Source organism: Priestia sp. SIMBA_032 (genome assembly GCF_046535215.1).
GTDB classification, from domain to species: Bacteria; Bacillota; Bacilli; order Bacillales; family Bacillaceae_H; genus Priestia; species Priestia aryabhattai.
On sequence record NZ_JAWRXD010000004.1, the window covers coordinates 1 to 57671 of the forward strand.

Consider the following 57671-nt stretch of genomic DNA (forward strand, 5'->3'; position numbering starts at 1 on the left):
CGGCGGAGCAATGGAATCATTCGTTCCTGTCTTCTCTGGTACACTAGGAAGTCTTGGACGCAAAGATGCAATTGGTACAATCGGCGGAAACAAAACGCAATTAAAAGGTTTACCAGCATCACTTATGAAAGAAGCAAGTAACGTTCGTTACTTATCTCATATCAAAGGATTATTTGCATTAGCTTATTAATCCGTCTTAAAACGAAAGAGGAATTCTCCTCTTTCGTTTTTTTATTTACATAAGCCAAGAAATAAGAAGCGGCAGCGTAATCAACGATAAAATAGCACTAATGACAAAAGCAGACGCCGTTTCATTTTCCAAGCTTTCAAACCGCAAAGCAATCATCGCAGCTACAGCAGACCCAGGAAAAGCTACCAGCAAAATAGCTTTTGTCACTTCATCTGAAGACAACCCTATCCATACTGCAATTCCGAGCATAACGATCGGTTGAACCGCTACTTTTAAGACGGCGATCCCAAGCGCGCCTTTACTGAAGTTAATTTTTCCAATTCCAATCGTTACTCCTACAGCAAACAAAGCTGCTCCTGATGTGATACTTCCGATTTGATCAAGCATATCCTGTAACAGTTTAGGTGACTGAAAGCCGCAAAGCGTTAAAATCACTCCAATTAACGGGACACATGCCAAAGGCTCAGATAAACCATGCAAAATGGAATGAATCGTTACTTTGAATAAACTTGTTTTCTCTTCCCCTTCTTTTCGCCCCCGTTGTCCAACGGTTCCTAAAATCGTTGCCAGCGGATCTAAAATCGCGTTTACTACGATTCCTGTTATGGCAATTGGAATCGCTACGGCGCCTGCACCGAACAATCCTCCAAGTACTGGAATGCCCATAAAAGCAAACGTTGGCTGAGCTGAGTTTAGAGCAAACATAGAAGAAGAAGTTAACGTATGCTTCCCTGCATACTTCACGACAAGCAATATAATGAGGTAAAACCCGACGATGCCTAAAATCAGCGCTACTAAAAACGGCCATTCGTCTATGAGTGTTTTTCTTGGCGTTGTCGTTACACCTACAAATAAGTGTGCAGGAAGCGCAAACTTCGTTACTAATGTGTTGAGCCCCTTAGACGTTTGCTTATCAAATTTTTTAAAGTGCCCTGCTAAATAACCAAGCAAAATGACAAAAAAGATAGGCGCGAGAATGAGAAAAATTTGACCTATGCTCATTTATCATTCACCTCATTCATTTTTTGCCTTAACCGGTTTATAAACAGGCTGCCATACCGCTGCTTCTACAAGTTCAGTTACATTTTTTTCGGTAACAGTTGCTACGTTATCTTTTACAGCAGCATCAGCAACTGCTACAGCAACCGCTTTTGATACTTTTTGAAGATCTTTAATGTTGGGAAGAAGCGTATCTCCTTTTGTATCTGTTTCTGCTATACGCGCTACTGCATTGGCTGCTTCTGCAAACATAGATTCAGTAAACTTTTGAGCGCGAACCACAATTGCACCTAAACCAAGACCCGGAAACACAAACGCATTATTAGCCTGTCCGATTTCATAAGTGTGTCCGTTATATTCAACGGGTTCAAATGGACTTCCCGTTGCAATCAGGGCTTTTCCTTCCGTCCATTTTATAATATTTTCCGGAACAGCTTCAGCAAGTTTAGTTGGGTTTGAAAGCGGCATAATCACCGGACGCTCTACATGCTTTGCCATTTCTTTAATAATTTCTTCGGTAAAAGCATCCGTGACGCCTGACGTTCCAATTAAAATCGTCGGCTTCACTTGCTTGACAAGCTCCAACAGTGAAATTTTATTTTCATCGTCTTTTTCCCATTCTTTAATCTCTTCATTTTGGCGAACATACGGCTGTTGAAAAGGAGCTAAATCTTCCATATCTTCGGTTAACAGACCTCTGTAATCATATGCCCAAAAACGATCATATGCTTCTTCTTCAGACAGCCCTTCAAGCATCATCGCACTATGAATACGATCAGCATTTCCAATTCCAGCAGATCCCGGTCCAAATACAACAACTCTCTGATCTTTTAGGGGCGTTCCTGTAATACGCACCGCTGTTAAAACGGCTGCAAGAGTAATTACTCCCGTTCCTTGAATATCATCATTAAACGTTAAAATTTTATCGCCGTATTCTTTCATAATGTGACGCGCGTTAATATTCCCAAGATCCTCCCAATGAAGAAGCGCTTTAGGAAACTTGGTCGTTATTTCTTTTACAAATTGAGCAATAAAGCGATTATAGTCTTCTCCTTTTACTCGTTCATGACGATTTCCTAAGTACAAAGGATCTTGAAGAAGCTTTTTATTATTGGTTCCCATGTCAAGAACAACAGGCAGTACGCGGCTTGGGTCAATTCCCGCTGCCGCTGTGTAGACCGCTAACTTTCCAACGGCAATATTTATTCCTCCTACACCCCAGTCCCCAATGCCGAGAATACTTTCTGAATCCGTTACAACAAGCAAATCAATATCTTCGCTGTCGAGTCCTAAGTTTTCAATCGCCTCACTTAATCGATCCGCTTCATTTACGGATAAATATAGTCCGTCAGGTCGATGGTATTCATGACTGTATTCTTGAATGGATTGACCTACAGTAGGTGTGTAAATAATGGGAAGCATTTCACTTAAATGATCGGTTAATAAACGATAAAATAAGACGACGTTCCGGTTATGTAGATCATTCAACGAATTATTTTTTTGAAGATCATTCGGTGCTTTTTTGAACTGCTCATATGCTCTTTTTGCCTGTTCTTCTAACGTTAAAACCGTTGGAGGAAGAAGTCCCTGCAGATGAAGGTTTTCTCTTTCTTCTTCAGTAAAAGCAGAACCTTTATTTAAATAAGAAGTGGATAAAACTGATTTTCCTTTTAGTGAAGTTAAAATTGACCCATCTTTTTCTACTTTATATGCTCTCATGTTTTTTTACCTCTTTTCCTAAACAATTAGATAGGGTTAGGTTCAGCAAAGAGATATATTTTTAACCATTTATTTTTAATGAAAACAAAAAAAAGATTGAGCCATAACTACATCAATCCAATCTAAAGACGAACAAACGGAATAAATGAAACCTGTGTTCAACCTAACAATAAAAAAATCCGAACGATTTAGCGTTCGGATCTTCCTTACACCAAAATACGTTTTTCCCCGCCTCGTTTTTTATACCACGCTGTAGTCTTCCTCCTCACTTTCTGAGTAATTAGGTGGCTGTATATAGGAAGGCACAAGACATTCATAGCTTTCCCCTTCTAGCCTATCCTCCAGCTCTTGTTTCGCTTGACTAATCAGCTCTTGATTTTCTATCATTTCAATCGCCGTAGCCGCGATGGCTTTTCCAGCCAATAACATCGCATCGTGGGCATACTCCGTTTTCCCTTGAGCAACAGCTTGCCATGTATGAAACGGCGTAGCATAAGCCCACGTTGCAGTCACGCACTGTGCAGTGGGAACATTCCAGCTAACGTCTGCGACATCAGTTGATCCTGTCATGAAGGAAACATTTTTAGACATAGGAGCAATTTGGTTGAAGACTGGATGATCCGCTAAAGCTCTGTCTAGCAGTGAACCCACTTGTTTTTTTGCTGCTTCTTTATCTTCGGTGGATGTAGACTCGTAAATAGCTTTGGCAAAAGCTACTTCTTCATGTTTCACTTCAGCCAAATTTATCTGCATCATTTGCTTATGCATCAGCTGCTCCATTGTTTGATTGGGAATTAGATTAGCGCAGGCTCCTTGAATTTCCTGTTCCATTTGTGTTTCAGTCATTAAAGCCGCTCCCTTTGCAATTTTCACAACCCGTTCATAAAGTTCTTTTACTTGAGATGGCTTCGGAGCACGAATTAAGTACATGACTTCCGCTTCTGCTTGAACAACATTAGGAGAAATGCCTCCGCTGTTTGTAATGGCATAGTGTACGCGCGCTTCATCTATCATATGTTCACGCATATAATTCACACCAATATTCATCAACTCTACAGCGTCTAAAGCGCTTCTGCCAAGGTGAGGACTAGCAGCTGCATGACTGCTTCTTCCTTTAAATTTAAAAGTTGCTTGCATAACCGCATTCGATGACGTATGCATAACACCATTAACGGTAGCGGGATGCCATGAAAACGCGACGTCTACATCTTGAAAAAATCCTTCTCGTACCATATACGTCTTTCCGTAACCACTTTCTTCGGCTGGACATCCATAGTATCGAACGGTCCCCGGGACATTTTTTTCTTTTAAATATTCTTTGACAGCAAGCGCAGCTGCTAGTGAGCCTACGCCAAGTAAGTTATGTCCACACCCATGGCCATTTCCATTTTTTTTGACTGGATCTGCTACTGCACACTTATCTTTTTGACTCAGCCCGGTAAGCGCATCATATTCACCGAGAATAGCGATAATCGGGTAACCATGCCCGTAACTTCCAATAAAACCTGTTTCAAGGTTCGCAATATGTGTACGAAGCGTAAACTCTTCTTTTTCTAACATGTCGCAAATCAGCTGTGCCGACTTATACTCTTCAAACCTCGTTTCTGCATATTCCCATATTTGATCACTGATTTGAGTCAGCTCGTGTCGCTTTTTTTCAATAAGGTGTTCTACTTCTTTAATAATATCCATGAGATACTCTCCTTTTTCTTCATTATTTAACAGCATTTTGTGCGTCCACTACCACTTTTGCAGGTCGAATCGAAAACAACGAAATAGCACAGACAAGAGCGCAGATAATTAATAAAGCAAATGCTGCATTATACGACCCGCCAAACGATTGTACTAAAAAGCCAATGAGCATCGGTGTTAATACGCCGGCTGCTTGAGCTCCTGTATTGATAAAACCATTTGCTGAACCGACCACTGATTCAGGTAACATTTTTAAAGGAGCTGAAGCGATTAAAATTACATTAAACGAAAACAGCAAGGTGACTGCACTTTGAAAACCGATAAACATGCCTACGCTAGGTGAAATGGCCATGAAGCAAAGAAAAATACCCATCAGTAAACCAAACACCGCCGCTATCGTCTTGTCTTTTCCATCCGGAAGCTTGTCTAAAACAAAGCCGCTAACAAACATTCCTATAATGCCTACAAATGCTGGGATAGCGGAAAGAAAACCGATGTCCGTTAAATTCAGATGTCTTACTTCGGCTAAATATGTAGGCATCCACGACATGAGCCCCCAGTTAATGGCGTAGATACTGAAGTATGCAATAAATAAATTCCAAATCATCGGAGTTTTGATAATTTCTTTTAATGTCATCTGCTTAGCAGGAATAGCAGAAGTCTCTGTTTTTCCTCTCTGCTGCTTTTCTTTTAGTAAAAAAACAAACAGAACTGTAATAACGAGTCCGATGGCTCCTATGATATAAAAGATACTTCTCCAGCTTATCGTTTGCATCAGCTGCGTCGCTAGAATTGGTGTAACCACGCCCATAATCGTACCTGACGATAATAAGAAGGACATGGCTCTACTGCGTTCTTGCTGAGGAAACCACCCTGCGATTCCTTTTGATGCAGATGGAAAATAACTCCCTTCCCCTAAACCAAATAAAAAGCGAATGATAATAATAGAAGCAAAAGACCAGGCCATTCCGGTAAAAACCGTAAACAAAGACCATAAAAGCACGGCGATTGTAATGACTTTTTTAAATCCAAAGCGGTCTGCTAGCCACCCCCCAGGTATTTGCATCAGTGCGTATCCTGCAAAAAAGCTGCTTAAGATGATGCCTGTAGAAGAAGCATTCAGATGTAGATCTTTCGAAATATCTAAAATAGCGTAATTAATAATAAAACGATCTAAGTTTCCAAGCGACCAGCCTAAAAATAATAAAAATAAAATGACGTATTTCCAGTTCGACCTTGCTAGCATAAATGCACTCATCTCCTTTTTATTCCATTTAATGTAATGTTTTGTAACAAATCAATTCGTTATATAAATATTAAAAAATTCTGACTATTTTTTCAATGTGTATTTCTATATAATAAGAACTATAACTATGTATTTTTTTACATTAAGTAGTCTATAAGGGGTTGTTAACATGAGTGATTTATTAGCTAATGTGAAAGGTTATCTTACATCTATTATCAAAAATAGTCCTTATCAGATTTGGGCAAGTATTGATTCTGCAAATTTCAATATGATTTTTTCCAGTTCTTCATGCTTATCTCTACTTTATGCTCCTCCCACTAGTCTACATAACGGCAGTGATTCCTTTCAAAAGCATACGGCATATGAAGAGTTCGAGGAAATTTACTTATCCTTTCCAAATCGCTATGCGTTTGTTGTTCGCATATTTGCCAAGCATTACTGGACACCCCCACAAATAAAACAGCTATCGGCTACCTTTTCTCCTTATGTGCTGCAAAAAAAGCTAGAGCGGCATGAGCACATTTTAAACGTGCTTATGAAAAGCATTAAGGAAATCTCACTTTTACAAGACTCAGATTATCTATTAACAAGAATTCTTGAAAATGCTCTTTCAGTTATTTCTGTTGCGGATATGGGCGTGCTGTGGATGTTTGATTCTTCCACTCAATTTCTTTTGCCTCGCGCCTGGTCCGGGGGGCCAAACAATGAAATTCAACACATGAGAATGAAAGTTGGCGAAGGAATTATCGGAAAGACATTTCAGCATAATAAAAGCTATATGTATACGAACTTAAAAGATATATTACGCGATTCTTCTACTATGACTGACGATAATATTCATTATCTTAATCAGTCCTATACGTTTACAAACATTCAATCTATTATTTCTGTCCCCATTTGTATGGAAGAACAGACGGTATGCGTGCTCATTATTTATCAAAATGGTAAAACCCCTCTTTTAAATGAAGAGGATAAAGAATTGTTAGAAAGCTTTTCCGATCAAGTATCGATTGCTCTCTTAAACTCAGCGCTTTTTGAAGATGTAAAAAAACAAAATAAACTTTTAATACGCCGCGATCAAATTCATCGCACCTTCATGAATGTTTCACTTCAAAGTAAAGGAATTGAACCAATACTTACCGAATTGCGCCGAATGGTTACATCTCCTGTCACCATTGTAGATTTTGTTGATAATAAGACCTATGGCTTCTTGAAATTCTTTGATATAGACACAAAAACAGCTGAATTTCACACACATTTTCTTTCACATACAAAGCCTTGTTTTTATACTATTGAGGCAAACAATGAGGCACACAGTGTTTATATTCACCCCATACACGGCATTGACACGCTCTTAGGGTTACTTATTATGCAGGCAAATCAAGGAGATCTTTCCTCTCTAGATCAAGTGGCACTCGAACAAAGCAGCTCTGTTATTGCATTAGAAATGCTGAAAAAACAAACGTTAGTTGATTTATTTTACAAGCGAACACATGAATTATTTAGTGAATACTTATCGTGTTATGACACCACTTTGCTGTATCAAAAAGCAGCTGAGCTAAATATTGATACAAAAAAGCATATTCTAGTCGTTCTCATTACCATTCGTTCACAAGCAGACCTGCAGCTCTTAAACTTACACCTTCATCGCCTTGTATCTGACATCAAATCGGTTTTCAGCTCAAAAGCACCGGTCGTATACGGGTTCGACACCAAAGTAACCATTGTATTTACGCTTGACCCTTATGAAAAACAGCATGCTATTATCAAACAATTAGAGGATTTACTCTCAAAATGGCGTTACTACAATGAATGTCATGTAAAAACAGGGATTGGAAGTCGTTATTCTCATTTTACTCAAATAGGAAAAAGTTATAGTGAAGCTGAAAAAGCTATCTCTTACCTTCTGTCTCAGCAGCAAGATGGATGCATGTTATATGAGGAAATAGGAATTAACCGGCTATTTATTAATCAATCGAAAGAAGAAGTCAAAACCTTTATTGATGAAGTATTTCTCCCTCTTAAGAACAATCATTTAAACGACGAATCTTTAGAGCAAACGCTAGAAGCGTATTTCGATAATAACCGCTCTGCTTCACTTACAGCTAAGCAGCTTCATATTCATGTTAATACACTCTATCAGCGGTTGAAAAAAATCGAAGAAAAAATGAACATATCATTTACGAACAGTGAACACCTATTAAAAGTTCAGCTAGCATGCTATTTAAAAAAATTTCACTACAGCTAAAAAACCGATTCTTATTTTTAAGAATCGGTTTTTTCGGTAGAAAGAACAGCCTCAATTGATTGCTTCCAACGGTTCAGTACCTCTTTGGAATCATGAAGCTGAAATTGAATTCCTGATGTTAAAACTGCATATTTTGCGTAATCTTCTTTAACAGCGGCTACTTCTCCCGTAAATAGCTCATAGCCTGATAACACAGGAGCTTCTTTTTTCAGCGAAAATTTAATGTAATAAGCTTTTCCTTCAACAACTAATGTAACGGTTGCCTTATGATTCTGTATCATGTTTGTTGAAGATGTTGTATCTTTCCATACTAACAGCTTGACGCGTGAAGAGCTAATAGCTATCAGCTCTCCTGCGCTAATCATTGCTACATGAGGAAAGCCCTCGGATGTCACTGTAGATAGCAACATCGCATCATGCTGCTTCCTTTCTAGATCTTTTCCATTTAAAAATACGCGCACGGCTTTTGGCAGCTCTGCTTTATTCATTTTACGTACCACCTTTGCTGATTAAGATCGGGGTGGCACAGGAGGAACGTGCGTTGCCAGCGGTACGTCTTTTGGATTGACTTTAAATGGTCGAGGGTATTTTTCAGGGTTGGTGATCGTCTCAGGCTCAGAAGAACGCCAGGTAAACAAACACACGTTGCATAAGTAAATCTCCCAGGCTCCTTCAACTGGTGATTTAGATACTAAGTTCGCTTGTTTGGCTTCACATCTTGGACAAGTATGCATGTCGATTCCTCCTTGTTTATTTTTGCATCATATTCGTTAAGATTTTTTCCCATTTTTCAGTTTGAAGTGGTGTATCTAAAGGCTGAGAATAGTGGCCTCTTGTTTCCGGTGCAACCGGTGTTGTAGCATCCAAAATCATTTTATCTGTAATACCAGCCGGCTCAGATCCGGGATCAAGTGGCAGAACTGAAAGATTAGGCACTGTTATAACATCGTGTTTTGGGTGCATTTTTGTCGATAGCGCCCACATGACTTGCGGTAAATTAAACGGATCCACATCTTCGTCTACTAAAATAACTAGCTTGCAATATCCTAATCCATGCGGCGTAGTCAATGCCCTCATACCAACCGCCTTAGCAAATCCTCCGTATCGGCTTTTTGTTGAAACGATAGCAACGAGACCATGAGTATACATCGCGTTCACAGCTTCAATCTCTTCAGGATATGCTTCTTTTAGCTGCTGATATAAAGGAACGCTTGTATTGATTCCAATTAAATAATCTGTTTCTGTCCAAGGCATACCGATATATAAACTTTCAAAAATAGGATCTTTACGATGGTATACGCGATTGATTTTGATAACAGGCATGCTTCTGCCACCGGAGTAATGACCTGTAAATTCACCAAAAGGACCTTCATATTCACGTTCACCAGCTAAAATTTCTCCCTCTAAAATCACTTCTGCTCCCCAAGGTACATCTAAATCAGAAAGCTGAGACTTCACAATTCTGTATGGCTCACCTTGAATAGCTCCTGCCATTTCATACTCTGATTGATCGTAATGAAGCGGCGTAGCGGCTGCTGTGACAATCGCAGGTTCACATCCTAAAGCAATTGATACAGGGAGGTTTTCGCCTTTTTCTTCGGCTTGTTTCAAGTGAATGGCAATATCATGCTGTGGCACAGGTTGAATGCCTAGACGGTCTTTCCCTTTGACCTGCATACGATATATACCTACGTTTTGTTTGCCGAAGTTCTCCTTATCATGCTGATCACGAGAAATAACGCACGCTTTATCTAGATAGTAGCCTCCGTCTCCTTGATTCAAGCGAAACAATGGCAAAAGATCGAATAAGTTAATATCATCTTTAATTTCACACTCATGAAATGGCGCTGTTTCTTCTCTTTTTACTTTGACAGGAAATTTTTCATATCTCCGAGCAAACTCGAAGAACTGTTCTTTTACAGGAGTTGATTTAGGCAATCCCATCATTAACGCGTGATTTGACCAGGAACCCATTACGTTTAGGGCTACCTTTGCGTTGTTATATCCATAAATATTTGTAAATAATAATCCTGGCGTTTGATCTCCTAAATTACTGATGGCTTGACCTGCTGAACCTAAATCTGGATCTGGCTGCACTTCATCTGTAATCGTCAGCAGCTGCCCTTCTTTATGTAACGTATCAAGGAAATCTCTAAAGTCTTTATAAGCCATGTTTATTTTCCTCCTTGTGATAAATGTTTAATTCCATTCCATCTTTTTGCCTCAGGAAGCTCAATTCCTAATTGATCTAACGTTCGAACAGCAATATGCGTGACAAGATCATCAATTGTCTCAGGTTTGTTATAAAAAGCTGGCATAGGAGGCACGAGGATAGCGCCCATTTTTGAAAGATCCAGCATGTTTTCTAAATGAATCGTATTCAAAGGCGTTTCTCGAGGAAGTAGCACCAGTGGCTTTCTTTCTTTTAACATCACATCTGCCGTTCTTGCTATTAAGTTATCTGCTAGTCCCATTCGAATAGATGCTAATGTTTTCATGCTGCAAGGACTTACAATCATTCCGTCTATACGAAATGAACCGCTCGAAATTTTTGCTGCTTGATCTTGATATGAATAACAATAATCTGCTAGCGCTTCTACTTGCTGAACGCTGTACGGTGTCTCCAGCTTAATTGTGGCATGAGCCCAAGACGACATGACTAAATGCGTCTCCACAGAAGTCTTCTTTAAAAGCTCTAAAATTCGAATACCTAAAATCGCTCCCGTGGCTCCTGTTATTCCTACAGCTATTTTCATTTCTTTTCCTCCTCTCTGCTTTGGTTACACATTTAACTTTACACGTATTTTCCATACAATTAAAATATTGATAAAGTATATAATAATACCTTTAAAGTATGGAGTTGAATACAGTGGAATTAAGACAGCTGCATTATTTTATTATCATAGCTGAAGAATTAAATGTGACCAAAGCAGCAAAGCGCCTGCATATGGCTCAGCCTCCTTTAAGCAGGCAGCTAAAACAGCTCGAAAATGAGCTAGGCCTTTTGCTTTTTGAACGAAACAATAACAAGCGCTTATTGTTAACGGCTGAAGGAGAGCTTTTTTTAAAACGAGCGAAAGAAATTGTGCAAAGGGTCGAAAAATCAGTACTAGAAGTACAGGAATGTAAAAACGTAACAAATGAAAAGCTTGAAATCGGATGTACGATCTACTGTGCATCAACGGTGCTCGACAAGCTAACTCTTATTCAAAAACAGTATCCAAACAGCACATTTAACATCTATGAAAACGAACCAGCTCACTTAAACGAATTATTAACGGAAGGAAAAATCGATGTAGCAGTCACTACTACTGACTTACCTTATAAACATGTCAAAACAAAAACACTTGCACCAGATGTTTTTGTTGTAGCCATTCCCAAAGAAAGTGGTTATGCAACAGAAAAGATTTCAGTCGCTGAAATTGCTTCTCTCCCTCTTATTCTTCTTCGTTCAAATCGGGAAATAAGCATATACAATCGCATTATAAAAGAATTTGAAAAGATGGATATAACACCTAATATTTTATGCGAATGCCATGACTCAGCGATGCTTCTTAATTTAGTATGTCGTGGCCTTGGTGCTGCCATTGTTCCTTATTCAATGCTTTCCTCTTTTTCACTAGAACATATTAAAATTTTAAACATAGAAGATAATCCATTTGTAATTGAACCTTTAGTTACGTGGCGTACCGACAGTTATCTTCCCAAAATCGCTCAAGAATTTTTAAAGCTTTTTTAAGTATAGATGCACAAAAAAAGGCTTTGCTAAAATAGCAAAGCCTTTTTTGTTCTATATCCATATATGTGATTACATTAACCAAGAAATTAACAGCGGTAATGTAACAAGTGACATAATGGCACTAAGTACGAATGCTGAAGCTGTTTCACCAGCTAAGCTGTCAAAGCGAACTGAAATCATCGCTGCTACAGCTGAACCTGGGAACGCTACTAATAATACTAATTTTACGATGTCAGCTGATGATAGACCCATTGCTGTTGCAATTCCTAACATTACAAGCGGCTGAATAGCCACTTTTAGAATGGCAATACCAAATGCCGCTGGGCTAAATTGAATTTTACGGATACCAATTGTTACCCCAACTGCGAATAGTGCCGCACCAGATGTAATTGAACCGATTTGATCTAAGCTGCTTGATAGTAAATCCGGAGCTTGGAAGCCGCATAATACTAATATTACTGCAATTAAAGGAACACAGGCTAACGGCTCAGAAAGACCGTGTAAGATTGATTTAATCGTTACTTTAAATAAGCTTTCTTCTGAATCGCCTTCACTTCTTTCACGTTGTCCAACCGTACCAATAATAGTTGCTAAAGGATCAAGCATCGCATTTACTACGATACCAGTAATGGCAATTGGAATTGCTACTACATCCGCGCCAAACAAGCTACCTAATACTGGAATACCCATAAACGCAAACGTTGGCTGCGTAGAGTTTAAAGAGAACATAGACGCGCCTGTTAAAGAGTATTTGAATACATATTTTGCAACAAGTAAGAAAAGAACATAAAATCCAATAATACCAAGAACTAATGCTAATAAAAACGGCCATTTTTCAATAAGCGTTTGTTTTGATGTTGTCGTAATACCAACGAATAGATGTGCAGGTAACGCAAATTTTGTTACAAGCGTATTTAACCCTTTAGATGTTGTTGCATCAAACTTTTTAAAGTACCCTGCTAAATAACCTAGCAAAATAACAAAAAAGATTGGGGTTAAAATAATAAAGATTTGACTAATTTCCATTTTTGAACACTCCATTGTTTAGATTAGAATCAATCATATAAATTTGCTTTCTTAGAAAGATAATTATCTTCTAAGGCTTGTCTATGGATATTGTTTACGTCAGGCCATTCATCTCCCTTTTTGCTAAACATCTCTACAAATATGAAGTAACGTATAATGGTTCATGAAAACGCATGGACTTTGTTTTTCTGCAATCATTTATTTACTTCGAAGCTGTTCATTTAGTTAACATCAAATCACACAAAACTTGTCATACAATACAGTAACTCTACAACCTTAGCAAAAACTTGTCATACAATCATGTTGTTTGCTTACTTAGGCTGAAAAAAAACACCTTCAAATGAAAGATGCTTAATCTTGTGACGAAAGAAAGCTACTTCTGATTGATGAGGAAGAATCTCTAAGAGTTTGAAACTCTCAGTTAAAAAGTTCCATAATTTCACAAAGTTTTTACAAACCATCTTACTTATTTGTATATTGCTTTCTGTGACGAATTTATGAACATGTTTTAACTTAACATTTGTAGGGCAATTATTCAATTACATTGATTAAAATTTTAATGAAAAAAATATTTTAATCCTGTTTTTTTTACATAAAACGGATTAGAATAGTCACAAAGACCTATATATTAACGGTTAAAAAGAAGATGATTCATCTATCACCTTCTTTTGCTCACTTTATTTAATAATTACATTTCGATCATAACGTTACTTTATTTTAGCATCAATAATGGAAAAATTGTGGTCTTCTGAAAACCACGTTTTAATTTTTTCTTTTGCTTTCAGTTTAACACCTTCATCAATGTACATGGCAACTTGAATCAATGCAAGCCCTAGAGCTCCTAAATCATCTGTAAATCCAACTCCTGCTGCGAAGTCCGGAATTAAATCTAAAGGAAGAATAAAATAACCTAACGCTCCTATAATGACTGCTTTTGCTTTTGGGGGAATATCAGGTTTTTGCAGCGTGTAGTATAAAAGCAATACGGCATAAACAACGTTTGCTCCCGCTTTTTTACCAAACTTTTTAAGCTTGTCCCAAAATTTTTCTTCCGAATAATATTTGGCTGTTTCCTCTGTCCGAACGGGTACAATTTCTTGTTTCTCTTCCATATCGATCACCCTTTCATCACCATATGTACTTATTATAAACGATTATCTCTACCGAATTCCATTGAGAGCTTAAACTCCATAAACCTGCACAAAGCAGGTTTATGAATTTTTTAATGAGTAATGCTTCATAACAATGGTAACTAAGTCATTCAGCGCTGTTTCACTTTTAGAATGATTTTCAAACTGCTGAATGAGATCCATATGTTCAAGGAGCATTTCGTAATTACCCGTCATCTTTCTCAGAACTTCATATGCGGAACTATTCAAATCCACTTGTATTTTCAAATCCTCCAGCTGTACTAGATACTCATTCCAGCGCTGGTCTTGTTCTAGCAGCAGCCATACAATTTCTTTTATCGCCTTCCGCATATTGGACTCCATCTTTTCATCTCCTTTGATACACAGATATAACAAAGTCTATGAAAAAAACGAGCTTTTTCATTCCCGTATTAAACAAAAAGAGTTTCTTTTATTTTATAACAAGCCCGCTTAAGAGCTCTTCCCATACTGTATCATCGCGCAGCACGTCCATTGAAAAAATAGGTGCATGTAAGACACATGTACAAGGCAAGTCCCAGTTAGCCTCGGACAAAAGTTCTTTTTCGCTGTTTGTCAGCAGCAGTATATAGAAATCGTTTTTGACCATTCCCTTTAAAATATTCTCTAATTCTTTCGCTTCTTCATACGTTCCGCCCATACGAATAAACAATATACAAGAACTGGTCTCCATCGACGTTAAAAACCGCTCCGTTCTCCGTTCATATTTTTCTTTGACTTCATTATATGAAAGCCAGTTAGTCTCTGTATTAATAGACGACGGAAAATCATGAGCAGAATCAATTTGATACACCTTATCACGCAGTCTAAGCGTGGAACCATCTCCGAAAGAACTGACATAGGTTAAGTGTTCATATACAAATAAGTCTTTACAGCGATGTTTCAACAGCTGGTTAACATAAGAAAGAGAAATGCTAATACACCAATCAATCACGCCGGCTTGTTTTCGCAAAGCATATTTTTTCATGTATATCCCTGGAAAACAGTTATAGCCTAAACTGTATATCATATCGTACTGCTTGCTTTTTAGTTCATTTAAAGTAACCATATTCATCTTCCCTTCTACTATAAAATATGACAGCTTTTTATAGAAAGAGGCGGCTTCTGCCTTATATCGTACAAGCTTTTTGTTTCTCAAAAGCTTGTGTAAATAAAGAACAATAACGTAAAGGAAAATAACCGAAGCAAAATATTTTGGAACTCGAAAGATTATTGTTAAAATACTTGTATTCCATTGAAATAACAAGGCCTATGAAGTCTTTAAAGAAAGAAGATGAAATTGATGAGTAAAGCATTAAAAGATATTCCGATTTCTGTATTGGATCTTTCTCCTGTAGTTGAAGGAGGAACTGTATCTGACTCACTTAGAAATACATTAGATTTAGCTCAGCACGCTGAAAAAGGGGGGTATAACCGCTACTGGCTAGCTGAACATCATAATATGACAGGTATCGCAAGCTCCGCTACATCTGTTGTAATTGGTCATGTCGCTGCAGGCACGTCACGCATTCGCGTAGGCTCTGGCGGTATTATGCTTCCTAACCATTCTCCGCTTGTTATTGCTGAGCATTTTGGCACGCTTGAATCACTATTTCCAGGACGTATTGATTTAGGCTTAGGAAGAGCGCCAGGGACAGATCAGCTGACAGCACAGGCACTGCGACGCGACCGCAGAAGCGACGGCAGTGACTTCCCAGAACAGCTGGCTGAACTGCAAGAATACTTTAAACCGGCTTCAGAAAGTCAGATGCGCGTTAAAGCTGTTCCAGGTCAAGGTTTAAATATTCCGATTTGGCTGCTTGGCTCAAGCGGTTTTAGCGCACAGCTTTCTGCACAGCTAGGCTTACCATTTTCATTTGCAAGTCACTTCTCACCTAATAATACAATGACAGCTCTTAACATGTATCGCCGTTATTTTAAGCCGTCCGACGTGTTAGAGAAACCATATGCAATGTTAGGTGTAAACGTAATCGCTGCTGATACAGATAGAGAAGCTGAACGTTTGGCTACTTCTATGCAACAGCAGTTTCTAAATTTAATTCGAAACACACCGGGTAAACTAAAAGCTCCTGTGGATAATATGGATGAACTATGGACTGACTTTGAAAAAGCTTCTCTTCAACAGCAGCTGGGCTCTTCTATTGTCGGAAGTCCTGAGACGATTAAAGTCAAGCTGGAACAGTTTATTGAAGAAACAGAAGCAGATGAACTGATGATTAACGCTCAAATTTATGATCACAAAGCTCGCCTTCGTTCGTACGAAATTGTTTCTCAGCTGTTCAAATAATAAAAAGGCCGGACACGTCCGGCCTTTTTATTTGCTTTCTACTGCTTCAAGAAGTAAATCTGCAAGATGAACGGCCCTTACACTTTCTTCTACTCCTTCTCTAACTACCCCTAGCTTCATTTGAATGAGACAGCCCGGGTTTGCTGTTACAATCGTATGTGCATGCGCTTCTTTCACTTTTTCCATTTTATAATCTAAAATTTGCATAGACATCTCTTGTTCCGTTAGATTATAAATACCAGCTGAGCCACAGCAATGATCCGCATTTTCCATTTCATTAAACACCGTTCCGTTAATCGCTTGAATTAGCCTTCTCGGTGCGCTGGACGTTTTCATCACGTTTCTCAAATGACACGAGTCTTGATACGTAATAATTTGACTTGGAAGCGATAACTTTTGTTTTTCCACAAACTGCTGCTGCAATAAAATCTCTGAAAAATCTTTGACTTTGGCAGAAAAAGCAGCTGCTCTTTCTTTCCATTCCGGTTCCTCTTTTAATAAATGATCGTATTCTACCAACAGCGCACCGCAGCCTCCTGCATTAAGAACAATATCATCCGCTTGAATAGATTCAAACGCCATGATGTTTTGCTTCGCTAACTTCTTTGCCTGATCTTTTTCTCCTCCGTGCGCATGCAGTGCGCCACAGCATGTCTGCACTTCTGGTATGACGACCTTACACCCCGCTTTTTGTAAAAGTGCAATCGTCGCGTTGTTTGTTTCCATGAACATCGTATCCATTAAACACCCTGTAAAAAAAGCAACCGTACGCTCTCTTGTTCCTTCTGCTTCAAATAAAAAGGGACGTTTCTTCATTTCTTTTTTTGTTGGCACAGGCGGAAGCGTTTTTTCCATTTGCGCTAGATTACCAGGAAGGACATTTAGTATGTTTGTTTTTTGAACAGCTTTTTGCAAGCCGCTTCTTTGATAGAAAGCAAGCAGAGAATGTACATTTTTTAATCGTTCTTTATGCGGGAAAAGCTGCTCAAACACCATATGTCTGAGCGCTTTTACCGGCCATTTATGTCTTTTCTTCTGCTGAATAATATCACGCGCTTCTTCTAATAAGTGTCCATACTTCACACCCGAAGGACAAACAGGCTCACACGCTCGGCAGCCCAGGCAAAGATTCAATTGCTTTTCAACGGATTCATCAGGTTCAATAAGTCCGTCTACCACTCCTTTCATTAAAGCAATTCTTCCCCGTGGTGACGCTGCTTCATATTGATTCGTTTGTCCATACGTCGGACAGCTTGGCAAACAAAAACCGCATCTCATACAATTCATTAGCTCATCATAATCTAACCGTTCTTTAAACGCTTGCTGAATGTCTTTTGTCGCCGTCATGAACGAACCACCACTCTTTTTCTCGTGTCTTTAGCAAAAATTTTCCCTGGATTCATAATTCCTTGCGGATCCAAAGCATACTTAATTGCTTTCATCGCGGCTACTCCTTCTCCGCCCATCTTCAACGCCAAATACGGTGCTTTCATTTCTCCCACTCCGTGTTCACCTGTAATCGTTCCTCCAAGCTCAATGGCTTTATGAAAAATTGCTTCAAAAGCTTGTTCAACGCGGTGAAGCTCTTCTTCATCACGTGCATCCGTTAAACAAGTCGGATGCAGATTTCCGTCTCCCGCATGACCAAACGTACAGATTTTAACGTTATATGTTACAGCAATTTCGTTAATGGCTTTGACCATTTCACTAATTTTAGAACGAGGGACAGTTGCGTCTTCTAAAATCGTCGTTGGCTTCATTCGTGCTAAAGCAGAAAGAGCTGATCTTCTTGCTGTACTTAACGCTTCTGCTTCTGCTTGCGAAGCCGCTACTTTTACTGATACAGCGCTTCCTTCACTGCAGATGCGTGAAATCATTTCCATATCCCGACTCACTACTTCTGGCGGTCCGTCTTGTTCAATCAATAAGACAGCGTTTACATCCGTTGGGAGACCAACTTGTGCAAAATCTTCTACTACCTCACACGTCGGCTGATCTAAAAATTCAAGCGTAGCTGGAATAATTTTATGTGCAATAATAGCTGAAACGGTCTTAGCGGCTGCATCCATGTCTTCAAACAGCGCAAGCAGAGTTTGTTTTGTTTCAGGTATTGGAATGAGCTTTAAAATCGCTTCTGTCACGACGCCAAGCGTTCCTTCAGAACCAACAAACAAGTTCGTTAAATCGTAGCCAGCTACATCTTTAGCCAGCTTGCCTCCCGTCTTAATACAGTCACCGTTTGCAAGAATTACTTCAAGCCCAAGAACGTAATCTTTTGTTACGCCGTATTTTAAGCCTCGTAATCCTCCTGAGCACTCATTGATGTTTCCTCCAATGGTTGATATTTTCATAGAGCTTGGATCAGGAGGATAAAATAAACCTTTTGCCTCTACGGCGTTAATTAAGTCTAACGTGATAACACCTGGCTGCACGGTAGCGGTTAAATTTTCTTCATCAATTTCCAAAATTTTATTCATTCGGTTAAATGTAAGAACAATTCCGCCTTGCGTTGGACACGTTCCCGCGCTTAAATTTGTACCTGAACCTCTTGGCACAATAGGAACATGATCTTCATTGCATATCGTTAAAATTCTTTTCACTTGATCTTTGTTTTCAGGCATAATAACTGCATCAGGAAGCGACTGAAAGTTAGGGGTTGCGTCATAAGAATATACGAGTCTTGCTTCACTGCTATCTTGAAAGTTGGCCGATCCTACAACTTCAATGAGCTTTGCTTTTGTTCGTTCATTAAGCATAACGTTCCTCCTTATATGTATCTCTTACTCTTATTATAGTTGCAGAAGCAATGAGGGACTATGGATAAAGAACTAAAAAAAAGCGCTTCAAAAACTTATTTTTTGTATGTTCATCTAATGAATAGCGCACTTTATTCTAGTAGAGACAGCGCAAGGTGAAAAAGCGTGAGACCCTTTACACTTTTAGGATCAATGTCTGTGAGTTCTTTCATTTGCTTCAAGCGGTAATGAAGCGTATTGATATGAATATGTAAATCAACTGCCGTTTTTTTTAATGATTGATCATTGGATAAATAGCATTTCAACGTTTCAAGCAGCTCTTTTTCTTTTAAGAGAGCGGAAAGCACTCGACTCAAGAATTCCTTTTTTACAGGTTCAGAAACATCTTCTAAAATCATGTCCATCAGTAGCTCCTCATAAAAAACAACGGCTTGACGTTTTGAAGCTACTTTAAGCGCTTTTTTTGCTTCTTCATATGAAGCATGCAAATTAAATTGCTCCGCTGGCTTTCCTACACCAATAGTGATGATAACTTGGTTGTTTGCTTGAATGTACTGCTGACATTTTTTTAATTCTTCTTTAAATCCTTGTCTTACCTTTTCACCTACCGCTTCTTTCAGTAAAAGCAAGCGATCGTATCCCCAATTTGCGATATAATCTCCTTCACCTTTATGACTTTCAAACCAGTAGCGAATCATTTCTTGTACTTGCTGCTGCTTATTTTTCGAAAGAGATGAATCAAATTGAAACAGCGTGCAGCAGTAAGAACTGTCTACTTGCACTCCTAAAATATGGCCTCGTTCAATAAATTCTGCATCTACCTGCTGGCTATAAATCCATTCACGAAAAAAAGCTTCTACTCCTTTATTTTCCCATTCCTTCGCTTCTATATAGTATGCTTCGCGAATAATTAACTCTGTTAACCTTCGAATAATGTCTGCAAAAGGCTCAACAGCTTCCGGAGTACCTGTAATGCCAATAACGCCAATAATGTCTCCTTGATAACTGATGGGCAAGTTAATACCTGGCTTAACTCCTTTTAAATCCGCTGCTTCTTTTTTGGAGATATATAGTTTTTGCTTTTTTTGCATCACGTTCCACGCGCCTTCGTGAAAAAAACCAACCCGCTTTTCTTCTGTAGACGCAATAATAATTCCGCGTATATCCGTTACAATTACATGTTCTTTCATCACAAGCTGTACTTCTTTTATAATTTTCTTCGATAGTTCAGACACTAGCTGCACGTTGTCTACACCTCATCTATAATCAATTAAAAGAGCTGAAAGAATTCTTTTCTCTCAGCCCGCGTTTTTTATTATGCGTTCACTTTTTCAGCTTTTTTTAGCACGTTAAAAAACTCTTTCATAAATTTAGGTAAATCCGGCCAAGCTTGTCCGGTTACTAGGTTTCTGTCTACGTGAAGCGTCTGTTCAATAAATACAGCACCCGCCGCTTCTACTTCCGGTCGGCAAGCAGGATACGCTGTCACTTCTCTGTCTTGCAGATACTCTCTAACCGTCGTTAATACGAGCTGACCATGACAAATAACGCCTAAAGGTTTATTTTCTTTTAAAAAATGCGCGGCAATTTCCTGAACTTGTGTGTTCATTCGAATGTATTCAGGCGCCCGTCCTCCAGGAATAATAAGACCATCATAATCGGCAGGATCCACTTCATCGACAGAAGCGTGAGAATCAATTTTATATCCCGTTTTCTCTGTGAATGTTTCCATTTCTGGAAGAAAATCATGAACAACCGTTTGGAGCTTCTTTTTCACGGGAGAAGCAATGGTACACTGAATATCTTCTTCTAAACAGCGATAATACGGATAAAAAACTTCTAATGCCTCCACGGCATCTCCTGTTAAAATCAAGACACGTTTACTCATCTTTTATCACCTTTTCTTTCTTAATGTTGTCACTTACTTCTTCTCGCAAGCGGCTTTTCATTCCTGCTTTTCCCCTATGAATAATAAAAAAAAGCAGGGCCTTCATTCCTTTACTAGGAATGTCAGCCTTGCTTTTTATCTTGTACTCTTTTTAATTCAGCTGTTAATTCAATAAACCACGCTTCGTCTTTTGTTAGCAGCGCAAGATCAATCAATGAAAGAATCTGCTCTTCGTGCGCCGTTTTTTGAAGGGGCAGCTTCTCTATTTTTTCATCCATCATTCCAATGGTTGTGCCGACCATTTTTTCATCATCACTTTTTACAACGTTGATTAGTGCTGCTTTTTTAGATGGATTAATCGTTTTTATATATCCGTATATAAGTTCACCGTCGCGAGACTTTCCTTTGACCCAGTCGCCTACTTTTAAATTTCCTTCAAATAGCTTCACAGTCATTCTCCTTTCTTCATAAACATGCTAAGAATTAATGTAACGGCATATAGTATTGCAGAAAGTATTGTAATCATAATACTTACAGTTTAGAAAGTCAAAGAATCTGTTTTCGAGCCAAAAGCTTGATATACAACTAAATCGCTGCAACAATAAAAAGATCCGAACGATTTATCGTTCGGATCTTTCTTCAACTACACTCAGCCTCTTTATTTGTTATACGAGTCCAGTTAAGCTGTAGATTCCAATGATTAAGAAACATGCAAGTGTTTTTATAACAGTGATGGCAAAAATATCTCGGTAAGACTGCTTGTGTGTTAACCCGGTAATAGCAAGCAGGGTAATAACGGCTCCGTTATGAGGAAGCGTATCCATACCGCCTGATGCCATCGCTACAACTCTGTGCATAACTTCAGGAGGAATGTTGTACTGATTAATAGCTTCTACATACTTATCTCCCATTGCACTAAGCGCAATTCCCATACCTCCAGAAGCAGAGCCTGTAATACCGGCTAAAATGTTTGTCGTAACGGCTCCATTGACAAGCGGATTTGTAAAGGTATGTGAAATACCATCACGAACGGTTGCAAAGCCAGGCAGAGATGAAATAACGCCTCCAAAGCCATACTCAGCTCCCGTGTTCATCGCAGCGAGAAGCGCTCCGCCAATACTTGCGTTAAGACCCGCTTGGAAACCGGTGGTCACTCTCTTCCAGTCATACGCAATCGTTGTGATAATTCCAATAACAAGTGCCAATTCCACTGACCAAATACCGACAACTGCGGTTAAATCTACTTTTCCGAACGCTTCAAGACCGATTTTGGCAAAATCAAAACCGTCTGGGTACCACTTTGGAATAGAAACTGTGAAAAATTTGTTTGCAACCCCTACAAGCACAAGCGGAACAAATGCTAAAATCTGTCTTGCTACGCTAGGTTCATATTTAGGTTCTGTAGAAGGCACAGACTCTTTTTCTAGCTCTGCAGCAGCCGCTAGTTCATTATTAAATCCGTAGTAGCCTTCTCCAGCTTTTCTTGCTTTTTTGCTTCGGCTTTCTAAATACCAAAGACCTAAGCTAAAGACAATAACCGATCCGATAATCCCCAGTGTCGGAGCAGCATAGATGTCTGTTTTAAAAAAAGTCGTTGGGATAACGTTTTGAATTTGCGGTGTACCCGGAAGTGCATCCATGGTAAAGGAAATAGCTCCTAGTGCAATCGTTCCCGGTACTAATCGTTTTGGAATATTCGCTTCGCGGAATAAGTTAGCCGCAAACGGATAAACTGCAAACGCAACAACGAATAAACTTACGCCGCTGTAGGTTAAGATTGCCCCCATTAAAACAATAGCCAAGATGGCGCGTTTAGCCCCTACTACTTTAACAATTGTTTTCGCAATCGACTCAGCGACTCCAGACATTTCAACCATCTTTCCGAAGACTGCTCCTAATAGAAAGACAGGGAAGTAGTTTTTAATAAACCCAACCATTTTCTCCATAAAAACGTTTGAGAAAAACGGGAGTGCATAGCTTGGTTCCGTTAAAATAACGGCTAGCAGCGCACAAAGTGGAGCAAACAAAATAACTGAAAATCCGCGGTAAGCAACCAGCATCAAAAGCCCCAGAGACAGCAAAATAATCAGCAAATCCATAACGTTTCCCCTTTCATCCCTCATTCAATTTGTCTTGAATGTATCTTATTTTTTATAAAGTGCTGACTCAAACTCATATTCATAGCACGTGTAATACAGCTGGATAATTTCTTCTGCCGTCGGTACAACCGGATGGTTAGCAGGACTTCCGCTTTGAATCGCATCCGCTGCCATTTTCTCAACCGCCGCGTAAAATAACTGGCGATCAATGCCCCACGATTGAAGATTAGGAATCTCTAAGTCGATACAAAGCTGCTTGATGGCTTCAATTAACACATCTGCTCCTTCTTTTTTTGTATATGATACGTTCGGAAAAAGAGCTTGTCCTATTTCACCTAAACGGTCGATTGAAGCCTCTTTTGTATAGTCCAAAATCGCAGGCAGGAGCATCGCATTAGAAATACCGTGCGGCACATGGAATAACGCGCCAATAGGTCGTGACATACCGTGCACTAGAGCAACGGATGAATTTGAAAACGCCATTCCCGCCAGCATAGAAGCATAGGCCATTTCGTTTCTTGCTTGAAGATTTTCTCCATTTCTGTACACTAGACGAATATTTTTCATAATTAGCTCAATTGCTTGAAGCGCAAGTGAATCCGTAAAAGGATGCGCTTTTTTAGATAAATACGCTTCGACCGCATGACTGAGTGCATCAATTCCTGTAGCTGCCGTTACGTGTTTTGGACATGATAGAGTTAATAACGGATCAACAATGGCTGTATCAGGCAATAATTGAGGTCTTGCGAGCATCATTTTTACATCGTACGCCGTGTCTGTAATAACCGTCGCTTTCGTCACTTCTGAGCCTGTTCCAGCAGTCGTAGGCACGGCAACCAAAGGAAGAGGACTATCTTGAAAATCTTGTTGATTTTGAAAATACGTTCGTAGATGCCCCTCATTTGTCATCATAATGGCAACCGCTTTTCCAGTATCGATACAGCTGCCTCCCCCTAAGGCAATAACCACATCGCACTGCTCCGTTTTACATATGGCAAGTGCTTCATCTAGATGAATATCCGTTGGCTCTGAATTTACGCCTGTATACACGGCACAGTCCATGCCAGCTTCTGCTAAGTAACGACGGCAAGTTTCTACATTGCCTGCTTTCGCCATAACGTCATCACTTATAAGCAATGCCTTTGTCCCAAGCAGTGCAGCCTGTTCTCCAATTTTAGAAAATGATCCTTCTCCATATAAAACCGTGCGTGGTACAAGTAGTTCATAAATTCCCACTGTTTTTCCCCCTTTGTTATCTCGCTGACAATCTCTCCTTCCGTATTTCATGCTGCCTTATGTAAGCGATTTCATTTATTTGTGCAAAAAACCGACATGAACTTCGTTTTTCTCCCCTATTTATTCTCTTTTTGTATACCCCTTTCCTCTTTCATTCTAAAATTTCATTTTATATTTTTCAATCTTTTTTTGTAACTTTTTAAAAATTACAAAAAAAGCCAGAGGTATTCTCTGACTTTACCATTTAAATAAACTTTTGAACAGTATTATTTCGATTTAATTTATAAATAGACAGCAGGAAAAAAACGAGTGCAAAAGCTAGTAAAATGCTGATATTCAACCATAGGCTGCTTAAACCAGCTCCTTGTTGAACACTTTTCAACGTACTTAATACCCACGTTTGAGGAAGAAAGTCGGCTATTTTCTGCATCACATCCGGCATAAATTCAGGTGGAAAAAAGCAGCCGGACAGTAAACAAGTTGGCGTGATGATAAGCGTTTGAAGACCATTCGCTGCTTTTGAACTTTCTGTAAAAGCGATAATTACAAGAGACAAGCCGATGGCTACTAGACCAAACAAAACTAAAATGAAAAATAGCTGCCATACGGGAATGTTCATATCGACGTGAAAAAGAGTCGTAATACAAACAAGTGTAATCATTACTTGCAGAGTTAATAAGATCATATTTGTCATAACATTGGATATCACGTATTGCCTTGCACTAACTGGCGAAGCTAGCAGTCTGAAATACGTTCGCTGCTCTTTTTCTTTTGTGATAAGAGCCGATAAATTCACCGCGGAAAAAAGCATAAACATAATTAAATACCCAATTGTCTGCTTGACAATGTTTTGATCGGTTCCTTTGTCTTCAAGGGCATGCGTAGAGACGTGGAATGGCGCTTTTTGATAATTCTCATACATTTGTTTAAACGCAGCATCGTCGCCTTCAGCAGCTTGATTCAGCGCAGAAATAGTATCAATATATTGATACAAATAAGACTTAATAAAGCTCGTTACCTCTGCTCCTTTTATTGAAGTAATCGTAATATGATCTGGTTTGTTCGCTTTGACGCTGTTAGAAAACCCTTTTTCAAAGGTAATAACCGCATCCACTTTCTTTGACGTAATCTCATGATCCACTTCTTTGGCCGTGAGCATTTTAACATTTGTTTTATGCAGCCCTTTTAAAAACTGAACGGTATCGTTTGTAATATCCGTTGAGTCGTGATTGACAACTCCGATATTCACCGAAGCCCCTCCTGCATTTCCATAAATAAGAACGGACATTAAAACCCCTGCAATAGGCAAACCAATAACAAGCACAAGCGTTCTTTTGTTTCTAAGCAGCATATTTCTTAGCATATTTGTGACAAGCCACACGATATTTTTCATGTTATAACCCCTCTCTTTTTCTCAAAAGCACAATGGCTATGCCCAAGAACAAAATAGAGAAGCCTACATTCAACCCGATAACTGAAAGAGAAGCGCCGATATCATTTGTATAAATCAATTTAATAAGTCCATTGTTCATCCAAGTTAAAGGTGATACATTGACGAAGCCTTCTCCAGATCCATTTTGAAAATAGGTTCCTCCTACAATACAAGACACTTGAATAACAACCATAATAATTGCTCTTGCTGCCGCTTCTGTCTTCGTAAGGTAGCTAACTCCTAGTCCAAAGCTAATGGCAAAAAGAATCTGAGATATTAACATTACGAGTACTAAAAGTAAATGATCTCCCCAGTTGGCATCAAAAAAGTATTTAGTCGACATAATCACCACTAATACACAAATAGTGTGAACCAAAACAGTACCTAAAATTTTCCCGACAAAAATTTCAGCTGTTTTAATCGGAGCGGCTACTAATCGATTGGCCGTATTTCGCATACGCTCTCCTCTAATTAAATAACTCGCTGAGATAGATCCGTACAAAACAATCATGGTTGTCATTGAAATAGCGTAGTAGTCTATTGAATTGGGCTGTTTTTGAGAATGAAGGGATGTTTCTTGAATATAATCATGCTTAGACGCACGCAACAGGTTCTCGACTTGCTGAGGATTTACTTTGGCCACTTCCATAGCCACGTTATACTTATCAACAAATGTGCTTAACATACCTTGCACCATGTTAAATTCAATGCTGTTTTCTTCATTTCCGTAGAGATGAATGCCTCCGTCTTTCACTTCTACATAAGCTGTATACCGCTGCTCTTTTACTTCTTTTTTTCCATCCTGATCTTTTTTCAGCGCTTTAAAGTGAATGCCGGATTTTTCTGCGTTTGCAGCAAACTGCTTAAAGGCAGCATATGTTTCCTTACTTGTGTCCATTTTGTAGAGAACGTAACTGTCGTCTATCGTCATGTCATTATTAAAGGCTTGGGACAAAGCTGTTCCTAAAATAAGGACAAGAGCTAGCGGAAAAAGAATCATAAAAACAAATGCACGCTTATCTCGCAGATCACTTTTCATTTCTTTCAAAGCAATTGCAATAATATTCATTCGTTATTCCTCCTTTCTTTTATAAATCTCTTAGACTGCGTCCTGTGAGCGTCAGAAAGACCGTCTCTAAATTTGGTGCTTGCTCCTTGACTGCTTTAATTTCGATATGATGCGTCATTAAATAATGAATGACTTTGTTCAAGTTATTCACTTCGGCATTTGAATTAATTTTAATGATTCCATCTTCGTACGTAACGGCTGTTACTCCCGGAATGTCTTTTAGACCGCTGCAATCTATATCGTCCGCTTCTTTTACTTCAATCCAAATATCTTTTGTATCGGTGATAATCGATTTCAGCTGCTCTTTTGTTCCTTCTGCAATAATCTTGCCGTGATCAATAATTGCAATCTTTGTACATACCTCTTCTACTTCTTCCATATAGTGACTCGTATAAATGATTGTGCTTCCCATTTCATTTAGCTTTTTTACAGATGTTAAAATATAATTTCGCGACTGAGGATCAATGCCAACCGTCGGTTCATCCATAATGATCAGCTTAGGACGATGAGCAATTGCGCATGCGATATTTAACCTTCTTTTCATTCCTCCTGAAAAACTTTTCGGATAAGCCTTTTGTTTATCTAAAAGCCCTACAAACGCTAAAGCTTCTTCCACTCGTTCGTTAAGAAGTGATCCTCTTAATCCGTAGAGACCTGCAAAAAACTTCACATTTTCATAGGCTGTCAAATCTTCATAAATCGCCAAGTCCTGCGGAACAATTCCAATGTTCATCTTTGCGAAATTTCGATGTTTCTTTATATTTTTCCCAAGCACTTCAATATCGCCGCTGTTGCTTTGAAGCAGACTAGCCACCATATGAATCGTTGTGCTTTTTCCTGCTCCATTTGTTCCTAAAAAGCCAAATATATCTCCTTCTTCTACTTGCAAAGACAAATTATCTACCGCAATAAAATCTCCAAATTTCTTTGTTAATTTTTGAATTGATAATACGTTCATCATTTCACCTCTAGTGTGTTGGTATATCCTTATTTTATGAAAAAAAGGCAAACTTACGTCAGTGCATAAGTTCACCTTTTCCCCATGAGAAATCTCACTATTTATGTATGAAGTTTCTCACCTATCGGCAGCAATGTGGTAACAGAAAATCCGTTTGCTCCGTCAACAATCACCGTTCCGTTAATGGAAGCGGCTCGCTCTTCCATCCCTGCTATGCCAAGTCCTTTTTGAAACAAGTGAGCGCCTTTTCCATTGTCTTTGACTTCTACTTTAACCATTTTATTTAGTACGTGAAGCTCAATGGCAATCATCGTTGCTTCTGCATATTTCAAAGCATTCGTAATAGCTTCTGTTATATTTTCATGGATAATTTTCCACTGAAGAGGTGTGATAAGATCTAAATTCCCTTTATATACAAGAGGCATTGCGATACTATGCTTAGCCTCAAATTCACCAATAAATAATTTAAGCCTGCTGATTCCTATTTGCTCAGCTGGAGGCTTTATACTTTTTAACGTTAACCTAATTTCTTCAATGCCTTCTTTCGAAATCGTAATCGCATTTTGAAGAAGAGACAGCGCTTTTTCCTCGTCTTGCTTCATCACATGCTTTGCTGCCTCCATTTGAATAAGCGCTCCTGTCATTGAATGACCAATCTTATCATGAATTTCCTGTGATAATCGATTTCGCTCTTCTAACTTTGAAGCATATTGAGACTGTCTCACATACTCTTTATTTTCATTCACGTGCTTTTGCAGCTTTTGCATACTTACTCTCATTTCATCAAGCTTTTGTTCGTAATTGATTGTCCGCTTTTGATAGAGAGCTGCTCCTGTATAAATAAAGAAAGTAAACGCAGCGACTAACACATACAGCGCGCTACTATCAGAGGGAACAAGCAGCATTGGAAGCAAAACGAGCAGCAGCACCATCCATTTTTTCACGACTGATTCTCCAATAAGCTCACAAAGATTTAGCGGCAAAAAAAGAAAAAACAAAGGATGAAGTTTATACGCACAATATAGAATAAGGACAATTGAACTAACAATAAACATGCGCTTGAACGCGCTCTTTTTCACAATGGACGCTGCAATATTAACACAGCTGTAAAGAAGCAGTGCTAACACAATAGCTGAAATCGAGTGTACATAATTAAACTGAATGTACGTAATAGCCAAAAACAGTATAAGGATGAGCTTAGTCATCATTAATCCGACTTCCATATTCCTACTTCCCTTTACCGGTTAAATAGTAAATAGCAATTTGAGTACGGTGCTCAAGTCCCGTTTTACTTAAAATCGAACTAATATAGTTTGCTACGGTACCTTCTGAAATAAAAAGCGTTTTAGAAATTTCTTTATTTGAAAGCCCTTTGGCAATCAGCGTCATAATGCTCGTTTCACGCTCGGTAAACTGTGTCATATCCGCTTTGGACTGGCGCTCAGTTGCAGCGTTTAAACTTGATTTAATCTTATCAAGCACAACATCTTGCAGAACCGTATGCCCGTTGAAGACACTTTTGATTGCGTCTCGAATGCGCTCTGGTTCTGTATTTTTTAACAAGTAGCCTTTAGCTCCGTTTTTTACGGCATCAATAATATATTCATCATCATCAAACGTAGTTAAAATAAGCGGCTTTGCTTTCGTTAACTCTGAAATAAGCTTTGTAGCCTCTACACCGTCCATAACGGGCATTCTTACATCTAACAATGCAATATCGACGGAATGGTTTTTGCAATATTGAACGGCTTCCTGACCATCTTTTAAAGTAGCGACAACGTCGAACTCCTCGTATGTATTTAATATAATTTTCATTCCTTCTCGAATAAACGAATTATCATCTGCAATAATAATAGTAATTTTCATTTCTTTAAGTGAGAACATCTCACTTTTTTTCACATCCTTCTTTCACATCCATCCGCATGCTTCTCATTTATTGTAGCCATAATAAACCAAAAGTTCAATGCGATAATTCGCAGTCTTTCTAAGCACTAAAAAAGAGCAAACCTCCGCAGGTTTACTCTTTTGCTCCGTTACTTCTGAGCTAACTTAATCACCGTCTCTAAAAGTACATTTACACCCTTTTCGCATTCTTCCCAAGGAGTAAATTCTTCTTCACAATGACTTTTTCCGTTTACGCTCGGAATAAAAATCATAGCCGCCGGAATATAGGTAGCTAAAAACTGTGCGTCATGTCCAGCTCCGCTTACCATTCGCTTGTAGGAATACCCAAGCGAACGAACGGATTCTTCCACTTCATCGCAAACGGTTTTATCAAACCATACGGTATCGCGTCCCCAAAGCTTGGTCACCCGCACTTCGCAGCCTTCTAACAGCTCCGCTTGATTAGGCAGTGATTGAATAATTTTTTCCACAGATGCAATGACATCTTCATCCGTATGTCTCGCTTCAAGCGAAAAAATAACTTTATTTGGAATAACGGTATGAATATTAGGCAGTACATTCATACGACCCATTGTATAGACTAAATTTGAATCTAATCTGCCGAGCTCATGACGAACTTCAGCAATTAAATTATTGGTTGCAAAAAGCGCATCTTTCCGCATATCCATCGGCGTCGTCCCGGCGTGGTCTGACTCCCCGGTAACTTCAATTTCATAACATACCATGCCGAGCACGCACTCCACTACACCGATTGATTTGGCTTCTCGTTCTAAAATAGGCCCTTGCTCAATATGTAATTCTACAAATGCCGATGCTTCAGTAAGGCGGTTACTTGTATCGCCTTCATATCCGCATGATTGAAGGGCTTGCTCAAACGTCACGCCGTCAACATCTGTCTTCTTCATCATAACGTCTTTTTGAAATTTGCCCGATAAAATACCTGAAGCCATCATAGAAGGCTCAAAACGCGCTCCTTCTTCATTCGTAAAGTTAACAATGGTAATCGGCACCTTCGGCTTAATATTATGTTCAACCAGCGTTCTTACTAACTCTAATCCTGCAACTACACCGAGGATTCCGTCAAACCTTCCGCCTTTTTTTACGCTGTCCATGTGTGAGCCAATCACAACAGGCGGCTTATCTTCTAGTCCTTCAAGCGTGGCATAAATACATCCAAGATCGTCAATTTTAATATCCATTCCAAGGTCCCGGCAGCATGAGCAAAAATAGTCTCGTGCTAAGCGATCTTCTTCTGACAGCGCTAAGCGGGTTACACCGTTATTAGGTGTTCGTCCATACTCGGCAAATCGTTCAAGCGTATTTTTTAACCTTTCTCCATTCACTGCTACTTTTTGTCGTTGCAACTCAACCACTCTCCTCATTATTTGGTCATAAAGTGCGTCTAAGGTGCGGTGTTAATGAATATCATTCATTATGACATAAAATAGGCGATATCACTTGAAGTCTGTTAGAACCCCTTCCATTGTTTTTATAATGAAAGTACGCAGTTTGCCTTATGTATCTATTAGCTTCAAAACGTAAATTTCCTGCTTTTTTCTATGAATAATGCACGCGTTATTTATGCATTTTTATTATAAAAATAGCGATAGGTTTTTTTCAAAAAAAAGAGAATTAGTTACTATACTAACTCTCCTCTACATACTTACTTTTTATTTGCTTTCTTCGCAATCGCAATCATTGTAGCCAAAACACCGACTGTAATAATCACAATAGCAATTACAGCAGTGGTAATAATAATTCCTGATGTTACTTCTGAAACACCCATTAGTCTACGTTCTCCTTTTGTGCCTGACCTATTTATCTACATCAGCATAGTGGTCGGTTTATTCCTATTATATACGAACTTGTAAAGCGACGAAATATGTGACACATAATTGACATACTGTTTATATGTTTTCTTTTAATTCTACGTTTTATTTAAGAAAATACGGGAATAATTCAAACATATATAAGAAATACTCTTTATTTCTTTAAAGAAGTATTGTAATATAAATGTAACAATTGTAATATTAACAGCATGAATGTTACATATATTTCAATGAATGAGTAGGAGGGAAATGGAAATGAAAAAAATTGGAATAATCTTAGCATCACTTGCTCTTTTCTTTTCACTAAGCACAGGAGTTACAGCTCAAGCAGCATCACAAAATCTATCAACGACTAATGCGGTAAAAATTGCAGCAAACGCAAGCAACCATTTCTGGAATGCACTTCATGGATCTAAAGGTAATTTATGTACTCAAAAAACATTTAATTATAAAGGCACTCAGTACTCATATCTTTGTCAAGATTTTAATACCAAAAGCAAACTAGTAAGCTACTTATCTGAAACTTTTACAAACAGTGCTATTCAAAAAGGATTAACAAATTATCGCTACATCACATATAACGGAAAGCTTGCTCGTCCTGTCGGTGACGGATTCAGCATGCTAGAGTGGAACAAAGCAAAAGTAAAACTAACTTATCAGCGTGCCGATGTTCGCTCTTATCAATTTACGGTTCCAACGGTTGACGGAGGAAGTGTAAAACGCACCGTTACATTTTATAAATCTGGTTCACAGTGGAAAGTGAATAAGTTTGATGCTGTACTATAAGCAATATAAAAAACAAGGTCTTCTAAGGCCTTGTTTTTTTATGCTCTCTCTTCCTTTCTTTATTAACGAAGTTTCATTTTATTTTCACCAACTCCCCTTATAGTATGGATACACACTACTACTTATTCGATACATTGTCATCGGAGGATTTTATATGAACATACTACAAAAAAGAACGGCTTTTATCGTAATGGCTGCTTTTCTTTTAGCATTTGTTTTCAGTATCGTTTCACTATCACACTATAAAGGAGAAGAACATTTATTTTCGATTCAAGAAAGTCATCAGTTAAAAAAGATTACGAATGGTATATCTGCTCCTGATAATAATTCGAGGGATCATCGTCTTCCTTCAGGAAACGGTCCTGCTTCACCCAGCAATTCCGGAGAACACGTAACGCCTTTTCATAATCTATCTATGGATAACGGTGCCGGAAGTCAAGGAGCTAATAAAGACTATGAAACGCCGCTCGCTCTTTATACGGTGGGCTTTTTTATAGCAGCAGCTTTCGTTTACGGATTAGTAAAGAAAAAGAAATGGCATCATTCGATAGGGCATTCTCGCGTTATTCTATGTTCATTACTCGGCACCGGACTATTTATCCGGATTGCACTGATTCCGTGGGTAGGCTCTCATATGGATACGTCGCTTTTCAAAAACTGGGCATCGGTTGCGGCTAATCATTTTTCAAATTTCTACGCTAAAAGCGGAAGCGATTATCCGCCGTTTTATATTTATATCTTGTTTATCGTTGGGAAAGTTGGCAGTTTACCGGATTTTCAGCAGTATTTTTCGCTGTTGATTAAAATTCCGCCTATTTTAGCCGATGTCGTCACATCTTATTTACTCTATCGTTTAGCTCGTAAATACTTGGCATCTTCTTTTGCCTATCTGTTAGCAATTGGATATTTATTTAATCCAGCCATTTTAGTTAATTCAACGTTTTGGGGGCAAGTCGATTCATTTTTCACTTTGCTTATTGTCCTAGCAATTGTAATGATTACGGAAAAAAGAATTTACGCGTCGGCCGTTATTTTTACAGCAGCGGTCTTAATGAAGCCGCAGGCGATTATTATCCTGCCTATTTTATTTTTCGAACTCATTCGCCTGAAGCAACTGAAGCATTTCTTCGGCATTGCTTTCACTGCTGCTTTCACTGCTGGGGTGATTTTATTGCCTTTTTCAGCTGGAAAAAGTCCTACGTGGATTATTAATTTATTTTTATCCACCATTGGAGAGTACCCGTATGCCTCTGTTAACGCCTATAACTTTTTTAGTTTAATCGGCGCAAACTATAAAGACAGCTCTGCAACGCTGCTGTTTTTCAGCTATCATACGTGGGGACTTATTTTTATTGTCGCGACAACTGTTTTTTCATGGCTTATTTATATAAAAGGACGGAGCTTTAAATACGCCGCTCTTGCAGCGCTTATTCAAATTTCAGGGGTATTTACGTTTTCTTCAAGCATGCATGAACGCTACTTATTTCCAGCAGCAGCGCTTGCTTTAGTGGCTTATATTTATTTAAAAGACAAAAACTTGCTTTACTTATCCCTTGGATTTAGCATCAGTATTTTTATGAACACTTTTTTTGTTTTATACGGCGACAGTAATATGCAAAACAGCACGTCATACCCGTTTTCTATGTTTGCTACGTCTATGCTGAACGTTTTGCTTGTTGTTTATTTAGTAAAAGTTGCTTGGAATTTAGTCCAAAAAAATACGGTTTTAAAAACGGCATAATACAAAAAGCTCAGTGAGTATGATTGATCACTGAGCTTTTTTACATAACAAGCGACATGCCTGGCGCGTCTTCTTCTCTTTCTTGAAACCCTAATTTTTTATAAAAATGATGCTTTCCTTTTGCTGCAAACAGCTGAATCGATTCAATTCCGCTTTCTTGACATTTCGTCAACAGCTCTTGAATAATTTGCTTTCCAAGCCCTTTGTTTTGGTATGTGGGATCCACCATCACGTCGCAAATAAGCGCTTGGTAAATTCCGTCTGAAATCATACGGCCAAATGCAATTAATTGTTCATTGTCATAAATACCGACTCTAAACCAGCTGTTGGCTGCGGCTTCAAACAGCTGCTCTTTTGTATAATTTCCTTTTTTACTTTTATGTAATCCGCTCGCTTCATGCAGATCAGCAAACTGCTCAAATGGCGGAACCTCTTTTTTTATTACGTAGGACACGTTCATTCTCCTCTCAATACCGTTACTTTCTATATTATATTTATACATCAAAAAGAATAATAATTCAACATTTTTATCTAGTTATCTTGTTACCCTTTCTCCAAATAAAAAAACTGCCAAACGGCAGTTTTTTAGGCTTGTACTGATTTTTTTCGTTTTTTAAGATCAATTCCTGCAATGATAAGCAAAATGACTCCAAGAACAATCATGATTTTACTCACTGTTTCTAGCCACTCCGGTGCGCTTCCAGCAAGTAAAGGTGAAAACCCAATGATATAAACCGGAAACCCCGCGAGAGCCCAAGGGAATTTCACCTTCTTTTTCTTCATATGTAGGATCTCCTCTTTCTTTACAGATTCTATGTAGACTGTATATGATGAGTTTATCAGAAAAAATTGGAAACAACAAAGGAGACAGACGCATGTATACGCTGCCTCAAACATTTTGTGATACGATTACTCACCTTCACTCTTATAAAGGTCAAAAATGGCTAACTGACTTTCCTCAGCTTATTCACTACTGTGAAGAGCGCTGGCTTATCAACATTCACAGTCACTTCCCTCTTTCTTATCACTTTGTTGCCCCTGCGCGCAAAGCAGATGGAAGCGAACTAGTTGCCAAACTCTTTGTAGAGCCTTCAGAGCTGCTTCATGAGCAAGAAGCACTGACAGCACTAGCTGGTGAGAACACGGTAAAGGTCGTGGACAGCGATGCTGAAAAAGGCATTTTACTGCTTGAAAAGCTATCTCCCGGATGCCCGCTTTCCTCTTTATCAACTAAAGAAGAAGCTACGTTAATCGCTGCTAGGCTTATGAAATCTCTGTGGCGCGTGCCTCACTCGGACTCCACTATCGAAACAGCCGTTAAAAGAGAGAAACAGCTTCGAGAGTATACACAAATGTATCCAAGCGGTATTGATTTTCTTTCTTCTGAAACGCTTCAACACGCACTATCCGTTTTCTCTGAATTAAACCGCACTTCTCAGCAGCTTTTTCTGCTTCACGGCGACTTGCATCATGATAACATCTTACAGTCTGGTGAAGCGTGGAAAATAATTGATCCAAAAGGGTTAATTGGAGAAAAAGAGTACGAAATCATCCCTTTTCTTTTAAATCATCTGCCTAAGACAAACGTGGCAGAGACAATTGACCATCGAATCAATATATTTGTACAAGAACTGAACGTAAGTAAAAAACGCATCTTACTGTGGGGATACGCTCATTCTGTACTAGCCACGTGCTGGTTAATAGAGGACCGCCAAGACGCCGCTTCTTTTTTACGTGCTATAGAAGCATTTCAGCACTTATATGAACGCTATTACGGATACAAAAAATAAGAGCCTAATCAAGGCTCTTATTTTTTACATTTCTCTGCTACAAGCTCATACGATTTTAATCGGTCAGCCGGATCGTGCGTAATGGTGACAAGCATGAGTTCATCCGCTCCGTAGCGTGCTTGAACTTCTTGAAGACGGACGTGTACTTCTTCCGGGTCTCCGATAATCATGGCTTCTTTCATTTTCTTCATTTTTTTCTCTTCTTCTTCTGTAAGCGGATAGCTGGCCGCTTCTTCAATAGAAGGCACACCTTTTGCTTCCATTTTATCCTGCTGAATTTTCCATAGAAGTGAGCTCGTTGCGATGCGATGGGCTTGCTCGGCTGTTTCAGCGCAAATGACCGATACAGTGACAATCGCATAGGGCTGATCTCCGTTTCGTCTCGGCTGAAATGCCTGTTTGTACTGATCAATAATAGCTGAACCGTCTTGTTCACTCATAAACTGGCCGAACGTATAGGCCATTCCGTTCCTAGCGGCAAGCTCGGCACTTTTTTTACTTGTGCCAAGCAGCCACGGTTCGGGAGTGACAGGCGGAAGCGGCGAAGCTGAAAGCTTTGCGTATTCATGTTCAGCCGGAAACTTATCGTCTAAAAACTGCAGAAGCTCTTTAACAAGTTCAGGCATTTTAAATACTTGCTGCAAAAAATTATCCGACAGCGCATTTGTTGCTTCAGCTGATCCACCCGGCGCGCGCCCAATCCCTAAATCAACGCGCCCTGGAAACAGCGTTGCGAGCATGTTATACGTTTCAGCTACTTTATACGGCTTGTAGTGAGGCAGCAGCACCGCTCCCGATCCAATTCGAATTCTATTAGTCTGTGCGCCGATATAGCCAAGCATCACTTCAGGAGCCGAACAGGCAAGTCCAGACAAATCATGATGCTCTGCAATCCAGTAGCGCTCATAGCCAAGCTTGTCACCCGCTTTGGCCAGCTGCATCGATGCTTCTAACGCTTCCGCTGGGGTCTGATGGGATGAAACGGGCGATTGGTCGAGTATACTTACTTTCATCACGCATCTGCTCCTTATTCGTTCACTTCAATTAAACTTAATGAAAAATCCCCTACCTGGCCTTTTTCATATAAATTGGTAAAAGACGTAGAGTACTGATGAATCGTTCCTTGAAAATCCAGATCTTCTTCCGGGACATTTACATGAAAAGTACCTTTATATAAAAGTGTAGTAATATCATGATATTCCTCACTTGTTACTTTAAAATCAACTGAAACTTTTGTTTTGCCTTTTACAATTTCTTGTTCATAGCTGTAAATTTGAATAGGCATATCATTTAATACAATTTCTTGTACCACGTTAAATCGTCTCCTTTTTTAGTGCGTATGAAAAATAATAGCACTTGAAGAAGTCATGAGCAAATAAAAGAGCTTCTGGTTGCGCATGCAAAAAAAGCATGGCTTTTTTGCCATGCTTTTAGTCCAAAAACGATCTTATACGCGCTTTGTACGCGTGCGTTTGAATACGAAATAAAGAACAATAATCACAAATGCCGCAACCACAAACGGAAGCGTATATTTGCTTGCTACGTCTTCAATGTTTGCCCAGTTCTCGCCTAGCTTTCCGCCTAAGTAAATAAATAAAATCGACCAAGGAATCATCGCTAACACGGTTAAAGACGTAAACTTCCAAAACGGCATTTTAGCAATACCTGCAGGAATCGAAATTGCATGTCGAACAACAGGGACAAAACGAGCGGAGAAAACAACGCCCGCGCCGTATTTATTAAACCAGTTTTCCGCAAGATCAATATGCTTATCATGAATGAATAAGTACTTGCCGTATTTTTGAAGAAACGGACGTCCTCCGTAGGCTCCAATCCAATATAAAAACCACTGTGCAATCGTCCCGCCAATAATTCCGGCAATGACTGCTCCAGGAAAACTAATCATACCTTGAGAAATCATATACCCCCCGTAGGCTAGTACAATTTCACTTGGAATGATTTCAATCATTAAGCCGAGCGCAATACCTAAATAGCCAAGGCTCGTTAAAAAATCCAATATACTCGCAACAAATGAACTCACCTTTAATCACCTTACTCATTCTTTAATAATTTTACACTACTACTATATTCCAACCATCAGTATAAAAGGAAACTATGAACTCACTATGAACAGCTTACTTCCCTGCTGACTGCCGGTACCTTTTCCGCAGCTCATGCGTATGCAGATCCGCTAGGCGGACCGGAATCGGAAGCTTACTTTCTTTTGAAATAAAATGCATCATAAGCTGATATGACATGTCCAAATCAATATAGTTTCCGCACGACAGAAAAATAGGCTTTATCCCTTTGGCTGTCCTTACTACTCTACCATAAACTTCATCATCAATCACAATATCTTCATAAGCGCCCTCTGTATCTTCAGGCATAACGTAATCATGTCCCTTGATCTTTAAATAGCTTTTCCCAATTCCAACGGTAGGTGTATTGAGAAAAAACGAAGCATGTGTGGCTACTCCTATGTGCTCGTAGTGCAAATATCCGTTGCCATCAAATAAAAACACGTCGGGCTCTATTTGAAGTTTTTTAGCCGCTTCAAGAATTAAAGGAAGCTCTCGAAAAGCTAGGAATCCAGGAAGATAAGGAACGGTTACTTCTCCTACACTGTGCACTTTTTCTACAACGTTTTTCGTCTGATAATCAACCACTACAATGCTGCAAGCTCCGTAAGATATGCCGTTTTCTTCCCAATACGCAACATCAACACCAGCACAGTTATGTATATGCGTCATTTTGACCCGTGATGTTAAATCAATTTGTGCTTTTAGCTTTTGCTGAAGCGTCCGGCACTCTTCTTTCGTTTGCATCGTAAACGTATGTATGTACTGAATATCCATGTTCCATTCCTTTCATTGACTGACTCACCTATTATACAACTATTTTCTAAGAAATTCCTATTCTTTTTTTCACCCTTTTTATTATAGCGCTGTTTCCTTAACGTTTGATTAAAATCCCTATTCGTTTACGCATTTTTTGTAAACATCACCATGAAAAAATCCCTAGTTTTCTTTACGAAATGTCAACGCTTTCTACACACTTCCTCTATATCAGCATCACATTTTTTCGTTACGCTATTTCTATACTAACGCATAGGAGAGAAACGTGATGAAAAAATATTTAGCTGGTCTAAGCGCAGTCGCCTTATTATGCTGTTCGATTGCTTCTTCTGCTTTTGCACGCACGGAAGAAAAACTCACAAATATCGCGCACCGAGGAGCCTCTGCTTACGCACCTGAAAATACAATGGCTGCTTTTCACCAAGCGCTAGAAATGAATGCGGATTACATTGAACTTGACGTGCAGCAAAGCAAAGACGGTGTACTCGTTATTATGCACGACCGTACCGTAGACCGAACAACAAACGGAAGCGGACACGTTCGAGAGCTAACGTACGCTGAGCTTCAGCGCTTGGATGCAGGAAGCTGGAAAGACAATTCATTTGCGAATGAAAAAATTCCAACTCTTTCACAAGTGTTAGATGAATTTCAAGGAAAAATCGGTATATTAATAGAGTTAAAAGCGCCGGAACTTTATCCTGGAATTGAAAAAAAAGTAGCTTTTGAAATCAACAAGCGACAGCTCGATCACATTATCATTCAGTCTTTTAACGTTTCATCCATGAAAAAAATGCATGAGCTTCTCCCAAACATTCCTATAGGCATACTAACTTCCTCAGAACGAGACGCAAACCCAAATTCAATCCAGCAATTCGCCGCTTTTGCCACTTACTTTAACCCGTCCTATGACATACTAACGCCTGCTCTCATCCACCAAGTTCATTCTGCCGGAATGAAAATATCGCCGTGGTCTGGAACCAAGCGGCTTCCCGCTTCATTTTTGTGGAAAACAAAAAGTGACGGAGTGATTACAAATTATCCTGATGAAGTGAATTGGGTGCAAACATCAAGTACTATCGGACAACAGCTCGAAAAAGGCAGCGCCCGCCGAGTAATTACACTTGCCGTCACAATGTGGCCATAGTTCCTGTAATCTTTTACTAGTAACCTCGTCTTCCTTACTGCCTTTTTAACGCTTCAATACGTTTAATTTCATTGAAATACTGAAAGTTCCCTTTAAAACATCTCTCCATCGTTTTAAAAAACTGCTCCGCTCCTCCTAACACCATCATAAAAAAGTCTTGTTTCAGAAGCACTGCTTTTACGGGAGGAGATGTATGCAAGGTATACAGTATAAACTGTTCAGAAGCCGATTTTAAGGTTAATGCTAACGCTTGATCTGGAAAATTCATCTCTCCATACCCGGTCTCTTTTAAACTCTCCATTGCATTCAACAAATAAAGCCACATCCCATCTATAACGTCCCATGCAGATGCATCAAGAAGCGGCTCACCGTAGTATTCGAGCTTAATAGCTCCTTCAAGGCAAGTAAAATCAAGCTGATTACCGTAACGAATGAGTTCTGCTTCATTTGATATCTCGATAAAATAGGTAGATTCCTTTTCATATAGAGATGATAAATCGGTAATCAAAATATCTGGACGCTTAATGAATGTTTGAACACGAAACAACGTTATCCCTCCATGCTCTGTTTACTTTCACAGCTCAAATAAATTTTCTGCGTCCTTATTTATCCAATACTTTTCTATTTCTGGAATCAAACCTGTAAAGTCTTCATACGTTCCTTCCCAATCGCTTGGAATATATTCTTCAAATGAAGCCGACTCAGGAAACAGTGAGTAGAACGTTTTTTCATCAAAGTCCACCAAAAACGAAGGGCTAAAATCTAATACGTCTTCTTCATCTACGCTTTCTATTTTATCTTCAAACAGCTTTAAAAGAGTAGCTGCATCTGCTTTATACGACTCTATACGTTTTAAAAAAAGCTCAGCATTTTCACTGCTAAGAACCTCGATTCCTTTTCGTTCAGGTTCCATGTATTCATCAACGGCTAAATCACCTTCATTTTCAAAAGCTTGTGCAAACTTTACATAATCTAAATACCATAGCTCTCGATCGGTTACATACCATTGAAACTGCTTTTTATGTACCACTCCGACAATTACGTTTTCAGCATATATAGGTTCTAGCATGAGATGGACCTCCTTGCTTTTATTAGCTTTGTGAACTGTTATATACGATTTAATTAATCTTTAAGCACTCTCTTTTGTACTTTTTCATTCAGCCTTCGCTTTAAATATTCAGCAATTTCTATTTGTCCAAATTCCTTAGCATATCGGTACGCATCCATATCCTCGATATTCTCTCCGGCATATTGAACGGAAATATCTATACCTTGATCAACTAGATGTTCAACTACTTCTTTATGACCACCGTAAATTGCTGCGAATAATGGATTTCTTTTTGCTGAGCTTACATCTAATTCTGCTCCAGATTGGATTAAGTACTGTACTATATCTACATGCCCCTCACCTGCTGCCACTCGTAAGGGAGAAGCATCAAATATATCACCTTTTATATTTACATCGATTCCTTTATGCACTAGATACTCTACTATGTCCATCTGTCCTTTTTTTGCTGCTATATGCAACCAGCTGCCAAATGGAGTCATGGTGTGTAGAATTTCTTTATTCCTACCTATTAATTCTTTGACTGAGTTAATGTCACCACGTTTAATTGCATTTCTTATTGCCTTATTGACGCTGTTTTTCTCCAAATCATATCCCCCTTAATTTAGCTGTTTCTACCGTTTTTACTTTTAAATAGTTGTGGTCAGTGAACTTCACTGTCATACTCGTAGTTCTTTTAACACTTTTGTTCGCAGATCATTCACTGTTTTCCTATTCGTATCATCATTTAATAAAGAAGTTAATCTTTCTATGTAACTATCCGCATTCTCTACATCTTTTAAAACCATTTATAAAATGCTCTACTAATTCCCTCACTATGATGAGCTTAATGCCTCCCTCCATATATCTTTTGCTCTTCTATGATTATGAAAGAAATTTTTTTATGATCTTTTTATCATATTCATCTTCTGAAATAATCCCTAAGTACTTATACTCCCAAATCACCTGTTGTTCATACGGGTCAACAGTAAGAATATCTTCATACCCGTAGTCTATCTCAAATTCCCCATCATGATCTAAATGCAGAGTTAAACTTGTCCATATCTCCTGCTTGTTTTCTATAAATACATCTAACAACTCACGAAAGCACTCTAACTGTTTATCTAATAACACTAAGTAGCTCTGTTCTGACACCTCAAATAGTTCAGGTATATCATGACTATATATAGGTTCATCGCTTCCTTTTGGATAATAAAAGAAATACGTTGTTTGAGAACCTTCTCCTACTTCTGCATACAAATAGATTTCTCGCCAGTCTTCTTGTATCATTTCCTTTAAATTATCGGCCACCTTTTGATAAATATTATTAAGCTTTAATTCCATTTACTGTCCACCTTCTGCTTTAAATATTCAGCAATTTCTATTTGTCCTCGTTCAATCGCAAATTCATAGGCATCCATATTTTTCATCGTATCCCCTGTATATGTTACAGTAATATCAATACCACTCTGAACAAGGTATTTTACAATATCAAGATGACCACCATAAATCGCTGAAAATAAAGGATTTCTACTCGAATCGCTTACATCTAATACTGCACCTCTATCGTATAAGTACTGAACTATGCTAAATTCACCTACACTCGCTGCATGTGCAATTGGCGCTGACTTTGGTACACCTTCATTTGTGTTAATATCCATCCCGTATTCAACTAGGAACTTTATCATATCAAGGCTACCAGCTCTAACAGCCACGTGTAGCCACGTTCCAAAAGGAGTTATAAATTCAAGCAGCCTTTTATCTGCAATCAGAATCTCTTTTGCTTGTTCTGTATCACCGTTCTTAATGAAATCATAGGTTTTAACTGCTTTTTCCTTATTATCCATAGAAACCTCCTAAGATATTTTTGTTGATGCGACTTCTTCATCAGTTCATAGTATCAGGCAAATTACGATTAGTTCTCTAAAACTCCTTCCAAAATCCATCTAATGATTCAAATAGGATTATGTGGATATTCTTTTAAATAGTGCTCTATTAAACTCTTACCTTTTTCATCTGTTGGTACTTCATTTAAATATTTGTACTTCCAAAGTTTGAGCTGCTCTAAGAAACCATAATCTGTTTGAAACCAATTTGTATAATCAAAAGATACTGAGAATTTTCCTTTTCTATCAAGGCTCATTGTAAAGGAATACCACAAATCCTGATTATGTTCTTCAAACACTTCTCTCACTTTACTACTAAGATCCAAAAGTTTATCTTCTTGTTCATAGAATTCTAATTCAGAAATAGCAAACCTTTCTGTAATATCTAAGCTATAATGATACGTTTTTTTATTGCAAGGCTGATTATAAAAGAAATACGTTCCTCCTCCATCTTCTGATACCTGTGCATAAAAATAAAATTTCTCCCAGTCTTCTGGAATCATATTGTTAACTGTTTCTGCTATCTCTTCATAAAGCTTCTCCAATTGCTTTTCTATATCCATCATACGGCGTCTCTCCTCCTGTTCATATTTACTTTAGATTCGTTGTCTTACTCTACTTCAACATATTGGTTCACGGCTCTCTTCCTATGCATTAAAACCAAAAATCCTCAATAGCCTGCTCTACTGAGGGTTTTACTCTTCACTTAAACTATATTTTTTCTCTATTTAAATTAACTCTATAATAAGTTTAAAGTATTTATCATCTTCCTGAAAAAAGATTTTATAATCTTCAATTTGATAAGCCTTGTGCAAATACGCTTTTGCTTTTTCAAACTCTCCAAGCTCATAAAAACTTTCCCCTAACCGCAACAACAGAAAAGGATTTTCATTTCCGTCCGGACACTTCAAGGCATATTCCAAGCTGCGTATAGCATCTTCGTAGTTTTTTATTAAAAAGTATGTATCACCTAAAGTTCCGAAAATCCACGTAGCCGCTGACCATTTTTCCTTTGGTTCTGGAACTAATTCAAGTGCTCGTTGATAAGAAGCAATCGCTTCACTCATTTGTTTCAGTTCAGCGAATTGATCACCTTCTTCACATAACTTGACAATTTGCTGGTGAAGTTGCTCGTTCATTTCCATTACAGCATCTCCCTACTGAAATAATAAGGTTTCATCTTCATGATCCTTTTAGCAGCTTTATATATTTGACATCTTGCCCTTCGAACGATCTTCCTTCTGACTTTTTATTAGCAATATCAAAAATTTTTTTTGCGACATTTAATTCGCTCAACTCATAATAAATAGTTCCTGATAAAAATTCACGCTCTCCGTCATCTATTCTTTCAAAATCCGATGTATATAAATGATTTAACCATTGCTTAGCGCTTTTGTAATTCTTTATCACTGTAAATGTATCAATAATATCCCGTACAATATTGTATGTAAGTGTTAGGATATAAACCTTTAGGCTGTGGAATTTCACCCCAAGCTTGTACCAATAAATCTATAGATGTTTCGTAATCATTATTTTCAAAGCATTCATCGCTTTTGGTCTTATATTTCTCAATTCTCACTTGCTTTTCAGGGTCAATTTGTATCATTTCTTCCTCCACTCAAAATATCTTCATCTCTTTCATTTAATACTGCCTTCACTTGATCTCTTTCAAAAATCACCATATATTCATATGGTAAAGCTAAAACTTGAATAAGAGATGGACGAATCTTTAATAATTGATAAACATAAAAAGCCTCAAGCTCTTCTGTATCATCTTCTTCATTTACCGGCCCTATGTACCAGCCAGAATCTCCTCGTTCAGCTCCGCCGCTTCTTTGTAAGTAAATACTATCTACTTCTAGTATATTTTTAGCTACCACGACTTTATCTCTAAAGCTGACACCTTCACCATTTTTCATGTTTAACTTGCGCAAAAAGTGAACTTGTTCCAACTGCACCCATAGAGCAAGCGTTAAATCTTCTGTATAATCCTCAAAGGGATTCCCTGAATAGTCCGGTGAAAGAATGTAATACTCTTCATTCTTCACAGAAACAATAAAGTTCGACCACCCTATTTGTATCGAAAAGCCGTCAGTCCATTTTTCTCTTTCTATCGTTTCAAAGATACGAAATAGACTCTGAACCTGCATTTTTAATTCGTGTTCTGCTTGAACTACGACTACTTTATCCCCTATATTTTTAATGAATTTTTTCAATTATTCTTCCCTTTCTTTTTTCACTAATTTTGTTGCCAAATATATTGCGTTTGGACAGTACATAAGGTTGCTTTCTATAGCTTATACCCATAAAAATACTTTTGTCCTTTTTCCCAGTTTTTAATGGAAAGATTATCGATATATTCCATCATTTTTTTATAATAGCTTGCATTCATAATTGTGCGGTAATCTCCAGGTACTTTTTCACCAGTTAAAATGGATAATAAAGATGGTATTAACTCCATTTTTAATGGTTCTTCGTTATGTGCTGCACTCATCGCTCTTTGGACTAATTTTTGTGCTAAGTCTCCGGTAAAAGCTACATTTTGTTGAAAGTAATAACTTTCTGGATCATTCTCATTGCAATACTCAACATAATAGTCTCCTATTTCCTCGGCAGTCGCCTCTTCTCCGATTTTCGCTTCATAGTCAAGGAAAAAATCAAGCGAATCCTTTATGATAATAGCCGTATCGTCAATTTCATTCCAGTCTTCAAGTAAAGCCAATAAATACGGAACTACTTCAAGAGAAAGTGATGTTGTCGCTGCGGATGCAAACGTATCAACCGTTTCTTCAGTACCTTTACTCAAAAATCGCAGATTATTTTAATCTCTTAAGTCGTCATGTGTTGCGATAGCGAAAAAGACCCTTATACACAAATTCAAAACCGCTTCATCTTGAGTCCCGTTCATCAATTGAATTAATAGCGGCTTTTGAGTAAAATCCCCTATTTTATATAACTCGATTAAATTAAATAAAATGTCCCTTTCTGTATGGCTTTTCAATAGATGTTCTTTTATTTCAGCTTGAGATAAAGTGGTCTTTTCACCAAACCATATACTATTCATAAGGTTTCTTGAGCCTACCATCATTACACCTGCTTTCGCTAAGTAAATTATCTATTTCAACTTTCTCTTTAAATATTCAGCAATTTCTATTTGTCCTCGTTCAATCGCAAATGCATAAGCATCCATCTCTTTCATATTTTCACCAGAGTATGTAATCGATATATTAATATGATTCTCAACTAACAGTTTAACCATTTCAAAATGACCGTTATATATAGCAGCAAACAGCGGATTCTTATCTGGTTCACTGATATCAATTTCAATATTATGGTTAATAAGATACTTAGCAATATCTATATGTCCTTTTGCAGCCGCTCTTTCTAAGGCATTGGTAGAAAAAGTTCCTCCTTGTGCATTAACATCTATTCCAGCACGAATAAGGTATTGTACGATTTCTAAATGACCATGAGCTTTCGCTACATGTAGCCATGTGCCAAAAGGTGTGATCCATGTTAACATTTCTGGATTTTTCTCAAATAAGTCTCTTACCTTATTTAAGTGACCAACTTTTATAGCGCCTCTAATAGCTTTTGTCATTTGAGTTATTTCCATTTTTCGTTTTCCCTCTACTTTCTACCTTATAGAATTCTCTCAAAAATATATCGCCTCTCTGCTTGGTGTGATGCGCTGTAGTGTGGAGAGCTTATGCTCTATAGCAAGGCTCGATTCGTGGCTCCTTTATGTACTCCTACTAGTCTTCCTTACTATGATTTTGTTTAATTTTATGTAAAAGAGCCATCACTTTTTCTTTATCATGTGCATGATTTTCAATATATACGTGGCAGATTTTGTGCAAGTAAGTTAAAAACGTTTCATAATCAACGATAACACTTTTGTCAGTGTCACCCGTACCGTCTAGAAATTCAATGCCGTTTTCCACATAGCCCTCTTCCCACGGCTCTAAGTCCCCTGAAAATGTACAAGTGTAGTACTCATTTCCATAACCAGTTTCCTCTGAAAAATAGTGTAAGACTTTTAAAAATTTTTGATCTGATAAAGCGCTATAAAAACTTATCATGGGAGACAACGTACAATCTATATCATGAAATAATTCTACGATTTTCTTCATTCGTATCCCCTTTTTATAATTAATTGAATCAACATTTACTATTTGATCACGCCTACTTCTATGAGAGCCTCAAAAAATCCACAATTATTTTCATGCCCTACTTTAGCTGCGGATTAATGAAGCATAGCTAAAAATTCTTTGAATGTATCTGCAACAGGGTACGTGTTCGGCTCAAGCTCAGCAGAATTTTCATGATCCCATACACAAACGCTAGGGTTATCTCTTGAATTTCTATAATCTAAACACACAAAATCTCCTGCAAATAAAGTCGCGATTGGTAATAAAGCTACTCCCAATAAAGCTCCATCATCTGTAAGCCGATCCTCTAATTGAGTCCATGTTACATCAATATCAAACGTACCAGCTTCATTGTTCTCTGGGGCTTCAAGAATACATAAAAACCTTATTAATACATAGCTATGACTCTTCACTTTAAAAGCTTTTGCTTCTGGAGAAGCCCCGTTATTTCTTTTTATCATTTGTTTATAGTCTGGAGGTAATTTCACTCTCCAAAACGCTTCCTTTTCAGCTAGTAAATTATCCGATGGTAATGGATAAATGATTGAATCTTTTTTTATTTCCATTGAATGTACTCCTTCTCTGTAGTATTCTTTCATTCCCTATTGAAATATGTATATTTAACATAATGAATTACACTATAAGCTGTTCATTTTTTATCTATCTTTTACAGCCTCGAGATATCTCTTTAGATGCTTTTGTCCTAGCTTACTTTTTGGCAAGATACCAAGGTATTCATATTTCCATATTGTCTTCCTAGCATGGGAATCTGCGGCTGAAAGATCATCATAATTAAATTGAATCGTAAACGTTTCTTTGTGATTAAAAATTAAAGTGAAGTTGGTCCATGGCTCTTGGTTCTCACTTCCGGTAAACACTTTCCACAATTCTTGGATACAGCCTAATAATTTTTTCCATCATTTAACATAGTCTTCTTCACTTACAGCAAAAATTTCAGGAATGTCATGACTGTATATAATTTCATCACTGTTATTAGGATAATAATAGAAGTACGCTGTTTGGGCACCCTCAACAACTTCACCATAAAGATAAACTTTAGAACACGCTTCCGGAATGGTCTCTATTACGATATTGCCTATGTCTTGATATAGCTTATTCACTTTTTCTTCGTTCATCTAACATTCCTCCTGCTGCCTTGTTAAATTGCCTAAGAAGCCCTAGCAAAATATTAAAGCCTATTACGTTTCACCTTTTCAAACCACTCATTAGCATTATAACTAGCGGTTTTAACATCATCATTTGTATAAACCAACTCGTAATTGTATTCCGCTGTAAAGTGGCCGCTCTTCACATCATAAATTAATTTCATCTCCGTTGGCATGTCTCTGTTATTTTCTTTACACAGCGCTTCAATTTTTTCAATATCTTCATTTAAAATATCTAATACCATAAATCCTCTTTTCGGAGATGTATCATATCTTTTGTCCTCATCCTCTAAGGCGTCGTTCACTTGATGAGATTTTACATATTGATTGTTAATAAGATAAAAAAACTTACTAGCGATAATGTTTCCTTCACACGAAGCATAGATATACACTTTGTCGGCTCTATCGTTAATATATTCCATACAAATTGATATCATATCAGCTTGGAGTTCACTGAATCGGTCTTCAAATTCTTTCATATGATGGTGCACCTCACTTATAAACTTTTAATTCTACGCTTGTAAAATGCTCTCTTGATGCAATTCTTTAGGGTTAATTTAGTATCTTCATGAGATGGGAATTTAAGCACAAATACTGAATTTATGCTAAATGGGATTATTGGGATACTCATTTAAATACTTATTAATTTTCAGTCATCCTTTGCTTTAAATATTCAGCAATCTCAGTCTGCCCAAACTCTCTTGCATATTCATAAGCATTCATATTTTTGATATTTTTTCCCGTGTATCTAATAGACACATCTATTCCTTTTTGTACTAAATATTTAACTACTTCTTGATGCCCCCCATAAATTGCTCCAAACAGCGGATTTCTCTTCGCTAAGCTCACATCTAGTTCTGCTCCAGATTCTATTAAATACTTTACTATCTCTAAATTACCGGACCCAGCTGCTAGATTTAACGCAGAAGCATCAAATGTCCCGCCTTTCGCATTAACGTCAATTCCTTTTTCAACTAAATATCGGACGATTTGAAGGTTCTCCTTTTTAACCGCTACATGTAACCACGTACCAAATACAGTCAAAGTATTTAAAACCTCTATATCATCACCTATTAGTTTTTTCACTGCGTTGATATCGCCAGTTTTAATGGCATTTCTTATCAATTTCTTACTATGGTTTCGGTCCACTATGCAAACTCCTTCATTATCATCTACAAATAACTTATTATATAATCCTTATCTGTGCTATTAAGTAACTGTTGAAGAAAATGAATATCGTCCTTATCCATAAGTTCGTGCCTCCTTTTAAAAACACTCAAATGCTATAACTCATTGATTATTGCTGTTAAAATCTTCTTCATATCTTTTCATTTTCATCATTTGTTCTTTATCTTTTTCATCCGCCAATTCTCTACTTAAATATTTGTACTCAAAATACTTAATTCGAGTTGAAGGGCCAAATAGTGAGTCGTTCCAGTTTACATAACTAAAGTGCACCTTTAATTTTGTTTCATCATTTACTATCATCCTAACTGAATACCAAGGTTCTTGTTGATTCTCCATAAATACGTTTTGCAATTGAACCGTTAAATGAAATAATTCATGAAGAGAATGATTGTACGCTTTTTTTTCGACTTGATATGTTCGAGGTATTAAATGTGAATATTGATATTCATTTTCTTCTCCTACAACTTTATAAAAGAAGTATACTCCACCTTGTCCATCTTTCACTTCACCATTAAAGTAAAAGCTGCCCCATTCAACAGGAATCATATCGCTTATCTTTTGAGTAATTTTACGATAAAGTGTTTGAAGTTCATTTTCAAATGACATATGATTTCCCTCTGCTTCATTAAGCACTAAGTTATCCATTTCTTCCCTATCTTTTGCAATGCCTTCTGTCGTTTTGATTAAATTTTTCACCATATTAAGTGTGATCTCTTCTTCATCTTCATAAACCTTAATACTTGCTCCCATTAAAAGTAACTCTTCAGCAGACGCTACTAAACCTTCCAAGGTTTCTGCATCATAATAATCACATACAATCACAGGGATTCTCATACTGATATTTTGTTTTATGTCGCTTATAGATTTAAGTGTTTTTTGTCTTAATAAAGGAATATATTTATTAACATTTGAGTCATTAAAAACTACTAAACTAATGGTATCCATATGTACAACTCCTCCTACTCAGTCATCAAAACATTCACGGTCACTTGCTGATGTAATCTTTAGTCATGTAACTTATCAAGAAATTCAGTAAATGTTAGTGCAACATAAAATACATTTTCTCTTTCACGCTCTTCCGCCTGCTCTTCCGTTAAACCCTCTTCCTCGATTAACATTTCTTTTTACCAAGCGTTTTCACGTTCCCCAAAAACTACAATTGGATTATCTTCATGCCCTTTGTAATCAAAACATATTAAATTCCCCGCGGAGTCAAATCCTGTACATTCTTTAAATGAATTAGTATCAGTTATGTTTGTAATCGATTACGAGGTGGATTATAGGTCACCCGCAAAACCATCTGTATCACTTACTGCTTCGTATTTTGCAGTGACGCCCTTATATAGACAGCTAAGTGTTTTACAATTATAGTTTTCAGTAAGTACCAGCTATCAAGTTACAGACTTTCTATTAACATTAAAAGGATCTACATCGCTTTCTTCTAACAACTCTTCAAACTTTTCCGCTCCGTATGTTATAAAAAAGTCATATTCAGCCTGAGAAATAAAGAAACCTAACAAAACTTTACCCATTTGTTGTGTGCTCTCAGTATCTAGCTCATGATATTCTTCGGGAAAAGCAAACGGTTCAGTAAAATAAACGGCATTTTTATCGTATTTTTGATAAAATGACTTTTCAATACTTTCAATACCGCTAACCGCTGTTCCACGCCCTATTTCTATTTCATTACCGAGACAGTAAAATAACACATTAGCTAAGATATATCCTGTGCTATTGAATGCTTTATCCACTACCATTGAAATTTCCATATTATCTCTTAAAACTTCTTCATAGTTACTTAATCCTAATGTATTAAAAACGAAACATTCTTCAAAGACATTTTCATATTTTAAAATTTGTATACTAGGAAGCTCTTCATTATTCCGATAAATTTCTCGGTCTATTGGCTCACCTAGATACTTACTGTAATGATCGTAATAAAGCTCTCCGTAGTTAATCATTTTTTGACCTCTCCTCTACATTTCCTATTTACGTCTCTTGCTCTCAAGCTAGGTGTTCTAGTTGATTACAATTTAAGACGCTTGAAATGATATGTTCTTAGACAAATAAAAGCATTTAATACTCATATAGAATATCAAATGCTTTCTATTCATATGTTATAAACATTTCATTTTTTAGTCATTTAGGTTCATATAAACCATTTAAAAATTCAGTAAAGTTATCTGCCACATTATATGTAACAGGCTCAAACTCACCGGATTCTTCATGAGACCATATACAAACAGATGGATTATTTTTATCTGTTCTAAAATCTAAGCATACAAAGTCACCCGCAAATACACTAGCTATTGGCAATACCTCTGCTCCTAATAAGTCTTCGTTATCAGTTAACCTTTCACCTATTTGTGAAAATACAACATCTATGTCATAAATCCCTTTTGGATGATTCTCGATATCATCTACTATACACAAAAATCTTTCTACAGCATAACCACGGTTGTTACACTCAAATGTCGCGCCCTCAACCTTTACTCCATTATTTTCTTTGATAAAATTTAAAAAAGAATTTGGTAATGTAAGCCTCCAAAATTTTTCATGTTTTTTTATTAATTCCGCTGAAGGTAACGGCTTGACTACAGTGTCTCGTTTAATTTTCACTTTTTTCTCCTTTCGCCAAAAATACGCTATCTCAGATTATCCAATTATGAATGGTTTTATTAAAAACTACTTTTTTCATCTTTCATATTTTTTCACTCCTTGTTACTTTCTTTCTCTACGTTTATATACTTATTCAAATCCTATAACCATCCATTCATCTACTACATTCCAAAAGTTTAAATTATACTCTGGCTCTTCTTTTGAAGACCACAAAGTAGCGTTGTCACCGAAACTGTTTTTATAATCCACTACTACATAAGTTCCCATTCCATTACTGAAAAACCCATATGAAGATGCGAAGTCAATTTTTAAATTATGTTCTCCAATTTCATCAACAATGTCCCATTCATAATCGTCTAAATACGTAATATTTTCTAGGGACTCTAACCCCATTGACTTACTTGGATAGTAGTAAAACCCACTATGAACATTTTCATAAAAGTTTCTAATTTTATCTGGAATTTCACTCCAATCTTCTTCAAGCTGTTCGTTATTAAAGTACTCTTTGGGATTTCGACCTTCATAATATAAAATTTTCCCTCTGGCATTTTTCACCGAATATAATATCGAATACCGATCACCAATAGCCATTAATTCAACATCTATCAAACATTCCTTTAAAAAAGATATGGTGTTGCTCATTTCATTACTTACATATCTTTTCCATATATCTAATACCCTACTTATCTTACTAGATTTATTTTTCTCTTTAAAAATTTCTCTCCATTCATCAGGAATTAAATCCTTTTGGATATGATCGATGTTAGTAGACTCTATTAAGCTTACAGATAGTTTCTTACTTAATGTATACATATTTAAGAAATCTAATTTATCTTGAAGCATCATTTCTACCCACTCCCTATTCTTCTAAAGTCCAGCTATTAAGTCCTGTATTTTCAATTTATGTTTACTGCCTTCTTCATTTGTATAGCCTTAATCAGTATTTAAATAGGATTATTTGGATACTCTTTTAAATATTGATTTAGTAAACTTTTAGTTTTTTCATCCGCTGGTGCTTCATCTAAATATTTGTACTTTCAAATCTTTTTCTGTGCTACAAATCCGTAATCTGTATTCAACCAATCTGTATAATCAGTCGTTATATACCAAAAAACTTCAAAAGAATATCAAATGTGATGATCTATTGATTCAAACCAAAATGAATTCTACTAAGCTCACATATCAATACGAAATTAAAGCTTATTATTTTTCACTTCTTCAAACCACTCATCAGCAATATGACTGGCTGTTTTAATATCGTCATGCGTATAAACTAAGTCATACTTGTATTCAGCTTTAAATTTTCTGTTTCTTACATCATAGATTAATTTCATTTCAGTAGGCATGTCTCTTTGATGCTCTTGACACAATACTTTAATTTTCCCGATATCCTCATTTAAAATATCTAATACCATAAAATTTCGTGCTGCGGATGTATCGTAGCTTTCCTCCGCCTCTTCCAAAGCATCATTCAATTTATGGGGTTCTACGTATTTACCATTAATCAAATAAAAAAAGTCACTTGAGGTAACTCCTTCTTCACGAGAAGCATAAACATACACTTTATCAGCTCTATCTTCAACGTACTCCATACATATAGATATCATATCAGCTTGTAATTCACTGAACTTATCTTCATATTCTTTCATTTTGCTGTTTTCACTCCTTAGATTAACTCTCAAGAATTCCAGTTAACCTTACCTAAAAAATCTTTTCGTTCCTTTAGTCATCATAGAGTGACCCACCTTATTTGTTTAGATACTTGCAATGACTAGCGATTGCGATAAGCTATTTTGGCGCTATTCTATTTTATAAGCCGTAACTTTTATAAAATAGAAAATAAATACTGAAATGCGCAAATGCGTTTAATAAAAGCACCGATTGCCTAGAAAATGCAATCGGTTCTCCCACTTACTCTTGCAAATTTTTTATTCCCAAATTAATCTCATTAATTCAGGAATAAAAGAATTTATACCTATTTACGAACGTAGGTTTTATAAGTTTCCCAATAAAATTAACAAACAAATAAGTTTAGCAGCCCTCTAGAGTTATTTGTCTTTTAGGCTTTTTATAAAATCTTCAAAGCTATAAGAAATAAGGCTAAAATGCGTGTTAGAAGGTTCATACTCTTCTTCGTAGATGTCTTCCATGTCTAAGCTCCAATAATAAACCGCTCCGGCATCTTCTCCTGATAATGACAAGCAAATTTTGTTATCAATTGGATCTTCGCCAATAATTAGAAAATTATCAGGTATTATATGGTTATTATGAAAAGCTAAAAATACATTCTGTACATTTTTATGCACTTCTTTAGTAAATGGAAGTATAGATGTTAAAGATGACGTGATTTTTTTGTCTAAGGTTTGAAACCTTCGTATAGTAGGGTTGCCGCCATCGGTTTTAAGTAAAAACTCTTTATAATCATCGGGCAATTCAATATTCCACTCTTCTTCAAATGATTGAATCTCTTGAAAATTTGCAGGCATACTATTATTTTTAATCTCTATATTCATAAATAAATATTAACCTCCCTCTATAAATTATCTCAGTCCATAACTTTGCAACCCATATCATCCCTAGAGATTCTTTCTTTTAGTTTCAAGTTCTATAGTGAGAGTGTGACACCCTTTACATGCTGTAACAAATCATACATTAAAACGTGTGTGCCAATTTTACATACTATTTAAAATCAACTTCTATATCATTTTCAACACTTGTTCTTTCACATTTTCGTCAAACTTAGCTCCTTCTACATTTGCTCCTGTCCAAACTACATTGTCGAGTTTAGCACCAGTAAAATCCGCTTCTGTGAAATCCCCATTTAAAAGGATTGCTCCGGTAAAATCCGCTTCTGTGAAATTAGCATTTCTAGCATCTACGGCTGATAAATTTACATTTTCCAAATGCGCTTTTTCAAATTTACTATTTGTCAGATTGGCACCGCTGAAATCCGTTCCCGTACAGTCGGCCTGTTCCGCATCAATTCCTGACAAATTTGCATGGCGAAATGTAGCATGATTTAAAATTGTTCCAACTAATTCTCCATGTGAAAAATCAGCCTCATCAAAACGAGTTTCAAAGCAACTACTTATATTTATCTTTGCATATTTCATATTTGCTTTAGAAAAATCCGCTTCGCCAAACCTACAATCTGCCATGTTAATTTCCTCTAAATTACAACTTCTGAAATCAGCTAACTCAAAATCGCAGTCATGAAACGCTGCTCTCATTAGTGAAGAGGCTCTCAACACAACACGTTTTGCCATAATACGCCTTGCCATTACTTCTGACAGGTCTGAAAAACTAAGGTCTAAATCACTCATATCTACCTGATCTATAACCTCATCATTATATTGAGATCTACTTACTATTTCCATAACCCTTATTCGATCATTACTTTTCTCATCCATGATTACAAATTCCTTTCCTTTAATTTTCTAGATACTTCTTCCAAGCAACATTGGGCGAATACGTGACAACCATTCGACTTTCATGAAAACTTGGCACAGCTATTACTTGAGCTGGTTCTAAGTATTTCATTACATGTAACCAACGATCTAGCCATGTATCCCTATCAGCTTCTAATGGATTTTGTAAAAGATCCATACAAACTCCGCCCCATTCTAATTCTGATACGACAGCGGGAGTATTTAGTAAGAATTCTTTATCAAACATTTCCAAAACCTGACCACTAAAATATGTTCTAGCTCCTACCCCCAAAGGACCGTTAGGAAGAAATCTAACCGGTATAGGTAGAGATGAGATATTCATCCACTTTTGTAAACGTTCACGTTCAGTATTCCAAGGATTAGGTACTGGCCAACAAATTTGGGCTACTCCAAAACAAGGTTTTGCAACTTCTGCGATTTGATCAGATAGCACAAAAAAATCTGACCAAAATTTTTGAGGAATAGATTTTTGAAATTCAAATTTCAGAAATGAACCATAGTTCAAGTTAACTTCAAAGCGTCCTCTATAGTGCACAGTTTTATCACGATACAGATGAACTTCAGATACTTTACGTCCCGAAATTACTTCTTCTAGAATTTCCTCACGATTATATTCCACCCGTACCGTTTCAGCGTTCCCCCAATGAGTAGGAGCAAATTTTTCATTTGACTCAAACACATCCAAAAGACGACCTAATAGCTCCTCTTCGTTAAAAGCTACTGTTGGGTACATTGCAATCGTAAAATAATTAGGTTTCATCTATATCCTCCTTCCATACTAGATATCATATCAGCCTGCAATTCCCTGAATAAATCTTCAAATTCTTTCATACTACTTTTACTTCTTTAACACTAATAAAATGCTGTAAGGCCATGCTTGCCATCAATAATATATTTAACTATAAATTTCTTTGTTTGCATATTACTCTCAGTATAAATGTTTTTAACGTCAACACTTATTTTTTTGAAATATTTTTTTAAAAATCCAACCTTATTTCTCTTTAACTTTCTGATATTTTTCACATTCACATCGGATGACTTAAAAACAAAAAATTGCTCACAAAAAAACACTTGTTGCCTAAAAGGCAGTCAAGTGCTTATAGTTCATTTTGTAATATAGCCTTGAACATTACTGAACTGGTCCCATGAATTCAGTAATAATAAGAATATGTTCCTTCAATTTGACTTTTTTTAAATTCTCTACTTTTTCTGCTCCACCAAGCCCTAATAATGGAGTATAACCAAAACACTCATCATAAGCTGGCAACTCATAGTGGTCTACTGCTTCTGTATAAGGTGACCATTCTAATGATCTCTGTCTAAATGGTTCTTCCTCTAAAAATCTAATAAATAAAGAATATTTTGAAGCTAGCACTTTCGTTTTAGCCTTACGATAGTTAACCATTACTACATAGGACTCATTATTTTCATCCACCTCAAATAATATAATATCACCCATGGATGTAGCAAAAATTGGAATGGTCCCTTCATTTCTTAAATATGTGTCAGTTATCAACTCTCTAAAATCATCAGGATTAATTACTTTTAAATAACCATTCAGAAGAGTTCCATATCCATATGTTTTCCACGCTTCAATCAATTCTTTTGGAAGATACTCTTTATATTTATTAATGGTTTCTTCTTCTACTGTTCCAATTTGCCGAAAATCATTGTATATATTCAATTCTTGCTCCTCCCTAGTATGTAAGCTTTACATTTAAACACGTGTTTTTGAGTTGTTCAGGCGTCATATCTTTAGCCATCTCTTCTATTCCTTCAATCTCTAACAATATGTATCAAGTTCAAGCCTTGTTCCTTACAGTATACTTTGATTTCGTCTTTTTGATATTTCAACTTACCTGTCCTTAAGTTGAGAATTGTGTATACCCAACAACGTTTAACTTTTCAGCCTCCCATTACGAAATTAAAATTTATGTACCGCTTTTTTAACGAATAGCGAGTATTATACGGCCGTATCTAGTAAAAATACAACTCATAATTTATTAAGCCAAAGCAGAGTTCGAACACCCTTTTACTTTATCCATTGTTTATCGCCTAATTATTATATTATTTTCACAAACCAAGTATTAAAACATAATGCCTTGATGGTACAACCATCATAAGCTATTGATTTTCATTAGCATTTTTTATGTAGTCCAAAGCATAAATTTCTCACAAAAAACAAAAAGCACTTGTTGCCTAAAGTAGACAATCAAGTGCTTTAAATTCTATTGTAACCCTTTTAAAAAGTTCATAATATCATCTTTTTTTAGCGAAGTATTACTATCCTTTAAATAATTAATGAACTCTTTAACCACTACCTTATTTATTAGTTTTATCTCATAAAAACCGTTGGGTCCATTC

At 37.4% G+C, this 57671-nt stretch carries 62 protein-coding genes and 4 pseudogenes; 8 read left to right on the forward strand and 58 right to left on the reverse strand.

The window, feature by feature from the left end:
* Nucleotides 1-190, forward strand: a pseudogene (locus SB717_RS14140) (NAD(P)/FAD-dependent oxidoreductase); the annotation flags it as partial.
* Nucleotides 191-235: 45 nt separating this feature from the next.
* Here SB717_RS14140 and SB717_RS14145 read toward each other — a convergent pair.
* From SB717_RS14145 to SB717_RS14160, 4 genes are all read right to left on the reverse strand, one after another.
* Nucleotides 236-1192 (reverse strand): AEC family transporter, encoded by a 957-nt coding sequence (locus SB717_RS14145; protein WP_074680819.1) that lies wholly within the window; start codon nucleotides 1190-1192, stop codon nucleotides 236-238.
* Nucleotides 1193-1204: 12 nt separating this feature from the next.
* The gene (locus SB717_RS14150) at nucleotides 1205-2908 is read right to left on the reverse strand and encodes an NAD-dependent malic enzyme (RefSeq protein WP_410903984.1); all 1704 of its coding nucleotides are present in this window, start codon (nucleotides 2906-2908) and stop codon (nucleotides 1205-1207) included.
* A 240-nt stretch (nucleotides 2909-3148) separates the two neighbouring features.
* Nucleotides 3149-4600 (reverse strand): M20 family metallopeptidase, encoded by a 1452-nt coding sequence (locus tag SB717_RS14155; RefSeq protein WP_410903985.1) that lies wholly within the window; start codon nucleotides 4598-4600, stop codon nucleotides 3149-3151.
* A 22-nt stretch (nucleotides 4601-4622) separates the two neighbouring features.
* On the reverse strand, nucleotides 4623-5846 hold the full coding sequence (locus SB717_RS14160; protein ID WP_410903986.1) for an MFS transporter: 1224 nt from the start codon (nucleotides 5844-5846) through the stop codon (nucleotides 4623-4625).
* Between the two features lie 169 nt (nucleotides 5847-6015).
* On the opposite strand from SB717_RS14160, the gene SB717_RS14165 reads away from it, so the two are divergent.
* On the forward strand, nucleotides 6016-8094 hold the full coding sequence (locus SB717_RS14165; protein WP_410903987.1) for a helix-turn-helix domain-containing protein: 2079 nt from the start codon (nucleotides 6016-6018) through the stop codon (nucleotides 8092-8094).
* Between the two features lie 17 nt (nucleotides 8095-8111).
* Here the strand turns inward: SB717_RS14165 and SB717_RS14170 are convergent, their stop codons facing one another.
* Genes SB717_RS14170 through SB717_RS14185 form a run of 4 tightly spaced genes read right to left on the reverse strand, consistent with a single transcriptional unit; the run spans nucleotide 8112 to nucleotide 10850 of the window.
* The gene (locus SB717_RS14170) at nucleotides 8112-8582 is read right to left on the reverse strand and encodes a hypothetical protein (RefSeq protein ID WP_410903988.1); all 471 of its coding nucleotides are present in this window, start codon (nucleotides 8580-8582) and stop codon (nucleotides 8112-8114) included.
* Nucleotides 8583-8603: 21 nt separating this feature from the next.
* Nucleotides 8604-8828: a non-oxidative hydroxyarylic acid decarboxylases subunit D gene (locus SB717_RS14175; RefSeq protein ID WP_013083432.1), complete on the reverse strand. Its 225-nt coding sequence runs from the start codon at nucleotides 8826-8828 to the stop codon at nucleotides 8604-8606.
* Nucleotides 8829-8844: 16 nt separating this feature from the next.
* Nucleotides 8845-10266 (reverse strand): non-oxidative hydroxyarylic acid decarboxylases subunit C, encoded by a 1422-nt coding sequence (locus SB717_RS14180; protein ID WP_074680809.1) that lies wholly within the window; start codon nucleotides 10264-10266, stop codon nucleotides 8845-8847.
* A gap of 2 nt (nucleotides 10267-10268) precedes the next feature.
* Nucleotides 10269-10850, reverse strand: a complete 582-nt coding sequence (locus tag SB717_RS14185) for a non-oxidative hydroxyarylic acid decarboxylases subunit B (RefSeq protein WP_074680807.1) — start codon at nucleotides 10848-10850, stop codon at nucleotides 10269-10271.
* Between the two features lie 113 nt (nucleotides 10851-10963).
* Here SB717_RS14185 and SB717_RS14190 point away from each other — a divergent pair, with 113 nt between their 5' ends.
* Nucleotides 10964-11833: a LysR family transcriptional regulator gene (locus SB717_RS14190; protein ID WP_410903989.1), complete on the forward strand. Its 870-nt coding sequence runs from the start codon at nucleotides 10964-10966 to the stop codon at nucleotides 11831-11833.
* A gap of 69 nt (nucleotides 11834-11902) precedes the next feature.
* Here SB717_RS14190 and SB717_RS14195 read toward each other — a convergent pair whose 3' ends face one another.
* From SB717_RS14195 to SB717_RS14210, 4 genes are all read right to left on the reverse strand, one after another.
* Nucleotides 11903-12859 carry an AEC family transporter gene (locus SB717_RS14195; RefSeq protein ID WP_029322155.1) on the reverse strand — a complete coding sequence of 319 codons (957 nt, stop codon included), beginning with the start codon at nucleotides 12857-12859 and terminating at the stop codon, nucleotides 11903-11905.
* A 707-nt stretch (nucleotides 12860-13566) separates the two neighbouring features.
* Nucleotides 13567-13971: a YkvA family protein gene (locus SB717_RS14200; protein ID WP_057236131.1), complete on the reverse strand. Its 405-nt coding sequence runs from the start codon at nucleotides 13969-13971 to the stop codon at nucleotides 13567-13569.
* Nucleotides 13972-14070: 99 nt separating this feature from the next.
* Nucleotides 14071-14352: a hypothetical protein gene (locus tag SB717_RS14205; RefSeq protein WP_410903990.1), complete on the reverse strand. Its 282-nt coding sequence runs from the start codon at nucleotides 14350-14352 to the stop codon at nucleotides 14071-14073.
* Between the two features lie 88 nt (nucleotides 14353-14440).
* Nucleotides 14441-15082 (reverse strand): DUF1796 family putative cysteine peptidase, encoded by a 642-nt coding sequence (locus tag SB717_RS14210; RefSeq protein ID WP_235915101.1) that lies wholly within the window; start codon nucleotides 15080-15082, stop codon nucleotides 14441-14443.
* Nucleotides 15083-15310: 228 nt separating this feature from the next.
* Here SB717_RS14210 and SB717_RS14215 point away from each other — a divergent pair, with 228 nt between their 5' ends.
* Nucleotides 15311-16315 carry an LLM class flavin-dependent oxidoreductase gene (locus tag SB717_RS14215; protein WP_410903991.1) on the forward strand — a complete coding sequence of 335 codons (1005 nt, stop codon included), beginning with the start codon at nucleotides 15311-15313 and terminating at the stop codon, nucleotides 16313-16315.
* A 27-nt stretch (nucleotides 16316-16342) separates the two neighbouring features.
* Here the strand turns inward: SB717_RS14215 and SB717_RS14220 are convergent, their stop codons facing one another.
* The 14 genes from SB717_RS14220 to SB717_RS14285 all read right to left on the reverse strand — a co-directional run bounded on the left by SB717_RS14220 (nucleotide 16343) and on the right by SB717_RS14285 (nucleotide 31444).
* The gene (locus tag SB717_RS14220) at nucleotides 16343-17662 is read right to left on the reverse strand and encodes a (Fe-S)-binding protein (protein ID WP_098621961.1); all 1320 of its coding nucleotides are present in this window, start codon (nucleotides 17660-17662) and stop codon (nucleotides 16343-16345) included.
* Nucleotides 17659-19071, reverse strand: a complete 1413-nt coding sequence (gene glcD, locus SB717_RS14225; protein WP_074680795.1) for a glycolate oxidase subunit GlcD — start codon at nucleotides 19069-19071, stop codon at nucleotides 17659-17661. The genes SB717_RS14220 and glcD overlap by 4 nt, the downstream gene beginning before the upstream one ends.
* A gap of 131 nt (nucleotides 19072-19202) precedes the next feature.
* Nucleotides 19203-20315 carry a CdaR family transcriptional regulator gene (locus SB717_RS14230; RefSeq protein ID WP_410903992.1) on the reverse strand — a complete coding sequence of 371 codons (1113 nt, stop codon included), beginning with the start codon at nucleotides 20313-20315 and terminating at the stop codon, nucleotides 19203-19205.
* A 71-nt stretch (nucleotides 20316-20386) separates the two neighbouring features.
* A complete protein-coding gene (locus SB717_RS14235) occupies nucleotides 20387-20959 on the reverse strand; it encodes a DJ-1/PfpI family protein (protein WP_410903993.1) in 573 nt (190 codons plus the stop codon).
* A gap of 122 nt (nucleotides 20960-21081) precedes the next feature.
* Complete coding sequence (locus SB717_RS14240; protein ID WP_028413094.1) at nucleotides 21082-21408, reverse strand: IDEAL domain-containing protein; 327 nt, start codon at nucleotides 21406-21408, stop codon at nucleotides 21082-21084.
* 216 nt (nucleotides 21409-21624) lie between these two features.
* Nucleotides 21625-23058 carry a GntP family permease gene (locus SB717_RS14245; RefSeq protein WP_013083445.1) on the reverse strand — a complete coding sequence of 478 codons (1434 nt, stop codon included), beginning with the start codon at nucleotides 23056-23058 and terminating at the stop codon, nucleotides 21625-21627.
* Between the two features lie 45 nt (nucleotides 23059-23103).
* The gene (locus SB717_RS14250; protein ID WP_081350946.1) at nucleotides 23104-24294 is read right to left on the reverse strand and encodes an iron-containing alcohol dehydrogenase; all 1191 of its coding nucleotides are present in this window, start codon (nucleotides 24292-24294) and stop codon (nucleotides 23104-23106) included.
* Between the two features lie 244 nt (nucleotides 24295-24538).
* A complete protein-coding gene (locus SB717_RS14255) occupies nucleotides 24539-25687 on the reverse strand; it encodes an ABC transporter permease (protein ID WP_410903994.1) in 1149 nt (382 codons plus the stop codon).
* 1 nt (nucleotide 25688) lies between these two features.
* Nucleotides 25689-26795 (reverse strand): ABC transporter permease, encoded by a 1107-nt coding sequence (locus SB717_RS14260; protein WP_074680788.1) that lies wholly within the window; start codon nucleotides 26793-26795, stop codon nucleotides 25689-25691.
* Between the two features lie 19 nt (nucleotides 26796-26814).
* On the reverse strand, nucleotides 26815-27753 hold the full coding sequence (locus SB717_RS14265) for an ABC transporter ATP-binding protein (protein ID WP_074680786.1): 939 nt from the start codon (nucleotides 27751-27753) through the stop codon (nucleotides 26815-26817).
* Nucleotides 27754-27854: 101 nt separating this feature from the next.
* Nucleotides 27855-28976: a sensor histidine kinase gene (locus tag SB717_RS14270; RefSeq protein WP_410903995.1), complete on the reverse strand. Its 1122-nt coding sequence runs from the start codon at nucleotides 28974-28976 to the stop codon at nucleotides 27855-27857.
* 4 nt (nucleotides 28977-28980) lie between these two features.
* Nucleotides 28981-29619 (reverse strand): response regulator, encoded by a 639-nt coding sequence (locus SB717_RS14275; protein ID WP_074680863.1) that lies wholly within the window; start codon nucleotides 29617-29619, stop codon nucleotides 28981-28983.
* 167 nt (nucleotides 29620-29786) lie between these two features.
* Nucleotides 29787-31022: a Zn-dependent hydrolase gene (locus tag SB717_RS14280; RefSeq protein WP_410903996.1), complete on the reverse strand. Its 1236-nt coding sequence runs from the start codon at nucleotides 31020-31022 to the stop codon at nucleotides 29787-29789.
* Nucleotides 31023-31321: 299 nt separating this feature from the next.
* On the reverse strand, nucleotides 31322-31444 hold the full coding sequence (locus SB717_RS14285) for a hypothetical protein (RefSeq protein ID WP_013057357.1): 123 nt from the start codon (nucleotides 31442-31444) through the stop codon (nucleotides 31322-31324).
* A gap of 292 nt (nucleotides 31445-31736) precedes the next feature.
* Here SB717_RS14285 and SB717_RS14290 point away from each other — a divergent pair, with 292 nt between their 5' ends.
* Nucleotides 31737-32273 (forward strand): IseA DL-endopeptidase inhibitor family protein, encoded by a 537-nt coding sequence (locus SB717_RS14290; protein WP_013057358.1) that lies wholly within the window; start codon nucleotides 31737-31739, stop codon nucleotides 32271-32273.
* Between the two features lie 154 nt (nucleotides 32274-32427).
* Entirely contained in the window at nucleotides 32428-34014 is a 1587-nt protein-coding gene (locus SB717_RS14295) for an MptA/MptB family glycosyltransferase (RefSeq protein ID WP_410903997.1), read from the forward strand.
* Between the two features lie 40 nt (nucleotides 34015-34054).
* Here SB717_RS14295 and SB717_RS14300 read toward each other — a convergent pair whose 3' ends face one another.
* Nucleotides 34055-34468 (reverse strand): GNAT family N-acetyltransferase, encoded by a 414-nt coding sequence (locus SB717_RS14300; RefSeq protein ID WP_071273915.1) that lies wholly within the window; start codon nucleotides 34466-34468, stop codon nucleotides 34055-34057.
* Between the two features lie 131 nt (nucleotides 34469-34599).
* Nucleotides 34600-34797, reverse strand: coding sequence for a hypothetical protein (locus tag SB717_RS14305; RefSeq protein WP_410903998.1), 198 nt, complete (start codon nucleotides 34795-34797; stop codon nucleotides 34600-34602).
* Nucleotides 34798-34841: 44 nt separating this feature from the next.
* Between SB717_RS14305 and SB717_RS14310 the strand changes: the two genes are divergently transcribed.
* Nucleotides 34842-35804: an aminoglycoside phosphotransferase family protein gene (locus tag SB717_RS14310; protein ID WP_410904000.1), complete on the forward strand. Its 963-nt coding sequence runs from the start codon at nucleotides 34842-34844 to the stop codon at nucleotides 35802-35804.
* 17 nt (nucleotides 35805-35821) lie between these two features.
* Here the strand turns inward: SB717_RS14310 and SB717_RS14315 are convergent, their stop codons facing one another.
* From SB717_RS14315 to SB717_RS14330, 4 genes are all read right to left on the reverse strand, one after another.
* Nucleotides 35822-36817: an LLM class flavin-dependent oxidoreductase gene (locus SB717_RS14315; protein WP_410904001.1), complete on the reverse strand. Its 996-nt coding sequence runs from the start codon at nucleotides 36815-36817 to the stop codon at nucleotides 35822-35824.
* A gap of 14 nt (nucleotides 36818-36831) precedes the next feature.
* Complete coding sequence (locus SB717_RS14320; RefSeq protein ID WP_063247850.1) at nucleotides 36832-37116, reverse strand: DUF3219 family protein; 285 nt, start codon at nucleotides 37114-37116, stop codon at nucleotides 36832-36834.
* 135 nt (nucleotides 37117-37251) lie between these two features.
* Nucleotides 37252-37845, reverse strand: a complete 594-nt coding sequence (uptA, locus tag SB717_RS14325; RefSeq protein ID WP_013057365.1) for an undecaprenyl phosphate transporter UptA — start codon at nucleotides 37843-37845, stop codon at nucleotides 37252-37254.
* A 94-nt stretch (nucleotides 37846-37939) separates the two neighbouring features.
* Complete coding sequence (locus tag SB717_RS14330; RefSeq protein WP_410904002.1) at nucleotides 37940-38659, reverse strand: endonuclease V; 720 nt, start codon at nucleotides 38657-38659, stop codon at nucleotides 37940-37942.
* A 268-nt stretch (nucleotides 38660-38927) separates the two neighbouring features.
* Between SB717_RS14330 and SB717_RS14335 the strand changes: the two genes are divergently transcribed.
* Complete coding sequence (locus SB717_RS14335; protein WP_410904003.1) at nucleotides 38928-39803, forward strand: glycerophosphodiester phosphodiesterase; 876 nt, start codon at nucleotides 38928-38930, stop codon at nucleotides 39801-39803.
* Between the two features lie 34 nt (nucleotides 39804-39837).
* On the opposite strand, the gene SB717_RS14340 is transcribed toward SB717_RS14335, so the two are convergent.
* The 26 genes and pseudogenes from SB717_RS14340 to SB717_RS14465 form a co-directional block, all read right to left on the reverse strand.
* Complete coding sequence (locus tag SB717_RS14340; protein ID WP_410904004.1) at nucleotides 39838-40350, reverse strand: hypothetical protein; 513 nt, start codon at nucleotides 40348-40350, stop codon at nucleotides 39838-39840.
* Between the two features lie 27 nt (nucleotides 40351-40377).
* Nucleotides 40378-40872: a hypothetical protein gene (locus tag SB717_RS14345; RefSeq protein ID WP_410904006.1), complete on the reverse strand. Its 495-nt coding sequence runs from the start codon at nucleotides 40870-40872 to the stop codon at nucleotides 40378-40380.
* 53 nt (nucleotides 40873-40925) lie between these two features.
* Entirely contained in the window at nucleotides 40926-41456 is a 531-nt protein-coding gene (locus SB717_RS14350; protein WP_410904007.1) for an ankyrin repeat domain-containing protein, read from the reverse strand.
* A gap of 277 nt (nucleotides 41457-41733) precedes the next feature.
* On the reverse strand, nucleotides 41734-42192 hold the full coding sequence (locus SB717_RS14355; protein ID WP_251465928.1) for an antitoxin YezG family protein: 459 nt from the start codon (nucleotides 42190-42192) through the stop codon (nucleotides 41734-41736).
* A complete protein-coding gene (locus SB717_RS14360) occupies nucleotides 42183-42695 on the reverse strand; it encodes an ankyrin repeat domain-containing protein (protein WP_410904008.1) in 513 nt (170 codons plus the stop codon). The genes SB717_RS14355 and SB717_RS14360 overlap by 10 nt, the downstream gene beginning before the upstream one ends.
* A gap of 107 nt (nucleotides 42696-42802) precedes the next feature.
* On the reverse strand, nucleotides 42803-43291 hold the full coding sequence (locus SB717_RS14365; RefSeq protein ID WP_098600105.1) for an immunity protein YezG family protein: 489 nt from the start codon (nucleotides 43289-43291) through the stop codon (nucleotides 42803-42805).
* Between the two features lie 171 nt (nucleotides 43292-43462).
* Nucleotides 43463-43879 (reverse strand): tetratricopeptide repeat protein, encoded by a 417-nt coding sequence (locus SB717_RS14370; protein WP_337134374.1) that lies wholly within the window; start codon nucleotides 43877-43879, stop codon nucleotides 43463-43465.
* 275 nt (nucleotides 43880-44154) lie between these two features.
* Entirely contained in the window at nucleotides 44155-44340 is a 186-nt protein-coding gene (locus tag SB717_RS14375) for a hypothetical protein (RefSeq protein WP_410904009.1), read from the reverse strand.
* On the reverse strand, nucleotides 44327-44950 hold the full coding sequence (locus SB717_RS14380; RefSeq protein ID WP_034269076.1) for an immunity protein Imm33 domain-containing protein: 624 nt from the start codon (nucleotides 44948-44950) through the stop codon (nucleotides 44327-44329). The genes SB717_RS14375 and SB717_RS14380 overlap by 14 nt, the downstream gene beginning before the upstream one ends.
* A 74-nt stretch (nucleotides 44951-45024) precedes the next feature.
* A pseudogene (gene imm47 / locus SB717_RS14385) lies at nucleotides 45025-45819 on the reverse strand (Imm47 family immunity protein).
* Nucleotides 45820-45849: 30 nt separating this feature from the next.
* Nucleotides 45850-46350, reverse strand: coding sequence for an ankyrin repeat domain-containing protein (locus tag SB717_RS14390; protein WP_410904010.1), 501 nt, complete (start codon nucleotides 46348-46350; stop codon nucleotides 45850-45852).
* Between the two features lie 139 nt (nucleotides 46351-46489).
* Nucleotides 46490-46867, reverse strand: a complete 378-nt coding sequence (gene cdiI, locus SB717_RS14395; protein WP_410904011.1) for a ribonuclease toxin immunity protein CdiI — start codon at nucleotides 46865-46867, stop codon at nucleotides 46490-46492.
* A 113-nt stretch (nucleotides 46868-46980) separates the two neighbouring features.
* Nucleotides 46981-47451, reverse strand: coding sequence for an SMI1/KNR4 family protein (locus tag SB717_RS14400; protein ID WP_410904012.1), 471 nt, complete (start codon nucleotides 47449-47451; stop codon nucleotides 46981-46983).
* Nucleotides 47452-47541: 90 nt separating this feature from the next.
* Nucleotides 47542-48021, reverse strand: a pseudogene (locus SB717_RS14405) (antitoxin YezG family protein).
* Nucleotides 48022-48074: 53 nt separating this feature from the next.
* Nucleotides 48075-48530 (reverse strand): DUF600 domain-containing protein, encoded by a 456-nt coding sequence (locus tag SB717_RS14410; protein ID WP_410904013.1) that lies wholly within the window; start codon nucleotides 48528-48530, stop codon nucleotides 48075-48077.
* Nucleotides 48531-48693: 163 nt separating this feature from the next.
* Nucleotides 48694-49200: an ankyrin repeat domain-containing protein gene (locus tag SB717_RS14415; RefSeq protein ID WP_410904014.1), complete on the reverse strand. Its 507-nt coding sequence runs from the start codon at nucleotides 49198-49200 to the stop codon at nucleotides 48694-48696.
* A 141-nt stretch (nucleotides 49201-49341) separates the two neighbouring features.
* Nucleotides 49342-50184, reverse strand: a complete 843-nt coding sequence (locus SB717_RS14420; protein ID WP_410904015.1) for an immunity protein YezG family protein — start codon at nucleotides 50182-50184, stop codon at nucleotides 49342-49344.
* A gap of 59 nt (nucleotides 50185-50243) precedes the next feature.
* Nucleotides 50244-50456: pseudogene (locus SB717_RS14425) on the reverse strand (SMI1/KNR4 family protein); the annotation flags it as partial.
* A gap of 174 nt (nucleotides 50457-50630) precedes the next feature.
* Nucleotides 50631-51200: a suppressor of fused domain protein gene (locus SB717_RS14430; RefSeq protein WP_410904016.1), complete on the reverse strand. Its 570-nt coding sequence runs from the start codon at nucleotides 51198-51200 to the stop codon at nucleotides 50631-50633.
* 178 nt (nucleotides 51201-51378) lie between these two features.
* Complete coding sequence (locus tag SB717_RS14435; RefSeq protein ID WP_410904017.1) at nucleotides 51379-51858, reverse strand: SMI1/KNR4 family protein; 480 nt, start codon at nucleotides 51856-51858, stop codon at nucleotides 51379-51381.
* 129 nt (nucleotides 51859-51987) lie between these two features.
* A complete protein-coding gene (locus tag SB717_RS14440; protein WP_410904018.1) occupies nucleotides 51988-52704 on the reverse strand; it encodes an SMI1/KNR4 family protein in 717 nt (238 codons plus the stop codon).
* Nucleotides 52705-53051: 347 nt separating this feature from the next.
* Complete coding sequence (locus tag SB717_RS14445) at nucleotides 53052-53507, reverse strand: DUF600 domain-containing protein (RefSeq protein ID WP_410904019.1); 456 nt, start codon at nucleotides 53505-53507, stop codon at nucleotides 53052-53054.
* A gap of 399 nt (nucleotides 53508-53906) precedes the next feature.
* Complete coding sequence (locus tag SB717_RS14450) at nucleotides 53907-54371, reverse strand: SMI1/KNR4 family protein (RefSeq protein ID WP_098600018.1); 465 nt, start codon at nucleotides 54369-54371, stop codon at nucleotides 53907-53909.
* A gap of 183 nt (nucleotides 54372-54554) precedes the next feature.
* Complete coding sequence (locus tag SB717_RS14455) at nucleotides 54555-55268, reverse strand: pentapeptide repeat-containing protein (protein WP_410904020.1); 714 nt, start codon at nucleotides 55266-55268, stop codon at nucleotides 54555-54557.
* A 19-nt stretch (nucleotides 55269-55287) separates the two neighbouring features.
* Nucleotides 55288-56067 carry a hypothetical protein gene (locus SB717_RS14460; RefSeq protein WP_410904021.1) on the reverse strand — a complete coding sequence of 260 codons (780 nt, stop codon included), beginning with the start codon at nucleotides 56065-56067 and terminating at the stop codon, nucleotides 55288-55290.
* A 369-nt stretch (nucleotides 56068-56436) separates the two neighbouring features.
* Entirely contained in the window at nucleotides 56437-56991 is a 555-nt protein-coding gene (locus SB717_RS14465) for a T6SS immunity protein Tdi1 domain-containing protein (RefSeq protein ID WP_274862405.1), read from the reverse strand.
* Nucleotides 56992-57671 lie beyond the last annotated feature (680 nt).

What these genes read in the sequence shown, in the direction of transcription:
- SB717_RS14145 (WP_074680819.1), bottom strand. Translation starts at nt 1,192, where the DNA reads ATGAGCATAGGTCAAATTTTTCTCATTCTCGCGCCTATCTTTTTTGTC.
- SB717_RS14150 (WP_410903984.1), bottom strand. Translation starts at nt 2,908, where the DNA reads ATGAGAGCATATAAAGTAGAAAAAGATGGGTCAATTTTAACTTCACTA.
- SB717_RS14155 (WP_410903985.1), bottom strand. Translation starts at nt 4,600, where the DNA reads ATGGATATTATTAAAGAAGTAGAACACCTTATTGAAAAAAAGCGACAC.
- SB717_RS14160 (WP_410903986.1), bottom strand. Translation starts at nt 5,846, where the DNA reads ATGCTAGCAAGGTCGAACTGGAAATACGTCATTTTATTTTTATTATTT.
- SB717_RS14165 (WP_410903987.1), top strand. Translation starts at nt 6,016, where the DNA reads ATGAGTGATTTATTAGCTAATGTGAAAGGTTATCTTACATCTATTATC.
- SB717_RS14170 (WP_410903988.1), bottom strand. Translation starts at nt 8,582, where the DNA reads ATGAATAAAGCAGAGCTGCCAAAAGCCGTGCGCGTATTTTTAAATGGA.
- SB717_RS14175 (WP_013083432.1), bottom strand. Translation starts at nt 8,828, where the DNA reads ATGCATACTTGTCCAAGATGTGAAGCCAAACAAGCGAACTTAGTATCT.
- SB717_RS14180 (WP_074680809.1), bottom strand. Translation starts at nt 10,266, where the DNA reads ATGGCTTATAAAGACTTTAGAGATTTCCTTGATACGTTACATAAAGAA.
- SB717_RS14185 (WP_074680807.1), bottom strand. Translation starts at nt 10,850, where the DNA reads ATGAAAATAGCTGTAGGAATAACAGGAGCCACGGGAGCGATTTTAGGT.
- SB717_RS14195 (WP_029322155.1), bottom strand. Translation starts at nt 12,859, where the DNA reads ATGGAAATTAGTCAAATCTTTATTATTTTAACCCCAATCTTTTTTGTT.
- SB717_RS14200 (WP_057236131.1), bottom strand. Translation starts at nt 13,971, where the DNA reads ATGGAAGAGAAACAAGAAATTGTACCCGTTCGGACAGAGGAAACAGCC.
- SB717_RS14205 (WP_410903990.1), bottom strand. Translation starts at nt 14,352, where the DNA reads ATGGAGTCCAATATGCGGAAGGCGATAAAAGAAATTGTATGGCTGCTG.
- SB717_RS14210 (WP_235915101.1), bottom strand. Translation starts at nt 15,082, where the DNA reads ATGAATATGGTTACTTTAAATGAACTAAAAAGCAAGCAGTACGATATG.
- SB717_RS14215 (WP_410903991.1), top strand. Translation starts at nt 15,311, where the DNA reads ATGAGTAAAGCATTAAAAGATATTCCGATTTCTGTATTGGATCTTTCT.
- SB717_RS14220 (WP_098621961.1), bottom strand. Translation starts at nt 17,662, where the DNA reads ATGACGGCGACAAAAGACATTCAGCAAGCGTTTAAAGAACGGTTAGAT.
- glcD (WP_074680795.1), bottom strand. Translation starts at nt 19,071, where the DNA reads ATGCTTAATGAACGAACAAAAGCAAAGCTCATTGAAGTTGTAGGATCG.
- SB717_RS14235 (WP_410903993.1), bottom strand. Translation starts at nt 20,959, where the DNA reads ATGAGTAAACGTGTCTTGATTTTAACAGGAGATGCCGTGGAGGCATTA.
- SB717_RS14245 (WP_013083445.1), bottom strand. Translation starts at nt 23,058, where the DNA reads ATGGATTTGCTGATTATTTTGCTGTCTCTGGGGCTTTTGATGCTGGTT.
- SB717_RS14255 (WP_410903994.1), bottom strand. Translation starts at nt 25,687, where the DNA reads ATGAAAAATATCGTGTGGCTTGTCACAAATATGCTAAGAAATATGCTG.
- SB717_RS14260 (WP_074680788.1), bottom strand. Translation starts at nt 26,795, where the DNA reads ATGAATATTATTGCAATTGCTTTGAAAGAAATGAAAAGTGATCTGCGA.
- SB717_RS14265 (WP_074680786.1), bottom strand. Translation starts at nt 27,753, where the DNA reads ATGAACGTATTATCAATTCAAAAATTAACAAAGAAATTTGGAGATTTT.
- SB717_RS14270 (WP_410903995.1), bottom strand. Translation starts at nt 28,976, where the DNA reads ATGGAAGTCGGATTAATGATGACTAAGCTCATCCTTATACTGTTTTTG.
- SB717_RS14275 (WP_074680863.1), bottom strand. Translation starts at nt 29,619, where the DNA reads ATGAAAATTACTATTATTATTGCAGATGATAATTCGTTTATTCGAGAA.
- SB717_RS14285 (WP_013057357.1), bottom strand. Translation starts at nt 31,444, where the DNA reads ATGGGTGTTTCAGAAGTAACATCAGGAATTATTATTACCACTGCTGTA.
- SB717_RS14290 (WP_013057358.1), top strand. Translation starts at nt 31,737, where the DNA reads ATGGAAATGAAAAAAATTGGAATAATCTTAGCATCACTTGCTCTTTTC.
- SB717_RS14295 (WP_410903997.1), top strand. Translation starts at nt 32,428, where the DNA reads ATGAACATACTACAAAAAAGAACGGCTTTTATCGTAATGGCTGCTTTT.
- SB717_RS14305 (WP_410903998.1), bottom strand. Translation starts at nt 34,797, where the DNA reads ATGAAGAAAAAGAAGGTGAAATTCCCTTGGGCTCTCGCGGGGTTTCCG.
- SB717_RS14310 (WP_410904000.1), top strand. Translation starts at nt 34,842, where the DNA reads ATGATGAGTTTATCAGAAAAAATTGGAAACAACAAAGGAGACAGACGC.
- SB717_RS14315 (WP_410904001.1), bottom strand. Translation starts at nt 36,817, where the DNA reads ATGAAAGTAAGTATACTCGACCAATCGCCCGTTTCATCCCATCAGACC.
- SB717_RS14330 (WP_410904002.1), bottom strand. Translation starts at nt 38,659, where the DNA reads ATGGATATTCAGTACATACATACGTTTACGATGCAAACGAAAGAAGAG.
- SB717_RS14335 (WP_410904003.1), top strand. Translation starts at nt 38,928, where the DNA reads ATGAAAAAATATTTAGCTGGTCTAAGCGCAGTCGCCTTATTATGCTGT.
- SB717_RS14345 (WP_410904006.1), bottom strand. Translation starts at nt 40,872, where the DNA reads ATGCTAGAACCTATATATGCTGAAAACGTAATTGTCGGAGTGGTACAT.
- SB717_RS14355 (WP_251465928.1), bottom strand. Translation starts at nt 42,192, where the DNA reads ATGGAATTAAAGCTTAATAATATTTATCAAAAGGTGGCCGATAATTTA.
- SB717_RS14360 (WP_410904008.1), bottom strand. Translation starts at nt 42,695, where the DNA reads ATGGATAATAAGGAAAAAGCAGTTAAAACCTATGATTTCATTAAGAAC.
- SB717_RS14370 (WP_337134374.1), bottom strand. Translation starts at nt 43,879, where the DNA reads ATGGAAATGAACGAGCAACTTCACCAGCAAATTGTCAAGTTATGTGAA.
- SB717_RS14375 (WP_410904009.1), bottom strand. Translation starts at nt 44,340, where the DNA reads ATGATACAAATTGACCCTGAAAAGCAAGTGAGAATTGAGAAATATAAG.
- SB717_RS14390 (WP_410904010.1), bottom strand. Translation starts at nt 46,350, where the DNA reads ATGGAAATAACTCAAATGACAAAAGCTATTAGAGGCGCTATAAAAGTT.
- cdiI (WP_410904011.1), bottom strand. Translation starts at nt 46,867, where the DNA reads ATGAAGAAAATCGTAGAATTATTTCATGATATAGATTGTACGTTGTCT.
- SB717_RS14400 (WP_410904012.1), bottom strand. Translation starts at nt 47,451, where the DNA reads ATGGAAATAAAAAAAGATTCAATCATTTATCCATTACCATCGGATAAT.
- SB717_RS14410 (WP_410904013.1), bottom strand. Translation starts at nt 48,530, where the DNA reads ATGAAAGAATTTGAAGACCGATTCAGTGAACTCCAAGCTGATATGATA.
- SB717_RS14420 (WP_410904015.1), bottom strand. Translation starts at nt 50,184, where the DNA reads ATGGATACCATTAGTTTAGTAGTTTTTAATGACTCAAATGTTAATAAA.
- SB717_RS14430 (WP_410904016.1), bottom strand. Translation starts at nt 51,200, where the DNA reads ATGATTAACTACGGAGAGCTTTATTACGATCATTACAGTAAGTATCTA.
- SB717_RS14440 (WP_410904018.1), bottom strand. Translation starts at nt 52,704, where the DNA reads ATGATGCTTCAAGATAAATTAGATTTCTTAAATATGTATACATTAAGT.
- SB717_RS14445 (WP_410904019.1), bottom strand. Translation starts at nt 53,507, where the DNA reads ATGAAAGAATATGAAGATAAGTTCAGTGAATTACAAGCTGATATGATA.
- SB717_RS14450 (WP_098600018.1), bottom strand. Translation starts at nt 54,371, where the DNA reads ATGAATATAGAGATTAAAAATAATAGTATGCCTGCAAATTTTCAAGAG.
- SB717_RS14455 (WP_410904020.1), bottom strand. Translation starts at nt 55,268, where the DNA reads ATGGATGAGAAAAGTAATGATCGAATAAGGGTTATGGAAATAGTAAGT.
- SB717_RS14460 (WP_410904021.1), bottom strand. Translation starts at nt 56,067, where the DNA reads ATGAAACCTAATTATTTTACGATTGCAATGTACCCAACAGTAGCTTTT.